Source organism: Epibacterium sp. Ofav1-8, assembly GCF_022348185.1.
GTDB lineage: Bacteria > Pseudomonadota > Alphaproteobacteria > Rhodobacterales > Rhodobacteraceae > Epibacterium.
The window spans coordinates 1-55,147 of the sequence record NZ_JAKRFD010000019.1; the positions used below are offsets into that span (position 1 = coordinate 1).

Annotated in this window: 47 protein-coding genes; 27 read left to right on the top strand and 20 right to left on the bottom strand. The window is 61.6% G+C overall.

The annotated features are described in order from the left end of the window. On the top strand, window positions 1-562 hold a 562-nt coding region (locus MHM97_RS21595; RefSeq protein WP_239325516.1), incomplete at its 5' end, for an NAD-dependent epimerase/dehydratase family protein. Then, a complete protein-coding gene (locus MHM97_RS21600; protein WP_239325517.1) occupies window positions 559-1,173 on the top strand; it encodes a sugar transferase in 615 nt (204 codons plus the stop codon). The genes MHM97_RS21595 and MHM97_RS21600, both read left to right, overlap by 4 nt. Before the next feature lie 4 nt (window positions 1,174-1,177). Here the strand turns inward: MHM97_RS21600 and MHM97_RS21605 are convergent, their stop codons facing one another. The 3 genes from MHM97_RS21605 to MHM97_RS22840 all read right to left on the bottom strand — a co-directional run bounded on the left by MHM97_RS21605 (window position 1,178) and on the right by MHM97_RS22840 (window position 6,057). Further along, window positions 1,178-3,730 (bottom strand): calcium-binding protein, encoded by a 2,553-nt coding sequence (locus tag MHM97_RS21605; protein WP_239325518.1) that lies wholly within the window; start codon window positions 3,728-3,730, stop codon window positions 1,178-1,180. A gap of 207 nt (window positions 3,731-3,937) precedes the next feature. Then, a complete protein-coding gene (locus tag MHM97_RS21610; protein WP_239325520.1) occupies window positions 3,938-4,600 on the bottom strand; it encodes an ABC transporter ATP-binding protein in 663 nt (220 codons plus the stop codon). A gap of 11 nt (window positions 4,601-4,611) precedes the next feature. Next, window positions 4,612-6,057 carry a sugar transporter gene (locus MHM97_RS22840; protein WP_305037486.1) on the bottom strand — a complete coding sequence of 482 codons (1,446 nt, stop codon included), beginning with the start codon at window positions 6,055-6,057 and terminating at the stop codon, window positions 4,612-4,614. Window positions 6,058-6,129: 72 nt separating this feature from the next. Between MHM97_RS22840 and MHM97_RS21620 the strand changes: the two genes are divergently transcribed. After that, window positions 6,130-6,945, top strand: a complete 816-nt coding sequence (locus tag MHM97_RS21620) for an ABC transporter permease (protein WP_239325522.1) — start codon at window positions 6,130-6,132, stop codon at window positions 6,943-6,945. Window positions 6,946-7,041: 96 nt separating this feature from the next. Here the strand turns inward: MHM97_RS21620 and MHM97_RS21625 are convergent, their stop codons facing one another. Then, the gene (locus MHM97_RS21625; RefSeq protein ID WP_239325524.1) at window positions 7,042-7,971 is read right to left on the bottom strand and encodes an N-acetylneuraminate synthase family protein; all 930 of its coding nucleotides are present in this window, start codon (window positions 7,969-7,971) and stop codon (window positions 7,042-7,044) included. Between the two features lie 144 nt (window positions 7,972-8,115). Between MHM97_RS21625 and MHM97_RS21630 the strand changes: the two genes are divergently transcribed. From MHM97_RS21630 to MHM97_RS21650, 5 genes are all read left to right on the top strand, one after another. Then, entirely contained in the window at window positions 8,116-8,865 is a 750-nt protein-coding gene (locus MHM97_RS21630) for a glycosyltransferase family 2 protein (RefSeq protein WP_239325526.1), read from the top strand. Between the two features lie 91 nt (window positions 8,866-8,956). After that, window positions 8,957-9,643: a class I SAM-dependent methyltransferase gene (locus tag MHM97_RS21635; RefSeq protein WP_239325528.1), complete on the top strand. Its 687-nt coding sequence runs from the start codon at window positions 8,957-8,959 to the stop codon at window positions 9,641-9,643. After that, window positions 9,640-10,452: a glycosyltransferase family 2 protein gene (locus MHM97_RS21640; protein ID WP_239325530.1), complete on the top strand. Its 813-nt coding sequence runs from the start codon at window positions 9,640-9,642 to the stop codon at window positions 10,450-10,452. Before MHM97_RS21635 ends, MHM97_RS21640 begins: the two co-directional genes overlap by 4 nt. After that, entirely contained in the window at window positions 10,449-11,420 is a 972-nt protein-coding gene (locus tag MHM97_RS21645; RefSeq protein WP_239325532.1) for a hypothetical protein, read from the top strand. Before MHM97_RS21640 ends, MHM97_RS21645 begins: the two co-directional genes overlap by 4 nt. A 21-nt stretch (window positions 11,421-11,441) precedes the next feature. Further along, window positions 11,442-12,023 carry a sulfotransferase family 2 domain-containing protein gene (locus tag MHM97_RS21650; protein ID WP_239325534.1) on the top strand — a complete coding sequence of 194 codons (582 nt, stop codon included), beginning with the start codon at window positions 11,442-11,444 and terminating at the stop codon, window positions 12,021-12,023. 58 nt (window positions 12,024-12,081) lie between these two features. Here MHM97_RS21650 and MHM97_RS21655 read toward each other — a convergent pair whose 3' ends face one another. The 4 genes from MHM97_RS21655 to MHM97_RS21670 form a co-directional block, all read right to left on the bottom strand. Further along, window positions 12,082-14,148, bottom strand: coding sequence for a glycosyltransferase (locus tag MHM97_RS21655; protein WP_239325536.1), 2,067 nt, complete (start codon window positions 14,146-14,148; stop codon window positions 12,082-12,084). A gap of 34 nt (window positions 14,149-14,182) precedes the next feature. Continuing rightward, window positions 14,183-15,325 (bottom strand): hypothetical protein, encoded by a 1,143-nt coding sequence (locus MHM97_RS21660; RefSeq protein WP_239325538.1) that lies wholly within the window; start codon window positions 15,323-15,325, stop codon window positions 14,183-14,185. 37 nt (window positions 15,326-15,362) lie between these two features. Then, window positions 15,363-16,469: a DUF6716 putative glycosyltransferase gene (locus MHM97_RS21665; RefSeq protein WP_239325540.1), complete on the bottom strand. Its 1,107-nt coding sequence runs from the start codon at window positions 16,467-16,469 to the stop codon at window positions 15,363-15,365. A 71-nt stretch (window positions 16,470-16,540) separates the two neighbouring features. Continuing rightward, window positions 16,541-16,747 (bottom strand): hypothetical protein, encoded by a 207-nt coding sequence (locus MHM97_RS21670; protein WP_239325543.1) that lies wholly within the window; start codon window positions 16,745-16,747, stop codon window positions 16,541-16,543. A gap of 154 nt (window positions 16,748-16,901) precedes the next feature. Here MHM97_RS21670 and MHM97_RS21675 point away from each other — a divergent pair, with 154 nt between their 5' ends. From MHM97_RS21675 to MHM97_RS21685, 3 genes are read left to right on the top strand one after another with little or no spacing between them, the layout of a single operon-like run. Further along, on the top strand, window positions 16,902-18,101 hold the full coding sequence (locus tag MHM97_RS21675; protein WP_239325545.1) for an acylneuraminate cytidylyltransferase: 1,200 nt from the start codon (window positions 16,902-16,904) through the stop codon (window positions 18,099-18,101). A gap of 4 nt (window positions 18,102-18,105) precedes the next feature. Then, window positions 18,106-18,915 carry an alpha-2,3-sialyltransferase gene (locus MHM97_RS21680; RefSeq protein ID WP_239325547.1) on the top strand — a complete coding sequence of 270 codons (810 nt, stop codon included), beginning with the start codon at window positions 18,106-18,108 and terminating at the stop codon, window positions 18,913-18,915. After that, the gene (locus tag MHM97_RS21685; RefSeq protein WP_239325549.1) at window positions 18,912-20,006 is read left to right on the top strand and encodes an AGE family epimerase/isomerase; all 1,095 of its coding nucleotides are present in this window, start codon (window positions 18,912-18,914) and stop codon (window positions 20,004-20,006) included. The genes MHM97_RS21680 and MHM97_RS21685 overlap by 4 nt, the downstream gene beginning before the upstream one ends. A gap of 91 nt (window positions 20,007-20,097) precedes the next feature. Here the strand turns inward: MHM97_RS21685 and MHM97_RS21690 are convergent, their stop codons facing one another. The 4 genes from MHM97_RS21690 to MHM97_RS21705 form a co-directional block, all read right to left on the bottom strand. Then, window positions 20,098-22,257 carry a calcium-binding protein gene (locus MHM97_RS21690; protein ID WP_239325551.1) on the bottom strand — a complete coding sequence of 720 codons (2,160 nt, stop codon included), beginning with the start codon at window positions 22,255-22,257 and terminating at the stop codon, window positions 20,098-20,100. 220 nt (window positions 22,258-22,477) lie between these two features. Continuing rightward, on the bottom strand, window positions 22,478-24,790 hold the full coding sequence (locus MHM97_RS21695; protein WP_239325553.1) for a M10 family metallopeptidase: 2,313 nt from the start codon (window positions 24,788-24,790) through the stop codon (window positions 22,478-22,480). A gap of 75 nt (window positions 24,791-24,865) precedes the next feature. Further along, complete coding sequence (locus MHM97_RS21700; protein ID WP_239325555.1) at window positions 24,866-25,369, bottom strand: hypothetical protein; 504 nt, start codon at window positions 25,367-25,369, stop codon at window positions 24,866-24,868. 176 nt (window positions 25,370-25,545) lie between these two features. Continuing rightward, a complete protein-coding gene (locus MHM97_RS21705) occupies window positions 25,546-26,850 on the bottom strand; it encodes a DUF4123 domain-containing protein (RefSeq protein ID WP_239325557.1) in 1,305 nt (434 codons plus the stop codon). A gap of 59 nt (window positions 26,851-26,909) precedes the next feature. Between MHM97_RS21705 and MHM97_RS21710 the strand changes: the two genes are divergently transcribed. From MHM97_RS21710 to MHM97_RS21740, 7 genes are all read left to right on the top strand, one after another. Further along, window positions 26,910-28,490, top strand: coding sequence for a hypothetical protein (locus MHM97_RS21710; RefSeq protein ID WP_239325559.1), 1,581 nt, complete (start codon window positions 26,910-26,912; stop codon window positions 28,488-28,490). 43 nt (window positions 28,491-28,533) lie between these two features. Then, complete coding sequence (locus tag MHM97_RS21715; protein WP_239325561.1) at window positions 28,534-29,310, top strand: hypothetical protein; 777 nt, start codon at window positions 28,534-28,536, stop codon at window positions 29,308-29,310. Continuing rightward, window positions 29,255-30,088: a hypothetical protein gene (locus MHM97_RS21720; RefSeq protein ID WP_239325563.1), complete on the top strand. Its 834-nt coding sequence runs from the start codon at window positions 29,255-29,257 to the stop codon at window positions 30,086-30,088. The genes MHM97_RS21715 and MHM97_RS21720 overlap by 56 nt, the downstream gene beginning before the upstream one ends. An 80-nt stretch (window positions 30,089-30,168) precedes the next feature. Further along, complete coding sequence (locus tag MHM97_RS21725; protein ID WP_239325565.1) at window positions 30,169-30,855, top strand: hypothetical protein; 687 nt, start codon at window positions 30,169-30,171, stop codon at window positions 30,853-30,855. Between the two features lie 251 nt (window positions 30,856-31,106). After that, complete coding sequence (locus tag MHM97_RS21730; protein WP_239325567.1) at window positions 31,107-32,546, top strand: mannose-1-phosphate guanylyltransferase/mannose-6-phosphate isomerase; 1,440 nt, start codon at window positions 31,107-31,109, stop codon at window positions 32,544-32,546. After that, window positions 32,543-33,709 carry a nucleotide sugar dehydrogenase gene (locus MHM97_RS21735; RefSeq protein WP_239325570.1) on the top strand — a complete coding sequence of 389 codons (1,167 nt, stop codon included), beginning with the start codon at window positions 32,543-32,545 and terminating at the stop codon, window positions 33,707-33,709. Before MHM97_RS21730 ends, MHM97_RS21735 begins: the two co-directional genes overlap by 4 nt. A gap of 81 nt (window positions 33,710-33,790) precedes the next feature. After that, complete coding sequence (locus MHM97_RS21740) at window positions 33,791-34,828, top strand: NAD-dependent epimerase/dehydratase family protein (RefSeq protein ID WP_239325573.1); 1,038 nt, start codon at window positions 33,791-33,793, stop codon at window positions 34,826-34,828. A gap of 481 nt (window positions 34,829-35,309) precedes the next feature. Here MHM97_RS21740 and MHM97_RS21745 read toward each other — a convergent pair whose 3' ends face one another. The 5 genes from MHM97_RS21745 to MHM97_RS21765 form a co-directional block, all read right to left on the bottom strand. Further along, entirely contained in the window at window positions 35,310-35,555 is a 246-nt protein-coding gene (locus tag MHM97_RS21745; RefSeq protein ID WP_239325575.1) for a hypothetical protein, read from the bottom strand. Beyond that, window positions 35,555-37,408 carry a hypothetical protein gene (locus MHM97_RS21750; RefSeq protein ID WP_239325577.1) on the bottom strand — a complete coding sequence of 618 codons (1,854 nt, stop codon included), beginning with the start codon at window positions 37,406-37,408 and terminating at the stop codon, window positions 35,555-35,557. Before MHM97_RS21750 ends, MHM97_RS21745 begins: the two co-directional genes overlap by 1 nt. Continuing rightward, window positions 37,408-38,448, bottom strand: coding sequence for a DUF4123 domain-containing protein (locus MHM97_RS21755; protein ID WP_239325579.1), 1,041 nt, complete (start codon window positions 38,446-38,448; stop codon window positions 37,408-37,410). Before MHM97_RS21755 ends, MHM97_RS21750 begins: the two co-directional genes overlap by 1 nt. A 162-nt stretch (window positions 38,449-38,610) precedes the next feature. Beyond that, window positions 38,611-38,787 (bottom strand): helix-turn-helix domain-containing protein, encoded by a 177-nt coding sequence (locus tag MHM97_RS21760; RefSeq protein WP_239325581.1) that lies wholly within the window; start codon window positions 38,785-38,787, stop codon window positions 38,611-38,613. A gap of 41 nt (window positions 38,788-38,828) precedes the next feature. Then, window positions 38,829-39,800: a KpsF/GutQ family sugar-phosphate isomerase gene (locus MHM97_RS21765; RefSeq protein ID WP_239325583.1), complete on the bottom strand. Its 972-nt coding sequence runs from the start codon at window positions 39,798-39,800 to the stop codon at window positions 38,829-38,831. Window positions 39,801-40,024: 224 nt separating this feature from the next. On the opposite strand from MHM97_RS21765, the gene MHM97_RS21770 reads away from it, so the two are divergent. Beyond that, window positions 40,025-40,792, top strand: a complete 768-nt coding sequence (locus MHM97_RS21770) for a substrate-binding periplasmic protein (RefSeq protein ID WP_239325585.1) — start codon at window positions 40,025-40,027, stop codon at window positions 40,790-40,792. Between the two features lie 51 nt (window positions 40,793-40,843). Here the strand turns inward: MHM97_RS21770 and MHM97_RS21775 are convergent, their stop codons facing one another. Both MHM97_RS21775 and MHM97_RS21780 read right to left on the bottom strand, forming a co-directional pair. After that, a complete protein-coding gene (locus MHM97_RS21775; RefSeq protein WP_239325587.1) occupies window positions 40,844-42,097 on the bottom strand; it encodes a glycosyltransferase family 4 protein in 1,254 nt (417 codons plus the stop codon). A gap of 204 nt (window positions 42,098-42,301) precedes the next feature. After that, window positions 42,302-43,306 (bottom strand): replication initiator protein A, encoded by a 1,005-nt coding sequence (locus MHM97_RS21780; RefSeq protein WP_239325589.1) that lies wholly within the window; start codon window positions 43,304-43,306, stop codon window positions 42,302-42,304. A 484-nt stretch (window positions 43,307-43,790) separates the two neighbouring features. Between MHM97_RS21780 and MHM97_RS21785 the strand changes: the two genes are divergently transcribed. The 7 genes from MHM97_RS21785 (at window position 43,791) to MHM97_RS21815 (ending at window position 53,459) form a co-directional block, all read left to right on the top strand. Beyond that, window positions 43,791-45,200 (top strand): AAA family ATPase, encoded by a 1,410-nt coding sequence (locus MHM97_RS21785; protein ID WP_239325591.1) that lies wholly within the window; start codon window positions 43,791-43,793, stop codon window positions 45,198-45,200. A gap of 73 nt (window positions 45,201-45,273) precedes the next feature. After that, window positions 45,274-46,383, top strand: coding sequence for a ParB/RepB/Spo0J family partition protein (locus tag MHM97_RS21790; protein WP_239325593.1), 1,110 nt, complete (start codon window positions 45,274-45,276; stop codon window positions 46,381-46,383). 479 nt (window positions 46,384-46,862) lie between these two features. Continuing rightward, window positions 46,863-48,761, top strand: coding sequence for a polysaccharide biosynthesis protein (locus MHM97_RS21795; RefSeq protein WP_239325597.1), 1,899 nt, complete (start codon window positions 46,863-46,865; stop codon window positions 48,759-48,761). A 133-nt stretch (window positions 48,762-48,894) separates the two neighbouring features. Next, complete coding sequence (locus tag MHM97_RS21800) at window positions 48,895-51,060, top strand: YjbH domain-containing protein (protein WP_239325600.1); 2,166 nt, start codon at window positions 48,895-48,897, stop codon at window positions 51,058-51,060. Continuing rightward, window positions 51,057-51,746: a YjbF family lipoprotein gene (locus MHM97_RS21805; RefSeq protein ID WP_239325603.1), complete on the top strand. Its 690-nt coding sequence runs from the start codon at window positions 51,057-51,059 to the stop codon at window positions 51,744-51,746. The genes MHM97_RS21800 and MHM97_RS21805 overlap by 4 nt, the downstream gene beginning before the upstream one ends. Window positions 51,747-51,922: 176 nt before the next feature. Further along, on the top strand, window positions 51,923-52,204 hold the full coding sequence (locus MHM97_RS21810) for a hypothetical protein (RefSeq protein WP_239325618.1): 282 nt from the start codon (window positions 51,923-51,925) through the stop codon (window positions 52,202-52,204). 214 nt (window positions 52,205-52,418) lie between these two features. Continuing rightward, window positions 52,419-53,459, top strand: a complete 1,041-nt coding sequence (locus tag MHM97_RS21815; protein ID WP_239325607.1) for a DUF2793 domain-containing protein — start codon at window positions 52,419-52,421, stop codon at window positions 53,457-53,459. An 18-nt stretch (window positions 53,460-53,477) separates the two neighbouring features. Here MHM97_RS21815 and MHM97_RS21820 read toward each other — a convergent pair whose 3' ends face one another. Continuing rightward, window positions 53,478-54,596 (bottom strand): polysaccharide biosynthesis/export family protein, encoded by a 1,119-nt coding sequence (locus MHM97_RS21820; RefSeq protein ID WP_239325611.1) that lies wholly within the window; start codon window positions 54,594-54,596, stop codon window positions 53,478-53,480. Window positions 54,597-54,709: 113 nt separating this feature from the next. On the opposite strand from MHM97_RS21820, the gene MHM97_RS21825 reads away from it, so the two are divergent. After that, the coding region (locus MHM97_RS21825; protein WP_239325614.1) for an NAD-dependent epimerase/dehydratase family protein at window positions 54,710-55,147 on the top strand (438 nt) is incomplete at its 3' end.

Consider the following 55,147-nt stretch of genomic DNA (forward strand, 5'->3'; position numbering starts at 1 on the left):
GGTGCTTGTGTCGTCGGCGGCGGTCTATGGCGCGGGGCAGGGGCCCTTGACGGAAGAGACCCCGCTGACCCCGGCCAATCCCTATGGCGCGGCCAAGGCCGAGATGGAGGCGCGGGCCTGCGCTTTGGCCACAGAGTTGGGGGTGGAGGTTGCCGTGCTGCGCATCGGCAATACTGCAGGCTTTGATGCGATCCTGGGCGGCTGGCGGCCGGGGTTCCGGTTGGACCAGTTCACCGACGGGCGCACCCCTAGGCGCAGCTACATCGGGGTGCTGACACTGGCCGATGTGATCGCCGCCGTCCTGAATACTCCCGACCTGCCCGGGGTGCTGAACATCGCCCAGCCCGGCCTGATCGAGATGGGAGCGCTGTTGCAGGCGGCGGGGCGGGATTTTGCAACAGTGCCCGCGCCGCAGAGCGCAATCCCGGAGGTGGCGCTTGACCTCTCCCGCCTCAGCGGGTTTCTGGCGCCACGGATGTCGCTGCCGGGGGCCGATCCGGCGCGGATGGTGGCGGAAATGGCCTTGTTAGAGCCACATATGAAGGAATCCCTCCGCCCATGACCTGGGACAAACGCCTGTTCGATCTGTTTTTTGTGACGCTGCTGATCGTGATCCTGGGTCCGATCCTGCTCGGCCTTCTGGCCTGGCTCTTGCTGAAGGAAGGCCGTCCGGTCTTTTACGTGGCAGAGCGAATGAAAGGCGTGAATCGCCCATTTAGACTCTGGAAATTGCGCACCATGACCGTTGTGGACGAGGACAGCGGCGTCTCTGGCGGCGACAAGGCGGCGCGGGTCACCAAAACCGGCGCCTGGCTGCGCTCAAAGCGGCTGGATGAGTTTCCGCAGCTCTGGAACATCCTCAAGGGGGACCTGAGCTTTGTCGGCCCGCGCCCGCCGCTGCGGCAATATGTGGAGGCGCATCCGGAGATCTATGCCGAGGTGCTGAAGTCACGCCCGGGGGTGACCGGGCTGGCTTCGATCACCTATCACAAGCACGAGGCGATGCTGCTGGAGCGCTGCACCACGCGCGAGGAGACCAATGCGGTCTATTCCCGCACCTGCGTGCCGGCCAAGGCGCGGCTGGACCTGATCTACCAGCGTCACCGGAACATGTGCTACGACTTTGATCTGGTGTTCCAGACCATCGGCAACCTGTTCCGGCGCGGGCGCTGAGGAGTCAAAAAATCTCGATATCCGATGCCAGCCCGCCGAGACTGGAGAGGTTGGACATCAGGATCTGGTCTCCGCTGCCAAAATCCAGCAGCACGCCGCCGGACGTAACCTCGCCATAGGCTGCGAGAACAGCGGCACCGGTGTCCTGCCCGTCGAGGAGCGAGGTGGCCAACTGAAGAATATCCTCACCAAGGGCGAAGTCCTCGATCTCGTCCCGGTCATGGCCCCGTGCAAAGATGAAAGTGTCGGCCAAGGTGCCGCCACGCAGAAGGTCGTCGCCGCGACCGCCTTCGAGATGATCGACCCCTTGGTTGCCGTAGAGTGTGTCGTTGTCATTGCCACCGCGCAGCGTGTCGTCTCCGGTGCCGCCATAAAGAACGTCATCATCGTCTCCGCCTGACATCACATCGGAGCCGAAGTTGCCATACAGCGTGTCATTTCCGGAGTTGCCATAGAGGCTGTCCCAGGCCGATCCGGCAGAGATCCAGTCATTGCCAATGCCGCCGTGCAGCAGATCGTCACCGGCGCTGCCATAAAGAAGATCGTCGCCGTCGCCACCAAACAGGCTGTCCCAGCCGGAGCGGCCATGGATGGTGTCGTTGCCGCTGCCGCCCTCGACGTAATCCACGCCATCGCCGGAGGAGATATAGTCGTTGCCCCCCTCGCCGTAGATGGTGTCGAGCGCGGTGTTGCCGAACAGCCGGTCATGCCCCTCTCCGCCATAGAGCGTGTCATCGCCAGTACCGCCGGAGAGGCTGTCATTGCCTGCGCCGCCATAGAGGAGATCGGTGGAGCTCTCGCCCTCCAGCGTGTCATTGCCCTCTTCGCCCATCAGGCTGTCGGCCCCGGTCCCGCCGACCAGGTGATCGTCGCCAAAGCCGCCGTAGAGCTGGTCATGGCCGCCGCCGCCTTCCATCATGTCATTGCCATCTTCGCCATAGAGCAGGTCGCTGTCGTCCCCTCCTTGCAGGCTGTCGTGGCCGGCCCCGCCCCAGAGCGTGTCGCGTCCGGCCCCGCCCAGCAGGTGATCATCGCCGCCCTGGCCAAAGAGATCGTCGTTGCTATCGCGCCCGGTCAGGCGATCCTCGCCGCTGCCGCCGACCAGTTGACCAGAGCCGGTCATGATCACCGGTGCGTCCGTTTCTGGTTGCGGCCGGTATAGACCGAGCAGATCCTGACGCAGGAAATCTTCCAGCGCCAACGCGCTGCCATCCTGGGTGTAAAGGCGCAGGCTCTCGGAGCCATAGCGCAGCTGAGCGCCATCGTCTTGTGAGGTGATCTCCAGCTGGGTCACCGAGGTGAGGCCACTCCAGGCGCTGAGGTCGATGCGATCAGCCTCCGGATCAAAGGCATGGATCTCGTCGTGGTCGCCATCGGCTACCAGAACAAAGACATCGGCACCCGCAGCCCCCACCAGCCGGTCGTCGCCGTGCCCGTCAAGGAGGACGCCCCCGCTGACGTCGGCGGTCAATGTGTCATTGCCACTGCCGCCCGCCTGCACGGCAGTGGCGGCGAGGGGTACAGTGGCATGCGTGAGGCCTGCTTCGGTTTCGGAGGTGGCAAAGACATGCAATGTGTCGCCCATCATCCGCAGCGCCAGCCCGTTCACATTGTCGAGCCCGAGACCGGTGCTGTCGGCCAGGCTGTCGAGCGCCAGCAACTGACCGCCCTCAAGAAGGGCAAAGAGTGTGAGCCCGTCGTCGCCCCCGCCCGCCACCACATAGGTCTGGCCGCCATGGGTGATGGCCTCCATCACCGTGACGGCCCCAAAGCGGGTGCTGAGCGTGTCGGTCTGATGATCCAGCAGGCTGAGTTGACCTGTGCTGCCCAGGCCGATGACCGAGATCGAGCTGCTGCCCGCCGCGGCCAGAAGCAGGACCGGCTGGCCGCCGGCTTCGATTGCCAGCAGCGCGGTCGGCGCATGGATACCAACTCCGTCCCGAGCCCCGAGGCTGTCCACATGAGAGAGCCGCCCGGCGCTGTCGAGGCGGTAGGCGCTGATGCCCGCTTCCAGCCCCGAGGCGGCAAAGACATATTGCTGGCCGCCCAGGACGGCGCCCGCCATCATTTGCACATCGCCGAGATAGGTGCTGCTGGTATCACCGCGACTGGCCAGCGGGGTGGGCGTGCCGTTGTTCCAGGCGAGGGTCACAAGCCCCGGCCGGTCAAGGCCTGCCGCCACCAGGATCTCACGGCCGGTGCCGGTGGTGGCCATGAGGCTGAAACGGTCCCCGGAAAACCCGGTTTCATCATCATAAAAGGCTTGGCTGCGCGACAGGCCGCCGCTGCCCTCGACCAGGGCAGTCAGCGCATCGCTGCGCAAAGACACCCGCTCCGTACCGAGGGAGAAGGAAGTTTCGTCGGCGCTCTCCGTCGCATTCTGATGATAGCGGAGGGCCTCGCCGGAAAGGCGGAAGTGATGAACGGTGTCGCCTGCTCCCATATGCAGGGCGATCCCGATCTGGTCCGAGGCCTCCTCCAGCACCAGCCGCGGCGCAGTGGCTGCATGCAGCTTGGCTGCCGTCTGGATGTATCCTGTTGTCGTGAATGTCGTCATGTCGGCCCACCCCGGCCTGTCGTTGAACCTGAGGGCTAACCTGCCGGTCTGGGGTGGTTCGGCTGTGTCCGATATATGGCCAAAGCGGGGACAGTGCTTCGGATTGTTTCCAAATTTTGTGGTGGTTGAATGCTCGACCCTTTTAGTGGCTTGACCGTGGTCGATATCGGGGCAGAGAAAGCAGTGTTAAGAAAGGTATGGCAGGTTTTACTTGCTGCGTTTCATGTTGCGTACGTGCAGTGCGATGGCCTCTTCGACATCTTCGAAATAGGTCACTTCGCCGTTTTCAAGCACTGCCCCGGCATTGCAAAGATTGCGCACTTCAATCAGAGAGTGGGTGACCACGATGGCAGAGGACTGTTTCATTCGCGCCTTGAATACGGCAGCACTCTTGCGACGAAAAGCGCTGTCGCCTACGGACGTGACCTCATCCACCAAGTACGTATCGAAATCCAGAGCCATTGAAATGCCAAAAGCGAGGCGCGAGCGCATGCCGGAAGAATAGCTGCGTACTGGCATGTGCAGATGGCCTCCAAGGGCGGCAAAATCAGCGACGAAGTCCAACAGCTCGTCCGTATCCACGCCATAGATACGCGCCACGAAACGAGCGTTCTGCGCGCCAGTCAGATCGCGGTGAAAAGAACCGGCGAACCCAACAGGAAAAGAGACAGCTCCGCTGCTGCGAATGCGGCCCGAATCCGGGTTCATATTGCCGGAGATCATCTGCAGCATCGTGGATTTTCCTGCCCCGTTGCGTCCCAGCAATGCAATGGCCTTGCCGGTTGGTATGGTCAGGTTCACGTTTTTTGCCACGTATTTACGCCCGTTTGGGGTGGCAAAGCTCTTGGTAAGGTCTTCCAGAACAATCATGTCCGTCGTCCTCAGCGGCGATCCCGGAGCGAGTAGAGAATCAGCACTAGAGTTGCCCAAGCAACCAGAAGGAACAGCGCCGTCAACCCGAGCAGCAGGGCGCGGCGCGGGTATTGCGGGCTCTGTGCCAATGTTGGGTTCAGGTAGGCTGCCAGATAGCGGCTCTGACGCTGCGCTTCTGCCTGTGCGGCGTCGTAGTTCTGCAGGGCTCCGGTGTATTTCTGTTCGGCGAATTCCCGGTCCACGCTGAGTCGTTCAAATTCCGACACGAGGGTGGCGTAGTCCTCGCCGTCGCCTCTGGATGCCGCGCCGCCGCCGCCGAATTTCTCGCGTTCTTGGCGGATGCGTTCGCGGATCGCATTGATGCGCTGTTGGGATTGTTGCAGACGGGGATCATCCTCCCGCACGCTGGTCAGCAACAGATCGTAATCGACCAGCTCGGATCCGAGTTGCTGTTGGAGCGTGTTCAGCAGGCCCATTTGCAGCTGGATGTCGGCGCTGGGATCCACGATCTGGGTGCGTGAGCGGAAGGCCGTCAGAGCCTGACGGGCTGTCTTTAGCTGTTCGACCGCAGTGTCCAGTTCCTCCCGGGCGTAGCGCATCGCATCCTCGCGGGCGATAGCGGAGAGCTCGTTGATCATTCGAGAACTCTCGGCAAAGATGAGCTGCGCGATCTCATGAGCTTCTTCCGGTGTGAAGGCCTTCACCTTCACTTCTATAAGGCCGGTGCCTGGGGCGTAAGAAATCAAAACCATCTTTTGCCAGTACTCGACCAAATCTTCGATGGAACTGTTCGTGGACAGCGAGAAGATCGGATCGATCGCAGCATGGCGGCTGAAGCGCGTCCGCAGGTTGATCGTGGCGTCGATCTTTTCCACCAGCTCCTGAGACTGGATGTATTCATAGAGAATGTCGCTGTCAGAAGACGAGTTGCTGGACAGTTTTGTAAGCCCACCGAGAATGTCGACAGCGGAGGGGGCTTCCTCACGCCGGACTGTAAAACCGAGCTCTGAGGTGTATTGATCCACAGCTCGGGTCCAGAGATAGCCGGCAGTCAGCAGCAATGGGGCGCAAACGAAGATGAGGAACGACAGCAACAAAAGCCAATGTCGAGGCTTTGTCTGTGCCGCCCGCGCTGGAGCATAGATCGGATCGGCCGGTGGTTTCGGCTTGTCCGGGTTTGCGGCTTTGGCGGCCGGTTTCGGCTTCGGCTTATCCGCGCTTGCGGGTTTTGTCGCCGGCTTCTGATCGGGCTTTGGCTTGGCCGCGTTTGCGGCTTTGGCGGCTGGCTTCGGCTTCGGCTTATCCGCGGTCGCGGGTTTTGTCGCCGGTTTCTGATCGGGCTTTGGCTTGGGGGGGGCTTTCGCATCCCCCGCGGCTTTGGCCGCACCATCCTTTGCCGGCGCCGTGGGCGCGGCCTTGTCGGGAGAAACGGGATTTGTTTGATCGTCCGCCAAGACTATGGTCCAAACTGTTGCTCTGAAGACGTCCTATCTGATTTCACACGACAAAAGAAAGTACCAGTTCAAATGACACAGGCGCCCGTTCTTGAGGAGATCCGCCCGGCGGCCCGGCCTCAGCTGCGCTACCGGGGCGTGCGATCCGTGGTTGCTCTGATCCTACGCGAGATGTCCACCTCCTACGGGCGCAATCCGGGGGGGTACCTGTGGGCGGTTCTGCAACCGCTTGCGATGATTGCCGTTCTGACGCTGGCATTTTCGATGTTGCTGCGGTCGCCATCGCTCGGAACGAGCTTCTTGCTGTTCTATGCCACCGGCTTCCTGGTACTGCGGATGTTCCAAGAGGTTCATGCTGCGGTGAGCTGGGCTATCGGGGCAAATACGGCACTACTGGCCTATCCACGGGTGACCTATGTAGATACGCTTATCGCACGTGGTGCCCTTGCGATTCTGACGCAATTCATGGTGTCAGGAATCGTGTTCTTCGTCATTTTCACGATTGAGGACATCAGGGTGATCATGAATTTTGTGCCGATTTTGCAAACTTTCGGTGCGGTTTTGTTGTTGTCTGCCGGGATCGGCACCTTCAACGCTTACATGAGCTTTTCCTTTCCCGTCTATAAAACGATCTGGGGGGTGGCGACACGACCGCTGATGCTGGTATCTGGGATTTTTTACATCTATGAGGATCTGCCCCTTTCTGCGCAGAATGTTCTATGGTTCAATCCGCTGATCCACCTTAGTGGTCTCATGCGAGCAGGGTTCTATTCCAGCTACGATCCAACCTACATATCGCTGACGTATGTTTGTTTCGTAGGGGCTGTGCCTATGTTTTTTGGCGTCTTGCTGTTACGCCGTTACGCCAAGGATATCCTTTACAAGTGAGACTGGCCGTGATGACTGAAGGCCAGTGAAATCTTCACACTGTCCCCAAAAAAGCCGCCTCGACAGAGACGGCTTTTTTGGACTTGAACTGCGGCCTTATTCGGCGGCAGGAGCGTGGTCTTCCTTGACCCATTTCAGCTTGTCGCGTTGGACCTGTTCGACCGGCAGGATGTCCTGGCCTTTGTAAGCCAGCGCCATGTCGACATTCTTCAGGTCGCGGCACAGGCGCCGCAGCCCGTCGGGTTCGAGGCTGGCAGCGTGGTCGGTGCCTTTCCAGGTGCGATCAAGGGTGAAGTGACGTTCGATATGGGTGAATTTGCCCTTGCCGTCCGCTTCCATGGCGCGGCCCACGGCCAGTGCCGCCACATCGGCGGAAATGCCCAAGTGGTGCCCGGAGAAGCCGATACCTTTGACGGTGGCGCCGAATTTTTCCATCAGGTTGCGGATCTCAAAGAGGCAGATGTCCTCAAAGGCGACCGGATATCCGGAGGTGCAGGAATAGACCACGAGGTCTTTGGCGCGGCCCCGCTCGGCGTAGAAATTCACCAGATCGACGATTTCCTGGCCGGTCGACATGCCGGTGGAGACATGGATCTCGCCTGCGTAGTTTTCGCAAAGGTAGCCTTGCAGATCATAGTGCTGGTTGGTCGCCGAGGGGATCTTCAGCAGCGGCGGGTTCAGGGCGGCCATTTCCTTGGCCGAGGTCAGGTCCCAGACGCTGGTGGAATAGGCGATACCGTTCTCTTCACAGCACTGGATCAGTTCCTTGTGCTGGTCTGTATCCATCTCGAGGAATTCGCGGTGCGCGCCATAGGTATCGCCGTATGCGTTGGCCGGCACCGGGTGTGGCGTGTTGTACTGCTCAGGGGTCAGCAATTCGCGATTGTGACGCTTCTGGAATTTCGCAATATCTGCTTTGCAGACATGGGCTGCGACGCGGATCAGTTCCTTGGCAATCTCCAGGTCGCCTTTGTGGTTGCACCCGATCTCGGCAATCACTTTAACGGGGGTCTTATCTTCACTCATGTTCTGTCGTCCAATGTGTTGGAGAATGTTTCAGGCCCTCGTTGCAGGGCGGTGGGGGGCTCTGTATGAGAGCTATACGACAGCCTTGTAACCGCACAGGCCATCCCGGGCAAACCATAAAGAAACGTGATGACAGGCGCTAACATGCAACATTCCATGCCTCCCGTCGTCTCGGTCATCATGCCCGTCTACAATGCGGAAGTGACTTTGGAACAAGCGGTTGCCTCGGTGCGTGCGCAGTGTTTCCAGGCCTGGGAACTGCTGCTCATCGAGGACGGGTCGCAAGATGGCTCGGCGGAAGTTTGCGCGCGCCTGACCCGGCAGGACGAAAGGATTCGTCTGTTGCGACAACCGGGCAACACGGGGGCGGCGGCTGCGCGCAATGCCGGGCTTGCTGCGGCACGGGGGCGCTATATCGCCTTTCTTGATGCCGATGATCGCTGGCTGGAGAACAAGTTACAGCGGCAGATCACGTTTATGCAGGAAACCGGCACGGTGTTTGCCTACAGTGGATTCTGGCGGGCGCGCGGCTCGGAGCGCCATCAGGTTCGGGTGCCGGAGCGGGTGACCCGGGCGGCTTTGTTGCGGGGCAATGTGATTGGATGTCTGACAGCGATCTATGACCGGGAGTATTTCGGTGCCTTGCAGATGCCGCTGCTGAGGATGCGGCAGGATTTCGCTTTTTGGCTGCTGCTTTTGGAGCGTTGCGAGGAGGCGCGTGGGATTGATGAGCCATTGGCCATCTATCACGTCCATCAGCACTCGCTGACCGCGGGGCGGGGACGGGCGATGCAGGCCACTTGGCATATGTATAGAACTCATCTTGGTCTGCCCGCTTGGCAAGCCGTCTGGTACATGTCTAGCCACTTGATACGCCGTTTCCTGCGTGGGTAGTCGGGATTGCTTGGCATCTTGTCTTGTGCGGGCTAAGACCGGTTGCGAATTTTAGAAAGGCCCAGGCGCCTGGGCCCGGAGCAAGACGACCATGATTTTGAAAAGACGGCTATGGGCTGCCTATAGGGGGTTTCGCAGTCCAGAGCGGCTGGTCAGCCTCGCCGCTGTAAAACGTATGAAGCAGGCGGACGAAGAACGTCAGGCTTGGCAGCAAGAAGCTCCACGCTGGGAGCGCATCGCAACCATTGCCTGCGATGCGTTGCAAGAGGCCGGTGTCACCGGGGGGCAAATGCTGGAGATTGGTGGTCGATTGAACCCGCGTCAGGCCGAATTCCCGGCATTTGAGTATCATGCGCTTGATCTGGAGGACGCCCCTGACGCCGGAGTGCAGGTCGCGGTGGGCGATATTACAAACTGTCCACATATCCCGGATGAGAGCTACGACTTCATCTTCAGCCTTGATGTCTTTGAGCATATCGACAAACCTTGGCTCGCTGCGCAGGAAATTCAGCGTTTGCTGAAGCCGGGGGGGGTCACTATGCATAGCACTCTGTTTTCTTGGCGCTACCACCCATGCCCGATCGACTATTGGCGCTATTCTGCTGAGGGCCTAAAATCACTTTTCGATGGGCTCGAGTGTTTGCATGCGGATTTCGATTTTTCCGAACGTCGTCGCGATCTACGGGGCCGGGATGGAAATCTGATCGATTGTGATGCAATTGGCGGTTGGCGCGAAAATGTGCGGGTGAACTATGCTGGCCGCAAGCCGCTCAGATGACGGTTTCTGCTATGCGTTTGACGGTGACTGTTGCGATTTCCACCCTTGGGGCTGGGGTGGCGCGAATTCGGTTGCCTAAACCGCAGCCTGACATCGATTATCTGATCCTGTTGCAGGCCCCGCAGGATGCTCCAGCCGGGGCGGAAGAGACCTTGCAAACAGGGCGCGGAGACGTTTCGATCCTTGCGCGCCCGGATCGTGGCCTATCCAACAGCCGTAACGCGGGCTTGGAGCAAGCACAGGGCGATCTGGTGTTGTTTTCCGACGATGACGTGGTGCTGAAAGTCGAGGGTATTTTGACCCTACGGGATCAGTTCGCACGCGACCCAGATCTCGTTCTGGCGGCAGGCTGGCGGGCCGAGCGTTTGCCGAAGACAGCCTCAGTGAAGAAACTTACCTGTTTCAACAGCGGGCGCATCTGCGCTCCGGAGTTCATGGTACACAAGAAAAAAACTCTTGCGCTGGACGTCCGCTTTGATCTCGAGTTTGGGCTTGGAGCACACTATGGGGTCGGTGAGGATTACGTCTTTGTTACCGATATTCTGCGCGCGGGTGGAGTAGGTTGTACAGTGCCTGTTGTTATTGGGGCGCACCCGCATACCAGCACCGGGGATGATTGGAGTGATCCTGCCCTTCTTGCTGCACGCCAGGCGGTTATTGGTCGAGTGTTCGGGATTTGGGCAGGTCCAATCCGTTTTGCCTACGGCCTGCGCCACAGACGCCGGTTTGCAAATGGCGTAGAGGTCTGGCGTTTCATTTTGAGCGACGCACGAGTTGGTTGCCAGAAGGACAAAAGGAGGAGACTGTGACAGTCTTCGTTCATTTGGGCGCGCACAAGACAGGCAGCACCCTATTGCAGAATGTTCTGTTTACGAACCGGGGCGCGTTGCGGAGGCAAAAGGTTGTGTATCAGCGGGGGCCTGGGCGGCATCCGTTCTGGCATTATTTCCAGGACGGCGACCAAGCGGAATTTGCGAGGCGCTGCATCGCAATGCGAGAGCGCTTCCAGGTCAATGCCGCCACTTTCCGCCATGTGATATTCAGTAGCGAAACCGTCTTCGGACCTTCAGACTTGATCGGTGCATCGCGGCTTTATCGCGATGCACCCTGGGCACTGGACGCGCTACAGAAAATGCTGGAGGGGCTCGATATTCAGATTATCTTTTATGTGCGTCGTCAGGACAGTTTCATCGAGTCCTGTTTCCTCAACCGTATTCAGACCTTGGCAACCTCTCCACACCTGAACCATGTGACGATGATCCGCGACGGGCGGCTAGACGACTTTCAGGCCTATTTCGCTCAAATCCAGCCAGAGGCGTTGTCTTGGTACGATTTGGTCGGCGAGATGGTCGATCGCTTTGGCTACCGTCGTGTCACTATTCGTCCTTTTGAGACGATCGAACGCGGGCGCGCCGCTTTTGTCCGTTGCTTTCTAGAATCTTTTTGCGATCCGAATATGTTGGATCTTGGCGGCGGTATCTATGAAAACCGCAGTTTTTCTGCCGAGGCGATGGCCCAGTTTCTCGCCCTGGCGCCAGAGACACCCTATGAGGAATTGAAGGCCCTACGGCTGCGACTTCAGGAAGATTACCCGACCCCGGCTCATGCGCGTCCGCAGATGCTGACACTGGCGCAACGCCGCTGGCTATTGGAGGTCCACGAGGAGGCAAACCGGGCCTTGTTTGGTGAATTTGTCTGTGAGAGCGATCAGGAGTTTGAGTATAGCGGGGGCTCTGACCTGATCTGGGGCTCCGTTGAACAGGAACCGACCCGATAAAGGAGTAGAAAGAGCGTCTGCATGATTGTTGATCACGACAAGAAATTTGTCTTCATCCATATTCCGAAAACTGGAGGAACCAGTGTCAGCACGTTTCTCGGGTTCGGCCGACGACCGGCCAATCCCCACCGTGTGGAGCCGGAGACGCCAAAGCTCTATGCAGATTATCTGCGGTTCTGTTTTGTCCGAAACCCTTGGGCGAGGTTGTTTTCTTCTTACAATTACGCCCAGAAGATGGCTGCGCAGGGGGTCATCAAGGGAGATTTCGTGCGCCAGCTGTGTCAGGATCGACCGGATCTTTCTTTTGAAGAGTTCGTAGTGGATTTCCTGTCAGAGAAGGTAGTGCGCGGTTCGGGGCACTTCCGGCCGCAGATGCGCTGGATCACCCAATCAGCGCCACAGTTCATCGGACGGGTGGAAACCATGGAAAGCGACACTGCTTTCCTGTGCCGTGCGCTTAATGTGCCTCTGGCCCCTATGGACCATAAAAACCGCTCTGGCCCCGGTCACTATCTGGAGGTTTACACACCGGCTATGATTGACAAGGTTAAAGCCCTTTATCGGGTCGATGTGTCCTCTTTGGGCTATTGTTTCGAAGACTGATGAATGCCTTGACTGAGGGGAGGCGGGGCGGTGCCGCCTGCTGCGGCCGCCCCGAAGTTCAGAGCTGGTTTAGATCGCCTTTTGGCAACGGCAGAGCTCCATTGATCGTATAGTCGATAAAGGTGCCGCCACGCCGTTCTAGGCTTTCCTGAACGCGGGTATAGGCGAAATAGCCGGGACCGTTATTGACCCAAGTCTGTGTCAGGCTGTCCTTGCGGGTTTCCTTGCTGACGTGTTTGGCAGCGTCATAAAAATAATTGCTCTCAGCATTGGCCCTTTGGTTGTAGTTGCTGTCGCAGCCAACCAGTCCGATCTGGGTATAGCCTTGGCGCACCGCGATCGGCAGAGCCAGACTGAGCACCCCGGTGCGCCCATCATGGGTGAACCCGTCGATCGCCAAGTTCGAGGTGCCGGTCGCGTCGATGAATTCTTTCTGTGGTTTTTCAAACAATACGTAGCGTATGTCGAATTCTCCGGCCAGATCCCAAGTCTCAAAGTACTCGCGGAAATAGAAGCTGGTCCAGATCTGCGGGCGCCAGGATTTTTCGCGCAAGGCGGCGACGTATTCCGGTGGTATGGTCGGGGTACGGGTCTGCCAGCCGCCAAAGAACATATGCGATCCCAACACCAGATGATCGGGTTTGATCTGATCGAAATCAGGGTGCAGCACGAACCAATTGAAAGCGAACGTCTCGAACCCTTCCAGCTTGCTCATGTCGGTTTTCTGCAGAGAGGGGCCGTTGCCGATGAACATACAAGTGGCCTTGCCATCGACCATCCGCGGAGTCGCGGTGCGGGGCTCGAAATAGCCGGGACGTTTGATTTCCTGCTGATACTGGCGCTGACGCACGCGACCGAGGGTTTGCAGATTCAGCTTGCGCCAGACGTTGGGTAGGATGGCAGTGCCGTCGCCGGGAATGCGGTCATCTGTCATGAAGTCCTTGTCGAACCAAGGTTTGTAGCCAGCAAAGTGGATCATCCGAAGGAAGCTGGTATCACCGCCGCGGTTCTGATCGAGGAATTTGATGTTGCAGTTGAAGTTGAGTGGCAGGAATTTGGCCTCGCGGGCATAGATGAAGCGGTTCCAAGCCTTCTGATCTGCAAAACGGTCCAGCAGCGGACAGAAGGGCTCATGGTTCTGCTGCACGAGGGTCTTGATTTCTGCTATGTCCTTTGCGTTCATGTAGCGGCGCGGGACAGACAGGATACCGCTGTTGATAATTGGCTGGCCAGTGCCTTTGGAAAAGGCCGCCCAGGGGCGGGCACCGTAGTCATGACAGGTGAAGATCCGCTCCGAATCCACCGTTATCGGTCGCTCCGGCGCACCAAGAGGTAAATCCTCTCCGGTCCAGAACATGCTGATGTCGTCGATGATGGCGGTATCGGAATCCAGCACCACCACCCGTTCGTAATCAGGTAAATCTAGGGCCATGACGCTCATGTAGCCGAGAATGCCGATGCGCTTGCGGTTGCCGCTGTCCTGCGGGATTTCGCTGAGCCAGCTCATGTCGGGCTCGATGAAATGAACCCGGGAATAAATCCCCTTCACTCGGCGCATACAGAAATCGTTGATGGTGCCGTCGTGGAATACAATCACATCCGAGGCGAAATCTGGGTAGACATCAAGCAGCGAGGCCAGCATCACTTCGAGGCCCGGCAGGAACAAATCGTTGGCGACGGTGACAAAGGCCACCGAGCGTGGCGGTGTGCGGCGCTGGGGAAAGATTTTGGTGTATATCGGAGCTTGGACGCCGTGTTCCATTTCCCGTACCGCTAGGGGGGCATGTTCCAGCGTGGGGTTGTCCACCAAGGCGGCCTTATAGGCCTCATAGGAGGCTTGTATGTCCTTCAGATAGTTGACCTTCTTACCGCCTTCAGAATCGAGACGCGTTATCATCTTCTTGACCGCGGCGGCGGCTTCGCGCCGTTGGCTGCGGGCCTCATTGCGCTGTTTGCGGGCTTCGTCGCGCTGCTTGCGGGCTTCGTCGCGCTGCTTGCGGGCTAGATTGCTCTTGTGCTTCTGGTGGGTGATTTCGTTGCGCAGTTTCTGCAGTTCCGCAGAAAATGGGTCATCGGCGAGTAACGTAAGAAAGGTGTCGCGAGTGAATTTCTTAAATGTTTTCATTGTAGTAATCTCTATTCAGCGGGGAACTGGGGGATTATTTGTCGAGTTTCAAGCCGAGACGTGCCGCAATCGATTGGGCTTTTTCGCGCCTCGGGCGCACTTCGGCGGCTTGACGCAGCATTTCGGTGGCTTCTTGCGTTTCGCCGATATCGAATAGCAGTTCCCCGAGGCAGCACAGGGCCTGGTAATGCTTGCTGCGCAATCCCAGGCTGCGGCGGTAACCTAAGATGGCGGCCTCAGTATCACCGGCTTGCCGACAGATGGCGGCCCAACTGTCGGAAATAGTGACCGAACTCGGAGCCAATTTGAAAGCGCTTTCGGCGGCAAGCATGGCTTCGTCGAACTGTCTCGCGCGAGCCAGTTGCTTGGCTTCCAGGTGCAGGCCGTCGGCCCATTTGTGCAGTGCTTTCAAGGCGCGGGTGTATTTGAGTACATTCCAATCGCCGCCGCGGTAGAACCCTTCAACTATACGTGTAATCAGCAGGCGCTGTACTTCGTCAAAACAGGCCCGGTCGAGGCGAATGCCACGGCCTTGGATGCGCAGGTTCGGGGTGTATGTGCCCTTGAGTACGAAATCGTTCACGATCGCCAATAGGACTCTTTTGCTGAGCAAGTGCTGCGCCACCAGATGGTCCTGCCCTTTGATCGGGAACAGATCCGCCCCCTGCCAGTTGATGCGGAATACATTGTAAATGTCGACGAAATCCGCTGCGCCAAAGAAAATGGCGGCGTTGTTGGGCCGCCAGCCGTTCAGATACAAGGCGAGGTCCCGGTTGGCCTCGGCGACCGGGGTTTTGGGCGTGTGCGGCAGGCGGTTGTCCAAAAGGGTCTGGGGGGAGATAGCGATGCAAATATGCGGATTGATGTGACTGGCCACGCGCAGACTAGCATAGCCGCCCATGCTGGAACCGAAGGTCATCACTTGTTTGACGTTCAACTCCTCCAGTGCTGTGGTGATCGCTCGGAGCAGCGCATCCCAGGACGTGATCTCCTCGGAGACACCCTGATCGTACCACTGGTCGAAGGGGTCTCGTATGTAGATTCGGTGTAAGTTTTCCGAGAACTGCTCAAATAGTTTGAAGAAACTGAACCCGTTTGCATTAACCGAACTGAACACCACGGCTGCACGGGTGACATTCTCTCCAGTGGCGCGGCGAATGCTGAAGGTCTCATTCATGATGGCGGGTTTCCAAGTTGGTTAAGCTTTGCGTAATCTAGGTCGTTCGAGGAGGGAGGGAAAACCCGGGCGCTGCGACCCTAAACGGTCGTTCCTCGAACCGGTGTGCAATGTCAAGCACCCGTTTGCCCAAATCTCTTGGGCAGAACATATCCGCGATCCATTTCGGATCGGGCGCCTTTGCACGCAGGTGCAGCATGTCTTCGAGCGAGGTAATCAGGCCGCTGGTTTGAAACAGCTTCCGCATCGGTTCCACCAGCGGGTCGACGTAGTTGTCGACAAACTCGAGATGCACCATGCATGGTACACCGGCCCGCACCACATCGATAGCGGCGGTTGAGGTGCAGGTTATGCCGAGCGCTGCAGTGACCAGTGCCTCATCCATGGTGCAGGCAGTCAGCTTCAGATTTGCGGGCGCATCCGGCAACTCCGCCAACAGTCCAGGGTAGTCGTATTTTTCAAGGTGAAGATGTTGCTGGTTTTCATCCGGCAGGTGCCGCAGCTTGATCCAGACGGTGCGGTCGGGATTGGCGCGGGCGATGGCTGCCATTGCTTTAAGCATATGCATGCGACCGCGGCGAGTGGACGGCGACAAGGCTTGAGTGAAAAAGTAGATATCCCGGCGTCCGGCCAGGTCTTCCGCAGAGAGTTGCTCTGGCATCACAAAAGACGGATGGCCGAAACCGACCTCCTGCCACATGCGATCAGGCCAGCCGCTGGCCTGTTGCTCAAACCTTTTGAGCTCAGACTGCGGAAAGAGAAAGACCCCGTCGCAGTTGCGGCGCCGGAAATAGCCGTTCTGAGGAAAGAAATCCAACCCGCCTAGAAATGCGATCACACAGGGGCGCTCTTCGGCCACATGCATCACGACACGGCGCAATTGAGTACCGAGTGCCCGGTAGACCCGGCTGGTCAAGATGGCTTTGTGAGTGCGGGCGAGGAACAGATCTTCAAAGGCGGTTTTGCCGTGCAGAGCGAGATCTGGCCCTTCCGGTAAAAGTTGACTCATTTGCCGATAGGACAGTGCGTTCTCGGCCACAACCCAGCCCATTTCTATTTTGAGCGTCGGGTCAGCCTCCCGGAGGCACTCACGTATGCGCAGAGCGAAGAACAGCGTCGAGTCATCGCTGAACAAGAGCAGCACAGGGCGGTCATGAAAGGGCAAGGGGGCAGGGACGTCGCAGGTGCAGCAGGGCGAGGAGGGCACTTGCGTCATCACATGTTTCCCGACTCGGCTTCGAACTGTGCCAAAATATCGCACTGCGTTTGATTGTGACGGCGATGCGCGGGCTTCAGGTGGGCGAGCTGAATCGCCTCATGCTGGAGCAAGGCCGCAAGGCCTGCCAAGGGCCGACCGGCGGTGCTGCGAGACAGGCGATAGAGCAGTTTTCCCAATGCAGTCTGTTTGAGTTTTGCAATCATCTGAGATCTGTCAGCCTATCGGGAATTCTCTGTGGGATTTACACAAGGAGGTGGGATTTGTAAACGATGAGACCGTAGACCTTGCCCCTGTGCGAGCAGGTTCGCTGCTGCCTTGGGGCGAGGATATTTGACTTTGATAACGACGGAATCCCGCATGTCTGAACGCGTTCCCGACACTCTGGCCGATACGGCCTGTATCATACTGGCGCGCGGTGGCTCAAAGGGGGTTCCGGGCAAGAACCTGCGTCCCGTGGGGGGCGTGTCGCTGATCGGGCGTGCGGTCCGCGCCGGGCGCGCAGCCTCAGGGGTTGCGGCGGTCTATGTCTCGACCGATGATGCCGAGATTGCCGCCGAGGCGACCCTGCATGGCGCGCGCATCATCGACCGCCCGGCGGCGTTGTCGGGTGACACCGCCAGCTCTGAGGCCGGTTGGCTGCATGCTGTGCCGCTGGTGCGCGACGATCTGCCCGCGCTCGACAAGCTGGTGTTCCTGCAGTGTACTTCGCCCTTCATCACCGGCAGTGATATTGACGGCTGCCTTGCCGAGATGGCGGCACGAGAAACTGACTGTGCGCTATCGGTCACCGAGGATCACTCCTTCCTCTGGGGGCTCGATGCCGAGGGGCGCGGGGTCGGTCTCAACCACAACGAACGCGAACAGCGCAAACGACGTCAGGATCTGCCGCCGCAATATTGCGAGAGCGGCGCGATTTACTGTGTGCAGCTTGCGCCGTTCCTGGAGACAGGTCAGCGCTTCTGCGGTTCGGTTGCGCTCTATCCTGTCGATCATCCGCCGATCGAGATCGACAGCTTGCAGGATTTTGCCCTCTGCTCGCAGATCGCCCAGGCCGGCGGGCGCAGCGAGATCGCGCGGGCACGGCTGGCGGCGGTCAAGGCTATCGTGATGGATTTTGACGGGGTTCATACCGACAATCTGGTGATCACCGATCAGAATGGCGTCGAAAGTGTACGCACGTCGCGCGGGGACGGCATGGGCATTGCCGCGTTGCGCGACAGTGGGCGTTACCAGATGATGATCCTGTCGAAAGAGCGCAATCCGGTGGTGCTGAAACGTGCCGAGAAGCTGCAACTCGAAGTGCATCACAGTGTCGACGACAAGGTGGCCGCGCTCGAGAACTGGCTCGCTGCCCGTGACCTCGACTGGGGCGATCTCCTCTATGTGGGCAATGACGTCAATGACCGTGGGGCGATGGAACGTGCGGGCCTGTCGGCCTGCCCATCGGATTCGCATCCCTCGATCCTGGGGCTGGCCGACTGGATCCTGCCTCTGCCCGGTGGCAAGGGAGCGCTCAGATCAATGTCGGATATTCTGATGGCAACTGCGACGGGCTGAGGACATGCAGTTGCGCGACCACCCGGTTGTCGTGGCCGGCAATGGGGCCTCTCTGGCGCAGATACCACAGGGCGCGATCCTGGCGGATGATTTTATCATTCGAACCAACAATTTCTTCTTTGAACAGCGCTTTCATCTCGGACGCCGGGTGGACCTCGCCTTTATGGGCGGGGACCCTCGCGTAGCGCCCTTCATGTTCGAAACCCTGTATCGCTGCCGCAATGACTACGATCTGGGGGGCTGGAGCAGTCACAATCCGCGGGTGATCCGGGCTGGGCGGCGGCGCTTTGGGCAGAGTTTCTATCCCATGCGCTACCGAGACACATCACTCGAGACGGGGGTGCGGCAGCTGATCTCCCGGCATGGACGCCATCCCACGACAGGCATTTACGCGGTGCTGATGGCGCATGGGCTGGGGGCAGAGACGATCCTTCTGGCGGGGATGGACTTTTACGGGACCCGAAACCGTTACCCGTTTTCACCAGGTCCGCATTATCGGGCATTGATGGGGCAGGACCTCGCGCATCGTGGACTTGATCATCACCTGCATGATCTGGAATTGGATCATGCCATCCTGCGACTGCTGCAAGCGCGGGGGGATGTTCGACTTTTGCGTCTCGGTGACAGCCCGGTGCTGCGGGATGTAACGACCCCGGCTCCTGATCGGGGCGGGCGCGGGCTGGATCTGCCTCGCACCGCCCCGCCTACGGATTGGGCAAGCCGGGCCGGTCTTTATCCAATTGGGGCGCTTAAGGCTCTACGCCGGGGAAAAACTGCGCTGCAGGGCATTAAAAAGAGGATCTTACCGCAATGACGACCATGGACTTCAAAACCCTGCTGCCGACATGGCTACAGGATCAGGCGCTGCCGTTGTGGACTGGCGCCGGGGTGGATGTTGCCACCGGTACCGTCTGGGAGGCGCTCGATCACGACGGCGCTCCCTGCGCCGACATGCAGCGCCGTTTGCGGGTGCAGGTGCGTCAGGCCTATTGCTTTGCCATGTCCGAAGACCCCGCGCATCAGGCCCTGGCGCTCAGGCTGTTCCGCTTTGCCATGGATCACGGTTTTGATGCGGACAGCGGCAATCTCGCGGCGCGCCTGGCGCCCGATACGTCGATCCTGACCGCGCCGCATGATCTCTATGATCTTGCCTTCATGCTGCTGGCGGCTTCGGCGCTGATTGCCATGGGCGCGGATGTTGCCGCCGATCTCGACCGGCTCGAAGCGGAATTGGCCAAGCTGAAAGCGCCGCGCGGCTGGTATGAGAACGCCGCCCGTGACCTGCCGCGCCGCCAGAATCCGCATATGCATATGTTCGAAACCGCAACCGCGCTGTTTGCTGCCACCGGCGAAGGCCGCTTTCGTGACATGGCGGAGGAATGCCTGGGCCTGTTCCGCGATGCCTTCCTCACCGAAGATGGCCGGGTGCTGGAGTATTTTGCCGAGGACTGGAGCCCGCTGGGGGCTGATGAACAGGCGGTGGAACCGGGCCATATGGCGGAATGGGTCTATCTGATTGACCGCTACGAGCAGGTTACAGGGCGCCGCGCCGATGTGGAGATAGCAACGCTTTATGGCGCGGTACTGGCGCGGCGCGATGCCACCGGCCTGTTGCCGGACCGCGCCGACCCGGCGTCTGAGACCCGCCGGATGTGGCCGCAGACCGAGTTGCTGAAAGCGGCTGTTGCCATGGCGCGACGGGGCGAGACCCCAGTCGGGGCTCCGAGCCCAGAGGCGGTCCTGGCCCTGATGTGGGATCAATACCTCGACACGCCGGTGGCGGGGGGCTGGTATGACAAGCGTTCTGCCGCAGGGGAGCTCCTGTCGGAGAACATGCCTGCCTCGACCTTCTATCACATCCTTGTGGCCTTCCGCTTCTACCTCTCGGGCGGCGCCTCGACCTGACCTCGGCTTGAGGCAATTTGCATAGTCGTGAAAATACAAAACGGGCGGTGTCCAGCACCGCCCGTGTCCGATGGTCAGCCCGTGAGGAGGGTCAGACGATATCGATGTTGTCCGCCAGGCCGGCGAGGCTGCTCAGGTTCGAGATGGTGATGGCATCACCATCGCCGAAGTCGAAGACAACAACGCCGTTTTCGATGCTGGCGAAAGTGTCGATGACATCCTGTGCCTCGGTGAGCCCATCGACGAGTGCCGAAGACAGCTCGAGGCGGTCGTTGAAGGTTTCGAAATCGTTGATTTCATCGGCGTCATGGCCAGTGTCGAAGACGAAGGTATCGACAAGAGTGCCGCCACGCAGGAGGTCGTTGCCGGTGCCGCCCTCTAGGCGGTCAACGCCCTGCATGCCATAGATCGTGTCGTCATCGGCACCGCCCAGCATCGTGTCATCGCCGGTGCCGCCATAGATTTCGTCCTCGCCGAGCCCTCCGGAGAGCTCGTCGGAGCCGAAGTTACCGTACAGCGTATCGTCACCGGAATTGCCATAGACCGTATCCCAGGCTGATCCGGCAGAAATCCAGTCGTTGCCGGTGCCGCCGGAGAGCTCGTCGTCGCCCTCGCTGCCGTACATGCTGTCATCCCCATCGCCGCCAAACAGGGTATCCCAGCCAGAGCGACCGTAGACAGTGTCGTTGCCCTCGCCCCCTTCGACATAGTCTACGCCATCGCCCGAGGAGATGTAGTCATCCCCGGCGCCGCCATAGACGGTGTCGAGAGAGGTATTGCTGAAAATGGTGTCATTGCCGTCACCGCCGTAGACGGTGTCATCGCCGGTGCCGGCTGTGACGCTGTCGTTGCCTTCATCACCGTAGATGAGGTCGGTGGACGTGCCGCCGTGGATTGTATCATCTCCGAAGCCGCCATTGATGTTGTCGCCACCGGTACCACCGTCGATCTCGTCGTTTCCGGCGCCACCATCAAGGGTGTCGTATCCCCCCCCGCCGGTGATGGTGTCGTTGTCACTGGTGCCCGTCAGGTCTTCGCGGCTGTCATTACCTGTGATGACCTCACCTTCGCCAGCCTGATCCATGGCCAGAACTTCTGCCACAGTGAGCGTGCGATCACTAAACCGCAGCACTTCCACGTCATTGAGTACCCCAACCAGACTATCATCATCAGCATCATAGATGGTGAGACTGTCTGCGCTGCCCTCAAGACGGGTGTTTTCCAAAAAGAACTCAAGACTGATGCCGCGGATGCGATTGCCGCCATCATCCTCGACCCAGGTGCGATGCAGGTCGACCTGATCTGTGCCGCCGCCGCCGTTGAAGGTAAAGACGCCCTGGACTTCGTTGAGGCGAATGCGATTGTCGTTGTCATTGCCCTCGATGAGCGCTTCGCCATCCGTGTCCAGAACAACACGCTCGATATTGCTGCCGGTCACCGTGTATTCCGTGGTGCCCGCATCATCGAGATCGGTACGGCCCTGAATTGTAACAGACCCTTCCTCGTTGCCGGCGTCGAACTCGACCAACACATCGGTATCGCCATAATCATAGATCACGGCGTCATCGAAGTCCTCGCCTCCTTCTCCGCCATCAAGCGTGGCATTGTGGCGGTTGATGACCATCCAGTCCTCGTCATCGCCGCCGTTGATGGTGTCGTCACCACCGTTGCCGTAGATGTTGTCATTGCCCGCACCGGTTTCGATCAGGTCGTCCCCAGAGGTGCCATGCACCTCATCATCCTCGCTGGAGCTTGGGAAAAAGTTCGACAGCAGGATGTCCTGGTTCGGGGCATAGGTGCCGCTCGGGTAACCGATGCTGGTGATGCTGTCTTCGAACGCCAGCCATTCGGCCGCGGTGGAGATGGACGGCAAGGCATCGCCAGACAGCACAAAGATGCTCATACGGTTGGCGTAATCCTCGCCACTGCCGGTGTCATACAGCTCGTCCACCCCGAGAACGATGGTGGTCCGGGTGGTGCCGTTGTCATTCCAGGTGGCCTCGAGAATGAATTCCTCGCTCAGATCCGGGTAGTCACCGCCGTTGAGGGATACCAATGCCTCGCTGGGATCGTTGATATTGGCGATGTCGGTTTCCCCATCGATGCCTGTGCCGGTTGTGTAGCGCAGGGTGTTGGGGGCTCCGTCGGGGAGATAATAATGCAGCTCAGCACCGGTTTCGACACCGTTTGCAACGGCATCCTCCTCATCAGAAAAGAGGACAGTGATTCCGCTCAAGGAATAGGTGGTCATCGCAATAGGCCCTTCATGAATCGTCATAAAAGGGCCCGCTCCGGACCCTTAACGTCTGTACGACATGGACGCTAATGGGTGGCGCGAGGGTCAGTCAATAATTTTTGAATGTGTCGGTTGCGGGTATGAGATGGACCCAACGCCGATGTGTCACAGGCACCGCAACGCGGCACCTGTGCGTTGAAACGTTGACACGCAATGGGTGTCTCACATCATCGGGTCAGACGATGAAAATATTGTCGTCCAATCCGTCCAGCGTGGTGAGATTAGACAGGGTGATCTGATCGCCGCCCCCGAAGTCAAAAACCACCACACCGTTCTGGATGCTGGCAAACGTGTCGAGCACATCCTGCCCGTCGTTCAGCCCATCAACCAGCGCTGACGATAGCTCCAACCGGTCACGATGCGTTTCGAAGTCGTTGATCTCGTCACTGTCATGACCGGTATCAAAGACAAAGGTGTCACGCAGCGTGCCGCCACGTAGCAGGTCATTACCGCTGCCGCCTTCCAGCCGGTCAACACCCTGGTTCCCATAGAGTGTGTCGTTGCCATCAATCCCGCGCAGGCTGTCGTCGCCGGTGCCTCCATAGAGGATATCCTGCCCCGCACCGCCAGAGAGCACGTCAGAGCCGAAGTTGCCGTACAGCGTATCATTGCCATCATTGCCAAAGACCGTGTTCCATGCCGAACCTGCGGAAAACCAGTCGTTTCCGTCCCCGCCATTCAACAGGTCATCGCCCTCGCTGCCGATGAGGCTGTCATCCCCGGCACCGCCAAACAGGCTGTCCCAGCCGGAGCGACCATAAATGGTGTCATTGCCACCTTCACCGTCGACATAATCGACGCCGTCACCAGAAGAGATATAGTCGTGCCCCTCGCCGCCATAAACGGTGTCGAGCGCCGTATTGCTGAAAATGGTGTCGTTGCCGCTGCCGCCATAGATGGTGTCGTCACCGGTCCCGCCGGTCAGGCTGTCATTGCCTTCGTCGCCACGCAGCAAGTCGGTGGAACTGCTGCCGAACAAGGTGTCGTCGCCGCTCTGGCCAACCAGGCTGTCTGCTCCGGCCCCGCCATCGATGCTATCGTTGCCTGCTTCGCCCCAGATGGAATCATGGCCGGCACCCGCTGCGATTTCATCATTCCCGGCGCCGGCCTGAACCTGATTGCTGGCCTCATTGCCGGTGATGGTGTCATTGCCGCTGCCCGCGATCAGGTTCTCGACCACGGTGCCGCGGGCGATCCCCACATTGCCGATCAGGCCGGCCACATCGGAGAAGCTTTCATCGTTCAGGTCGATGCGGTCGGCGGTGGTGTTGTTGCTGAGATCAAGCGTGTCGGTGCCGCTGACGTCATAGATGGTGAGCGCCATGCTGTTGTCAGAGTCGCGGTCCGGAGAGCTGCGCCCTTCGAGCACCCCGAAGATATCATAGAGATAGCTGTCGGTGAGCGTGGTGTTGGCCCCCCAGGTGGTATCGCCCGCGGTCTCGCTGTTCTCATCCGGCGCCCCGTAGAGGTTCTGGATCGCCACGATATCAGCCATCATGGTGGTGACCACAAAGCCGAGAGAGGCGCTGGTGGTATAATTGTCCTCCTGGTCGAAATAGGACATCACCGACAGCTGCCAGCTGTCATTGCTGAAGGTTTCATCGGTGCCGTAGACGGCATTGCCATTATAGGCGCCCTGGTGGCCGAGCCCCAGCGCATGGCCGATCTCATGCACATAGGTCTGGAAGGAATAGCTGTTGATCGAGGTACCGGAGTTGGTCAACCAGCTGGTCGAGACATTCACCTCCGACGACAGGATGGTGCCGCCGCTGGTCACGGACTGGGCAAAGGCGCCGCTGGCATTGTCATCAAAGGAGATGTCAGCAACGGACGATGCGGTTTCCACAAATTCCAGATTGGCGACCCGCTCCCAGGCCTCAAAAGCCCAGCGGGCCAGTTGCTGCCCGGCGGCGGTCAGGCCGGTGATATTGACCGAGATCTGGTTGTCTGCGGAAGTGTCGAAGCTGCGCCCGGAGCGAAACGTGCCCTGCCAGTAGCCGTCGGTCAGGAAGTCGGCCATCTCGTCCAGGGTGGCGGGCTCTGCCGGCTCCCGGGTGCTCACGCCCAGGGTATAGGTGCCGGTGTTGATCCCATAGGCATCCGCAACCAGGTAGTAAGTGCCGCTGGTGGTGGCCGTGTAGCTCAGCAGGGATTCATAGCCGACCCCGCCGTCATCATTGGCTGCGATCTGGGTGCCGCTGCCATTGTAGAGCCGCAGGAGAGGGTCCGACAGCGTCCCGTCACCACTGGGGGCGCCGGTGAGATCAAACTGGTAGGTCTCTCCGGCGGTCAGGGTGATGGCCACCCAATCCTCGTCACCGCTGTTGCTGATCGTGCCGCTGAAGGTATCCCCCACCGACATGGAATAGCCGGTCGCGATGGAGGCGGGCGCATCGGCAACCTCGGTGATGGCGGCAAAATCGCCGTTCCCGTCTTCGCCGTGGCGCAGCGGGTCAAAGGTCTGGGTGGCATTACACAGGAAACACATATTGAAGCTCTTGATTGGAAAACCTTGACGGTCAGGAAGCTGAAGAATGACGGGCTGTCAACAGGAACGGCACGTCTAGGGTGTTCGCGCCCAGGTTGCGGGCAGATCCGGGGTTGCCGTGAGCAATCCGCGGGTAAAACTTGGGTACATGCTGGCAGAGAGGCTGGCATCCATCACATCCAGCGCCACCTCCGGCCCCTGTTGCGGCGGGGTGGTACCGGACTGCCACTCCAGGTGGCCGCTCAGCCGATCCTCACCGATCCCGGCCAGAACCAGACGGACGGTGCCGGCGGCCTCGGCCTGTTCCGGCAGCAGCAGCGGAGCGTTCCGATCAGCGGCGGAAATCTGGCGGCTGCGGATGTCGAAAGCCCCGTCCAGGGCGGTGTCCAGCGCCGCTGTCAGGGCAGCGCAGAGCGCGTCCGGCTCTGGCGCTTCGGCGGGGCATTGCACCAGCAGCGCCGGTGTCGCGGGAACGGGATCAGCTCCCATGGCCTGTCCCGGCTGCGGACTGCCGGCCCAAAGCCCGCCACAGAGCACCAGAAGCCCCGACTGCACGCCGGCGCGCAAACGTCCATACATGTTCCTGTCTCACCTTTGTTCCCACTCGCCTGCCTGCTCAGGCTAGGCCACATACTCCGGTCCCCCGACCAAAGCGCATGGTGCCTCTAAATGAGGTGTTTTAATGGCAATCGCTCCGGTTGTCTAAGATCCAAGATAGAAATCGCCCCGACGGGCGGTTTTTGGCGCGGCCACCATTACGCCGCTCCCGTGTGCTGGGCGGGGGCTGCTGCCGGCGGGGGGTGGTTGGCCGCCCCCTGCGCCCGACAGTGTTCCAGCATCAGGCGTGCCAGATCCGACTGGTGCAGGTTCCGGGCTAGAAGCGACCGAAACCAGGCGGTCTGGGTCACATCCTGTGCGGCCAGCGTGCAGGCGAGGGCAAAATCCGCGATCGGCTTTTCCAAGGTCACCCCATGCTGCGCTGCCGTCCGGATCAGCGCCTCGGCCCCGGCTGCGGTGACCGGAGCGCGCGGCTCGGGCTGTGCCGTGTTCAGATGCTCCACCAACCTGGCCACAAACATCCGATGCCGGACTTGCCTGAACCGCGCCCGCAGGTCGTCCGATGCCACCAGCGGCGCGCTCGGCGCGGGCACCTGCGCGATGCGGCAGGCGTCATGCCATGTCGCATTGCGTCCCAGATACCCGACCCGGTCGATCATCGCCTTGCGTGATGCCATGAAGCGGCTGAACGCGGGCATTTCTCCCCCGGCGCAGGCCTCCAGCAGAGCAAACAGATAGGGCCCGGTCCAGAAGCGGAAATACAGCCAGCCGTCCTGCCCATCCGGCAGCCGGACAAACTGCCGCAAATGTGCTTTGACCGCCGCAAAAGGCGCCTCTGTCCGCAGGAAGATCCCGCCAAGCTTGTCCGCCATGCCCCCGGGCACGGCGCTGCCGGTGAACAGGGCGCGTGTAAAAGATGCCTCCGGCGACAGGCGGACCAGCCAGGGGGCCGCATCGCCCAGATCGTCACGGGTCCGGCCTTCGAACAGGCAGTCATGCTCAAGCCCGGAGGAGGCCAGCTGCTCCGGCAACATCGGCAAGGCCGCCGCATCCAGCACCGCATAGGTCCCGGCCGCCCCGTCCCACAAAGGGGCCTCCAGCGCCTGCGGCACGGAGCGCTTGGGGTGCACGCCGAACTGGGCGTCCAGAAACGCCACCTGCACCGGGTCCGACAGGTGCAACCAGTCAGGCACCTGCGGCGTCGGGCGCAGCGCATCCACGGGGGTCGCAACCACTGGGCTGCGCGGTCCCAGCTGCGGCAGGATGGCCTGTAGATCCCAATTGTCAAAGTGATCCTGTAGCCAGTCATCGAGCGCGATCATCTCGCCTGCGGGGCGAAACCCCGGCATCTGTGCCGACAACCACGGCTGCAGAAGCGCACCCGCCGCCGCCCGCGTCGGTGCCTGCACGGCCACAAAGGCATGGAGAATCCGGGTGCCGTTCGGCGATGTGCAGCCGGTCACCCAGATCGCGGGAGCCGACTCTGTGTTTGGAGGTTGCATATGGAGCTTTCAGCACCTTATGAGTGCAATCTATTATTTAAAATCAATTGAGGCGAGAGATGGAGTTTTCAACCACCCTCGAAGCGGACCAGGACTGTGCCACATGCCAGGAGGGCCACCTGTTCTTGGCAGATATGACCGCCGAAGCGCAAGGGGCGCTACAGTTTTCGGCCAGCATCAACGGCCAGCAGACACCGGTCCTGCCTCTGCAGCAGGAATATTTGCTGAACAGCACGGCAACCGGTGCGCTGCAGTATAATCTGGGGGGCGAGAGCCTGACCGTGATCCCCGATCTGACAGAATACAACCTGCGTCTGCCCGAACAGGTGAAAGGGGCGATCGCCGCACCGGAAGACCCCATGCCAGAGCGCGCGCCGGCCGTGCTCTATCCACGGGGCATGAATTCCGCCCGGGCGTTCTCTCCCAACCGTTTCATGTTCACCGACGAAATGCGCCAGATCGCTGCGGAAGATCCCGACGCCTGGCTGGAAATGGAACACGCCCGCCAGACCATGGGCTTCGAATACAGCCTGCGGGACAGGTTCTCCAGCACCTCCGACCTGATCCGGCACCTGGGCGGTCTGGACAGCCGTCTTCAGCAGGCTCTGGACACATCACGGCTTTCCGCCCGGGGAGAACGCTACCTGCGCCGCATGACCACGCGCTACCGCTCCATCCTGCAGGCCGAAATCGCCCGCCGCGAACAGCCCCGGGGCGAGGGCGTCTTTGCCATCGCCCTGAAGACAGGGTGCATTGCGGCGCAACTGCCCGACGGTCCGATGACCCTCGATGCGCTGGACCCGGCCGAGGGGACCTCTCTGGGCGAGTGCCTGGCCGAGGCCTTCAATGTCTCCTGGGAGGATTATCTCGAAGAGATCAAGGACGAGGAAAACCTAGAGGCCGCCGCCGGATCGGCCGGGCAGGCCATGAAGCTCGAAGCGGTGAAGGGCGCCGCCACCGCTGCCAATGACCTCGGCCGGTTCACCCAGGATCTGCGCATGGCCTTCATGGCCTCCGTGAGTCAGCGCCGGGCCCGCCGCTGGCTGTCGTCACCGCCCACGTTTTCGCAATGGGTGCACATGCACCGTGTCTTCCTGCGCGAAATCATGTCGACGGACTTCGAGATCAAGACCTGGCAGGGTCAGAAAACGGTTCGTTTTGCAGGCAAGGCCAGTCTGCGCGCCTATCTGACCAAGGCCCGTTACAGCAAGGACAGTTTCAGGGTGCTGGACGCTGTCTCGCGCGGGCAACCGCCCTCCCTGGCCCGCAGCATCAAGGGGGCCTTTACCGGCGCCATCAACCGGGTCTTTATCGTTGTGGCCGGGGTGCTGGAGATCAAGGCCTGGCTGGAGAGCGAAAAGGAAGACTGGGCAGACCTGATCGCCCGCCTGACGACGGTGGTGATTTCGACAGTGGTTGTAACGATTTTGACTGTCGCACTGACCGCATCTTTTGTTTTAGGTGCCCCTGTCATTCTCGCAGGATTGGCCGTCGGAACGGTGTCCGTGATTGTCGCATTTGGCACCATTGCGGCCATGGAGTTTCTGAAGCTCAGGGAGAAAATGGCAAATTTCATTCGCTTTATGGGGAGAATGTTGTTCAACGCTCTGGCTCATATGTGGCAAGAAATTTGGAGTTGATCCAGATGGATTTCAGAACATTATTACACAGAAAGCTCCCCGGATGAATAACATAATACGTTTAGTGCAAACCGAAAAGAATGAAATTTACATTCCCTTCATTTCACTTGGATGTATTCCGTTGGTGTTGCCTCTTTGTATTTATTTTGGCTTTGATCTTCTTCTCTATCTCGGCGCGGGGTCTGCGACATTCATCACCTTGATGCTCCTTGAGCGGAAGTATCCAAGTAGCATCTTTAATTTTATCGTTGCGTGCCCCATCTATCTCTTTGGGGTGGCGCTTTATGCCATGTCCCTTGTCGTTGTGCTCTCTGCCGGGGAAATGAACCCTCTTTATGCATCTCTCGCCATTATCAGCGGTGTCGGAAAGATCCTCGTAGACGGCATCATCATTCGCAAACTAACACCGGAAGCAGTCGTAAACGCGCTGATCGAAAGACAACGGGTCAGCATGTCCCAACGGGGTATCGTTGTGACCCCTCCCTGGGCGAGCGACCTGTTCACTGAGTTTTCGCGCGGGGAAGCGGTCTTGATATGGAGTGTGCGTGCCATTCTGGGTGCGGCATGTGCCTGGGCCTATTTCCGTTACGGTCCCGTCATGTATTCAAGCACAGGTGCCGTGGAACGTTTGCCGCATGGGATTGCGCTCGCAGGATTCCCGATCGCATTCTTCCTCGCCCCACTCTGGCAGATACCGTTCATGTATTATTGCCACAAACAGGCCGACCAGCTGGTCGATGCGGCTGTAAAGCAACGCCGTAAGGATGAAAAAAAAGAAAAGAATGGGGATAATGATGCACCAGAGTGGAAGTGGCTGTGAGGCGACGAACACTGTTCGCCTGTTTCAAACAAACGCCGTTTCGCACTACGTAACGGCTGTGCTGTTCGGGTACCCGGCTCTGTTCTTCCCGCTGGCTTTCTATATTGGTTACGAGACTCTTCTCTATGTTGAAATAGTCTCAATCATCATGGTCATATTGATGTTCTGGGAGCGCCGCCACCCAGGAAGCCTTCTGAATTTTATCGTCGCCTTGCCAAGTTATCTGCTGGCGTCGATATATTATTTTGTTGCCCTCTTCACCGTTACCGCTTCGGGCGAGATGGGGTATTTTTATGTTTTCCTCGCCACCGTGAGCGGCATCGGAAAACTTCTTGCCGACAGCATTGTCATCCGAAAATTGACCCCGGAACGCGTGATTACTTCCCTGATTGAAGGGCGGCGCGTGACCATGTCCGACCGAGGTCTTGTCGTGACCATTCCCTGGGCGAGTGATCTGTTCACCCAATTTTCGCGGTGGGAAACCGTCGCGATATGGAGCATACGCACGATCTTGTTCACGTCTTGGGCCTGGGCGTTTTTCCGTTATGGCCCCGGTATGTACTCCAGCACTGGAATCCTGGATCGATTGCCTCATGTGATCGCGCTTGCGGGGTTCCCCATGGCTTTCTTTGTGTGCCCACTCTGGCAGATGCCCTTCATGTATTATTGCAACAAATATTCCGAGAGATTGGTTGATGCCGCTGAGAAACAACGTCGCCGGGATGAGAAGGCAAAACAGAATGGGGACAATGAGGCGCCCGAGTGGAAGTGGCTGTGACGGGCACAGTTCGCCTTTCTCAAGTAGAGGCACCCTCCATCTATATACCCTTTGTCCTCTTGGGATGGAGTGCTCTACTTGTGCCCGTCGCTGTATATATTGATACCTCTTACTACATCGGTGCCGAAATATGCCTGTTGGCGTTTGTGGCGTTGATGTTTTGTGAACGGTTCCGGCCGGGGAGCACCCTGAACTTCGTTGTCGCTCTACCGATATACCTGATGAGCGCGACCGTTTATGCCATTGTGCTCCTTACTGTCACCGTGTCTGGAGAAATGAATGGCTTCTATGTACTTCTGGCAATTGTAAGCGGAGGCGGAAAAATTTTCGCCGACAGTATTGTTGTGCGAAAGCTGACTCCCGCAAGTGTCGTCACCTCGCTGGTCGAGGGCAGGCGCGTGACCATGTCTGATCGGGGTCTTGTGGTGACCATCCCCTGGGCGAGTGATCTGTTCACCGAATTTTCGCGGTGGGAAGCAACCTTGATCTGGAACATGCGCGCCATTCTTCTTGTGACCTGGGCTTGGGCGTTTTTCCGCTATGCCCCCGTCATGTACTCCAGCGTCGATGCACTGGAACGTGCGCCGCATATGTTGGCTCTTGCCGGTTTTCCTATGGCATTCTTCCTCGCCCCACTCTGGCAGATGCCGTTCATGTATTATTGCCACAAACACGCCGACCAGCTGGTCGATGCGGCTGAGAAACAGCGCCTCCGGGAGGATAAGGCGACTCTGAAAGCAAAGCAGGAGGCGCGTGAGAACGCCTGAGCCGGCACGTCTCTATTGTTTCCGTATCAGCATGCGTTGGCGTACAGATCTCGGATTGGTGACCGTTCACAGAAAGAAGGCCTTCCCGGTGAACGGAAGTGGCCCTTACGACGAGGCTCAATGGTACAGACCAAGAGGGGCTTGACTACAGGCGGCGAGCTGTCCGGCAAGTTGCGAAGATAATACGGGCAGGCTTGTGAAATCTGGTGGTTCCACTAGGACAAGAGTGTGCACACTGAATGAGGCATCCTATGTCGATTACCCCCGTTCTCCTCTGTGGTGGCTCAGGAACCCGTCTTTGGCCGTTGTCGCGCAAGAGCTATCCGAAGCAATTTGTGCCCCTGATGGGAGAGGAGACCCTGTTTCAGGCCTCGGCGAAGCGGTTGGCGGGAACGGCCGAGGGGCTGTCCTTTGCGCCGCCGATGGTGCTGACCAATTCCGACTTCCGCTTTATCGTCACCGAGCAGCTTCAGGGTGCGGGCATTGATCCCGGCGCCATCCTGATCGAACCCGAGGGGCGCAATACCGCGCCGGCGGTGCTGGCGGCGGCGCTGCGCGCCCGGGCCCAGGATCCGGAGGCGGTGCTGCTGATCGCGCCGTCGGATCACGTGGTGCCCGATGTGGCGGCCTTTCATGCCGCTGTCGTCCGCGGGCTGGAGGCCGTGGCCGCGGGCCAGCTGGTGACCTTCGGCATCACACCCACCCATGCCGAAACCGCCTATGGCTATCTCGAACTGGCCGAGGCGCCAGGGGCCGAGGGCGCCGCGGTGGCGCTGAAGCAGTTTGTCGAGAAACCCGATGCCCTGCGCGCGGCCGAAATGCTGGCGGCGGGCAATTTCAAATGGAACGCCGGCATCTTCCTGTTTGCCGCCAAGGACATCATTGCCGCCTTCGAGGCCCATGCCCCCGACCTGATCGCTCCGGTCGAGGCGGCGCTGCGCGAGGCACAGGTGGATCTGGGCTTTTTGCGGCTGGCGCCGGAGCCCTGGTCGGCGGCGGCGGATATCTCGATCGACTACGCGGTGATGGAGCAGGCCCGCAACCTCTCCGTGGTGCCTTTTGATGCCGCCTGGTCCGACCTTGGCGGCTGGGACGCGGTCTGGCGCGAGGCGGGGCCCGACGAAAACGGCGTGGTGGCCAGCGGCGGTGCCACGGCGATCGACTGTTCCGACACGCTGCTGCGCTCGGACAGCGACCGGCTGGAGGTGGTCGGCATCGGGCTTGAGGGCATCATGGCGGTGGCGATGAACGACGCGGTGCTGGTGGCGGACAAGTCCCGCGCCCAGGACGTGAAACTGGCGGTGCAGGCGCTGAAGGAAAAAGGCGCGCCCCAGGCCACCAGCTTTCCCAAGGACCACCGTCCCTGGGGCTGGTTCGAGAGCCTGGTGGTGGGCAGCCGTTTCCAGGTCAAGCGTATCCTGGTGCATCCGGGCGCCAGCCTGTCGCTTCAGAGCCATTTCCACCGCTCCGAACACTGGATCGTGGTCGAGGGCACCGCACGGGTGACGGTGGACGAGGAGGTCAAGCTGGTCACCGAGAACCAATCCGTCTACATTCCGGTCGGCGCGGTGCACCGGATGGAAAACCCGGGCAAGGTGCCGATGGTGCTGATCGAGGTGCAGACCGGCGCCTATGTCGGCGAGGATGACATCGTCCGCTACGAAGACCTCTACGCAAGGAATGAAGAATGAAAATTGCAGTTGCTGGCCTCGGCTACGTCGGCCTGTCCAATGCTGTCCTGCTGGCGCAGCATCATGAGGTGGTGGCCACCGATATCTCCGCCCCGCGGGTAGAGATGGTCAACGCCCGCCAATGCCCGATCGTCGATCCGGAGCTGGAAGCGTTTCTCGCCGACCGCAGCCTGAACCTGAGCGCGGCCTCCACCGCCGCCGAGGCCTATGCGGGGGCGGACTATGTGGTGGTGGCGACGCCAACGAATTATGACCCCAAGACCAATTATTTCGACACCTCCAGCGTCGAGGCGGTGATCGCCGAGGTGATCGCCACCACCCCCGCCGCCACCATCGTCATCAAATCGACGATTCCCGTGGGCTATGTGCAGGACCTCCGGGCGCGGCTGGAGACGGATCAGGTGATCTTTTCCCCCGAGTTCCTGCGCGAGGGCCGGGCGCTCTATGACAACCTGCACCCCTCCCGCATCATTGTCGGCGAGCGCTCCGAGCGCGCCCGCGTCTTTGCCGATCTGCTGCTTGAGGGGGCCGAGGACAGGGATGTCCCGGTGCTGTTCACCGACCCCGACGAGGCGGAGGCGATCAAGCTGTTTGCCAATACCTATCTCGCGATGCGGGTGGCGTTTTTCAACGAGCTGGACAGCTATGCCATGGCCGGCGGCATGAACACCCGCCAGATCATCGACGGCATCAGCCTCGATCCGCGCATCGGCGGCCATTACAACAACCCGTCCTTTGGCTATGGCGGCTACTGCCTGCCCAAGGACACCAAGCAGCTCTTGGCCAATTACAACCATGTGCCGCAGAACCTGATCCGGGCCATTGTCGATGCCAACCGCACCCGCAAGGATTTCCTCAGCGACCAGATCCTGATGAAAGGCCCCAAGGTGGTCGGCATCCACCGGCTGGTGATGAAGGCGGGATCGGACAATTTCCGCCAGTCCTCGATCCAGGGCATCATGAAGCGGCTGAAGGCCAAGGGTGTCGAGGTGATCGTCTACGAGCCGGTGCTGGAGGAGGCGCATTTCTTCCACAGCCGGGTGATCCGCGATCTGGGCGCCTTCAAGGCGGAGGCCGATCTGATCGTCGCCAACCGGATGACCGACGAAATCCGCGATGTCGCCGACAAGGTCTTCACCCGCGATCTGTTCGAGGCGGACTGAGGGGCGCGCCGCCGCTGCTTGTCACGCCCCCGGCGGACCTCTAGGACGGGGCAAACGCAATCCCACTGCGAGTGTGCCGCCATGCAAACCGTTCTCGTCACCGGCTCGGCCGGCTTTATCGGCTTTCACCTCAGCATGCTGCTGCTCCGGCAGGGGGCGCGGGTGATCGGGCTGGATGCCTTCAGCGACTATTACGATGTCCGCCTGAAAGAGCAGCGCCACGCCTTGCTGAGCGAGGCCGCCGCCGCCGGGCCGGGACAGTTCCTGCCGGTCACCGGCCGGATCGAGACGCCCGGTTTGCTGGGCGATCTGCTGTCCTCTCATAATCCAGATTATGTTATTCATCTGGCCGCCCAGGCCGGGGTGCGCCATTCGATCGAGCATCCGCGCGCCTATCTGGAAAGCAATCTCATCGGCACCTTCGAACTGCTCGAGGCCGCCCGGGCGCATCCGCCCCGCCACATGCTGCTGGCCTCCACCTCCTCGGCCTATGGCGCCAATTCCGAGATGCCCTATCGCGAGGACCAGAAAGCCGACCACCAGATGTCCTTTTACGCGGCCACCAAGAAATCAACCGAACATATGGCACATTCCTATGCCCATCTGTTCGACCTGCCGGTGACCATGTTCCGCTTCTTCACCGTCTACGGACCCTGGGGGCGGCCCGACATGGCATTGTTCAAATTCACCAAGGCGATCCTCGAGGGCCGTCCCATCGACGTCTACAACCACGGCAACATGCAGCGGGATTTCACCTATGTGGAAGATCTGGTGGAGGCGATCCGCCGCCTGATGGCCGCGGTGCCCGAACGCCCCGAGGACGGCCAGGTGCCCGCCGGGGACAGCCTGTCGCCGGTGGCCCCGTTCCGTGTGGTCAATATCGGCAACTCCACCCCGGTGCCGCTGACCGATTATATTGCCGCCATCGAACGGGCCACCGGCCGTGTGGCGCAGCGCAACCTGATGCCGATCCAGCCCGGCGACGTGCCCGCAACCTGGGCCGACGCCACCTTGCTGCACCGGCTTACCGGGTATGTGCCGCAGACCGGCATCGACGAGGGCGTGGCCCGCTTTGTGCAATGGTACCGGGACTACACCAGCACCGAAGACCCGCACTGACGCCGTGCGTGCCGCCGATTTGCTCGCGTATTCGCTCTCGTGATCCAAAACCATCCGCACCGCTCTGGCGCGCAATTCTTCTGGATAACGTGTTCCGTGCTTCGTCTTTACCATGACCCAGTATCCATACTTCTGGGTCTCCGGCAAACAAGGAGCGGTTCAACGCCTATGATGCCTGGGGCCGTGCAAAACTGCAGGAGGCGCTTTCCGCCCCGTGCCCAGCGACACACCGCACGATCAGGTGATGCAGGAAGCCCACACCCTGATTGACGGGAAGCGCCATGCCTAAACTCAAATGGAAGGCCCCGGCAGTCGCAGACCTGATGACGTTTCCGGCAAGGTGGAGGGAATACGGGAACTGGTGGTCCGCCCAACTATATCGTGATCGATGCCGAAACCGCGGCAGCGGTGACGGTGCTCCGTGTACTTCACGCGGCGCAGCAGTGCGCCTTAGGTTTCAGTTTCGAAGTATTCAAATGTTTCAACTCAAGTCGTACTTTAGCGCCAAATCATAGTCTGTCATGCGGCCTGCATGAACCGCTTCAAAGTCTTCCTTGCTAACAACGTGCCGTTTAATCCCGCCTCCGTGACTTCCAGACACATATTCATAAACATATTTGCCGTCGATAAGAGTGATTGACCAGTGAGGGCCCTTTATTGATGTATCGGTTTTCTCGACGGTCGCCCCCTTCTTGGGAGGATAAATTTTTTTTCCAAACTCAACCATTATTGATTTCCTATCTTCATAACTTCGAATGGGACTCCGTCGAAGTCCATAACAGCTTCCGGCGCACCTCCGGAAGTATATCCACCTGGTAACCAATGACTGTTCGCGCCAAGTTCGTTCCCAGACGGGATCCTCAGACCATTGAAATCCTCAGGGTCGATACGCACCGCGACCATTTCCCCGTTTGACAATGATCCTGCGTCCAACCCAAGCCGCTTCTCAATATTCGCTAAGTTCCCTCCTGACTTTTGCACCAAGTTATCAAACTCGGACTTTGGCATGACAAAACCGCCCGGAGGGCCTGCTGTACCATATTGATCGATAGCGCTCGCAGGCGTCACGCGTACTGCGCCGTCGTCAAACTTGGCCAAATGCTCATCAATTTCAGCCTTGCTCATATAGGTCGATGGATCAGGCCTCTGACCTTTTGGAGTGCCTACAATTTCTTTTATTTTTTCGTCCGTTAGCCCGGCCCTGCGTTTACGGGTAATTCTGATGTTGCCGCCGTTCATGCCCAGGGTGTTGGGGTCGATCTCCACCTTGTACTGGTTCACCCGGTGGCGGATGCGGGCCACACCATCGGCACCAGCGCGGGTGAAGGCTTCGATCTCGTCGTGCAGGCCTTTGCCGATTTTTCCCAGGGCCGTGATCGCCTTGCCGAAGGCCTCGACGATGCTGGCCAGAACGCCGAGGCTTTTGGCTTTGACAGCCAAGCCACGCAGCTTGGCCACAAAGGTGGCCAGGCGGCCGGCAAGCAGCGCGATGCCGCCACCACCGGTGAAGGCCGCGATGACCGCCAGGATGATCTCGATCAGCACCTCCGGCAGCAGGAAGCCGCTGACCACCCCCGCCATCTCGGCCCAGAAATTGGGCGTCATGTTCATCGCCACTGCCATGAAAACGTGGAAGACGTATTCAAAGGCGTTGGTCTCGCTGGCGATCAACACCAGCCGCTCGATCCAATCCTGGCCGTTGTCGATGAGCTGCGCGAACAGCCGCCCCGTCTCGCCTGGGAGGGCGCGCAGGCTGTCGAGCGCGGCCTCCATCAGATCCACGGTGCCCGAGGCCAGATCGCGCATCGCCGCCATGATGGTGGCGATATAGGCGGCCAGATCATCGGCGCCGCTGATCCAGTCCGAAACGGTTTCGGCGGCGGTTTCGACCAAGGATGTCCCGTACACCGCAATCGCGCCGAAGGGGCCGCCGTACTGCATCATGCCCTGCTCAAACGGGCTTTGGCGGGCGACATAAGCGTCATGCCAGTTCTGGGCGTTTTGATAGGCTGCAACGGCGCGGTCGCTGACACCGCCCCAGAAATCGGCCTCGCCCTGGTACCAGGCGGACAAACCCTTGCCGACACCCCGGAACCGCGCCTCAGGGATGGACAGGAGGCCTCTGGCTTCCCATTCCAGCACATAGGGCTGCAGCTTCACCAGCGCATCGTCCCGGAACCCGGCCAGCGCCGCGCCCAGGTCGCCCATACCGGCGTCAGCCTCTCCGGCCCCCTGCGGCACCAGCGTGACCTCCGAAGTCCCCTGTGCCACTTCGATGGGCGGGGTAGTTCCCATTGTGGTCAGCGGGGCGGTCGGCGCGTCCCCGTCTTTCAGGCCATGGGCGATCAGGGGTTCCGTGCGGACCGCGCCGTCCACAACAACGCCTGTGCTGTCCTCGACCCGCACACAGGCATTGGTCAGCGGTGTGGTCCAGGCATCCCGGTAGCAGGCTTCGACCCGGATCAGCCCCGCGCATGGCAGGCATATCCGGTCCATGTCGCCCTGCGCCGCAGGCGCGCCCGCCCGGGCCTGGGCAGCAACTGCGCTGGGTGCCGGGGTTTGGGGGCTACCATCTGCCATCACAGCGCTCCTGTCTCATGCAGCGCATCCATGCGGCGCTCCAGTTGGGCCAGCTTGGCGTCTTCGTCCAAATGGCCTGCAAGAATTTGGATCAGCTGGCCGGCCGGATCACGCTGTTCAAAGCGCTCACCGAAGAACAGCTGCCAACTGGCCAGGACATGAATGCTGCGCAGCTTGCGAATGCCGTAGACGCCCATTCGCTGGGCGACCTGCGCGACCATGCTGTGCAGATCGTCGCGGGACCTGCCGGCGGTTTGCACGGGAAACGAGCAGCGCAGAGCCAGGGCCATCTCGATCCGCCGCCGCCGTGCGACCGCCAGGGCCATCGCCTGTTCCTGTGCGCGACTGAGCTGGCAGGCGGGCGCGGTGCCGGGATGCTCCGGGGCGTGATGCAATGTGCACTGCTCCAGCACGTTGCAGCAGATCACTGCCGCGGCCATCTGCTGCTCGGAACCGTGGAAATAACGCAGATATCCGGCCTCCAGGCAGGCCTGGGCGACATGGGGCTCCCAAAAGCGGAAAAAGACCCAGTCGCCCTGACTGTTACGCACGCGGGTAAAGGTCCTGAAGTGCTGCCACAGCGCATCCAGGTCCTGTGATGACCGCAGATAAAGCCCCGGCTCACGATCCCAGAACTGCGTTGGCTCCGCCCCTGTGGTGAACAGCTGCCGGGTCAGGCTGCTGCCAGCGTCAAGCTGCACAATCCACGGTGCGGCATCGCCCAAGGTGTCAAAAGCGTCCCCCTGAAACAGGCATCGGTGCGGCAAACCCGAGGCCATGAGAACGTCCGGCAGGTTCGCGATTTTGGCTCCGTCCAGAATGGCGAAACAGCCCGTCCCCGTTTCGCAGCCGTCCGCAAGAGGGCCGAACAACGGGGTTTGCAGAGTATCCGGCACGGTCTTCTGAGGCCAGACACCGAATTGAACTCCCAGCGGCTCAACTCCGCAGATTTCTTCTCCGCCTGCGCTGGGGAGAGCGCCTGGAGCCGCATCCGCTGCGCGGCCCAGATCAAGCCAGTAATCATCTTCCGCCTGCATCATCAGACGCCTTAAACAAATCAACCAATGCGTGCACAATATGGAACCCGAGACGGCAAACCTCAATCCCGATATCAGCTGTCAGCAAAACAGCGCCCAAAGAGGTCTATTGCGGGCTCGCCGGCTAGAGCTGCCGTGTGACACACTGCATTCGGCAAGAAGAGATCAGGATTGTTTCCTTGCGTCGCGGATGCGCAGAATGGTTTGATGGGACGTGTTGTAGCGCCGCGCCACGGCGGCGACGGTCATCCCGGCCTCAAGGTCCGCCCGTACCGCTGCCTGTGCAGCATCATCCAGCGCAGGTGGCCGACCGATCCGCCCACCTGCGGCCCCGCGCCCCATCGCCTTCGCCTGACAGGCAGGACAGAGGGACCCGCCGCCGCTCAGCCCAGGCCCGCGCGCAGGCAGTCGTGGATGTGCAGCAGCCCCGCCACCCGGTCCGCGTCATCCAGCACGAACAAGGCCGAGATCTTGCGGCTGTTCATCTCGTGCAGCGCCTCGGAGGCCAGCGAGCCGCGCCGGATCACCTTGGGGCCGCGGGTGGCCACTTCGCCCGCGGTGCGCGCCATCAACCCGTCCATGTTGCGGCGCAAATCGCCGTCGGTGATGATGCCAGTCAGCCGCCCCCCCTCGACCAGACCGGCCAGGCCAAAGCCCTTGGCGGTCATGGTCAAAAGCGCCTCCGACATCGGGGTGTCCGGTGCCACCAGCGGCAAGGCCTCGCCCGTGTGCATCAGCCCGTCCACCAGCATCAATTGCGCGCCCAGCTTGCCGCCGGGGTGGAAGACCTTGAAATCCTCGCGCTCAAAGCCGCGCCGCTTCATCAGGGCCACCGCCAGCGCATCGCCCATCGCCAGCGTCGCCGTGGTCGAGGTGGTGGGCGCCATGCCGATGCCGCAGGCCTCGGGCGCGTCGGGCAGCAGCAGCACCACATCGGCCTGCGCGGCCAGGGTGCTGTCGGCCTTGCGGGTGATGGCAATCAGCGGAATCGCAAAGCGGCGGCTGTAGGTGACGATATCGGCCAGTTCAGACGTCTCGCCGGAATTGGAGATCACCAGGCAGACATCGCGCGGCGTCACCATGCCGAGATCGCCGTGGCTGGCCTCGGTGGCATGTACAAATTGCGCCGGCGTCCCCGTCGAGGCCAGGGTGGCGGCGATCTTGTTGCCGATATGGCCGGACTTGCCGACGCCCGACACAATCACGCGGCCTTCCATGGCCTCGAGGATCTCGATCGCCTTGAGCTGCGCGTCGCCGACGTCGCCCGCCATCCGGGTCAGCGCGGCCGCTTCCACCGTCAGCACGCGGGCCATTTCGGCCAGGGTCTCGTCGAGGGTCATCTGTCGGGGAGTCATGTGGCGGTCTCCGGGCACTGGGGATGGAGGAAGGAGCATCATCTGGCTCCTGTGTAGGCGGCACACAGGCGAAAGACCAGTGCTGCCCGCCCCGGCAACGCGGCCCCGGGCAACAGAACTGGCCCGATCCCCGACCATAAACTGGGCATAAAATTTTCAGCGGGCCTTAATGCGCGCCTGCTAGGCCAACCGGGACAGCCCCCTTGCAGCAGAAAGGAACACCCATGTCCCGTCGCACGCTCCTGGCCACCGCCGCCTGTGCCCTCTCCCTGTTTTCCGCCCCCGCCTTTGCCGAGACCATCCGCCTGGTCCAGGACGAGGCCTATGCCCCCTATATGACCAAGGATGGCAAACGCCCCACCGGCATCTGGGCGGAGGTGATCACCGAAGCCCTGACCCGTATCGAGGGCGACTATGACGTCGTTCTGGAGGCGGTGCCGTGGTCGCGCGCCGTGAACTTGGTCGAAAGCGGGCAGGCCCATGGTCTGGTCGGCACCTACCACAAGCCCGACAGCCGCCCCTGGATCGGCACCTATTCGGTGGCGCCTTTCACCGAGAACGTCTCCGTCTACTGCCGCGATGGCGTGGCCGAAGCCGACTGGTCCTATCCGCAGGACTTCAAGGGGCTCACATTCGGCAACAACGCCGGTTTCGGCACCCCGGGACCGGAGTTTTTTGACCTGGTCGCCAGCGGCCTGATCTCGCTTCAGGAGGCGCCGACCACCGATCTCAACCTGAAGAAACTCGCCGCCGGCCGTATCGATTGCTACGTGCAGGAGCAGCTGACCGCACAGATCGCCATGGGAGCGCTGGGGCTCAGCGGCATCACCCAGGTGCTCGATACCTCGGTCGAAGACAGCATGATCGGCTTTCGCGGCAGCTGGCAGGGCACCGAGGCCGAAGGATTTGCCGCCGATATGGACCGCGCCCTGACGGCGATGATGGCGGACGGGACGATCGACCAGATCATCGCCGCCGCCGTGGACGGCTGAAGCAGGCCGCGCGGCCTGCTCCTGGCGGCGCGGCCCCCTGTGGCGGCGTGCTCAGCCCGCGTCGATCCGGATCGGCGGCGCGGTGCTGACCAGCCGGTTGATCTGGCGCAGATGCTCCGGCAGGCAGCGGGTCAGGAAATCATAATCCCGCAGCACCCGCGCCCGGGCCCGCGCGCCCAGCTCCGCATGTTCCGCCGGGCGGGCCAGCACCTCCACCACCTGCGCGGCCAGCGCCTCCGGGTCGAAGAAATCCACCAGCAGGCCGGTGTCCCCATGGGTGATCGCCTCACGCACCGGCGCCACATCGGCGGCCACGATGGTGGCCTCCATCGCCATCGCCTCCAAAAGCGACCAGCTGAGGACAAAGGGCATGGTCAGATAGACGTGGCAGCGCGACAGCTGGATGATGCGGCACAAATCGCCGTAGGGCACCCGGCCCAGAAAGTGCACCCGGCTCCAGTCGACGCGGTCGCCGACCTCCGCCTCCATCTCGCCGCGCAGGCCGCCGGGGTGGTCGCTCTCGCGCCCGTAGGAGACCTCGTTGCCGCCGATCATCAGGATGCGCGCATTGGGCCGCGCGGCCTGGATCTCCGGCAGCGCCCGCATCATGATGTGAAACCCGCGCGCGCGCTCCATGTTGCGGGCCACATAGGTCACCACCTCATCCCCGCGCGACAGCGGATGGCCCAGACGCCCCAGCGCGATCTGCGCATCCGGATTGGCCTGCAACCGGTCCGCCCGGATGCCATCGTGGCAGACATACATCATGTCATGGAACGAGGCCGGAAAGCGGTCGCGCTGCCAGTAGGTCGGCACATGGCCCAGATCCACCACCTCGCGGTTGAGGCAGGGCACCACGTTGCGGGCGCGGTTGAAATAGGGCGCATGGGCCCCGGCGGGCTGTTCGGGGTCAAAGCCGACCATGCCGCCTTCCATATTGTAGTAATATTCAAAGAAGCCGAGGATCGGCACATCCGGCCACAGATCCTTGAAGAAGGACAACTCCCCCCAGCCGGTATGGCCGAGGATGATGTCGGGGCGAAAGCCGGTCTCGGCCTCGTATTTCTGCATCGCCTGCACGGCGCCAAAGCCCGCCCCCGCCGCCGCTTCCCAGTCCCGGGCCAGGCCAAAGGCCTCCTTTGCCGGCGTGTGGAAGGGCGCATAGACCACCGTGCGCACGCCCGCGATCTTCACATCGCCCCGCTGGCTCAGGAACACCAGCTCATGCCCGCCCTGCGCGACAAGCCATTTCACCAGCTCGCGATACTGACCCGGCATGTTCTGATGCACAAACAGCAGTTTCATTGCCGTTGCTCCCCTGCTCTCTCTCGATGCGATTGGCCGCTCTGCGGCGCTTGCACCTTAGCTGCACAACAGACAGCCGAAAACCACATGCCGCACCGGGACATGTGGTTTCCCGCGCGGCGGCGGCCCCCGGCGGGCCCCACCAAAAGGTAACCTCCGCAACGGCGCCAGGCCATCAGCGCGCGCCCCTCAAAAACCGCCCGCTCAGGCACCTGCCCGTTTGCGCACCCAGCCCAGGAAGGCCGCATCGGGCTTTCTCAGACGTGGCCCCCCCGAGCGGGCCCAGACCGCGCGCCAGTCAGCCTCCAGCGCGTAGACATCCGCCCCCGGCAGCAGGCGGCGCGCCTCGTCGCGGGCCGCTTCGGAGACCACCGGCGGCGGTGTCTCCAGCAGTTTGTCCTTCTGGGCAAAGCGGATGATGTCGCCCTCCAGCTCTGCCATCTCGTAATCGGGCAAGGGCTGGGCCTCGATCATGTCGCGGATCATCTTGCGAAAGACCCGGCGCGGGCTGGCGGAGCCGGATTTCTTCAGGAGCGTCTCCACCGAGATCTGCCAGCTGTCCTGACGTCCGCAGTGCTTGCGCGCCAGCTCGTAGATGCGCCGCTCCAGCGGTTTGCGCAGGCGGAAATAATCGCGGCTGAGCGTCAGCACCGATTTCGACAGCACCGCCCGAAACAGCCAGTCCGACAGCGTCACCGCCACCGAGACCATGCGCCCACCCCGGGATTTGCGCACAATCTCCCAGCTCTCGATGAGGCCAAAGCCCGAGGTGATTTCCTGTCCGCCGGTGGTGATATTGGTGGTGATCCGGGTACCCGCCAGCCGCTCAAACGCCTCGCGCAGCCGCCGGTAGGCATCGCCCGAGGTTTCGCGGTTGCAGGCCATCAAGAGATCATGCGCCGTCAGATGCAGCGTGCGGCTCACCTGACGGCCCGCATTGAGCGCCGCCATCAGCTGGCTCACACAGAAGATCAGAATGTCCTTGTCGTGGATCGTCGCCAGCCCCTTGACGCTCGGCGTCACGGTGATCTCGGCGCCGTTGTGTTCGTAGTTCAGAATGCGCCGGTCGGGCCGCGTGCTGAGCGAAAACAACGGATGCTCCATCGATGCCAGATCATTCTTCGGCATCGCATCGAAGATGTCACAGAGGAAATATGCCCCCTGCCCTTCGGGTGGATAGCCCCCGGCCCCGCTCACCGCGCTGGTCATGTATTCAGTCTCACTGCTCTGCCTGTTCCACGATGTGCGTCCCGCTGTGCCGCCGGATTCGCCTTCGTGGTTTTGATTACACTCACCCTAGGGTTATCCACAGCCCCGCACAACGGGGGTTCGGAGTCAGCAGATCGGGGGTTCAGAGTCATTTCATCGGGGTTTCAGAGTCGCGCATCTCAGAATTTCACCGCCAAAGCCCAATAAAAAAAGGACTTTGCAGATGCCCATGCTCTGCCTTAACTAGAAATAACACAATAATAACAGGACATGTTTTTTTCACCCCTCCTGTTCAGACCTCCGACACCAGCAATATCACCTGTTGCAAGTGTCGGATTTGCTTAGAAAATAATGGCAATGTCATCATAATGCTTCCACCTGCCGCCTTTTCTGATATCTTGTGAAAAAGGCGATACATAGAGGGTGGTGATCCGGGCAAACCCGGGCAGGGCATCCTCTGTTCCAACATGAGGCATGACGCAGGATGGCCAAGGATATCCACAGCAAGGCAAGCACCGCCCTGCCCCCCTATTTCAACATTGATCCCGATGCGGCGATGGCGGAGCTGGACCAGCCCACCGACACTGCCCGCTTTGCCGAGATTGCCGAAGGCTGCGCCCGGGGGCGTGCCGATCTCGCCAGTCGCGGACTCAATGAAGAAGGGGCAAAACACCTGCGTCTGTTCTCCACCTGGGAAATCACCCGCTATCTGATCCCGGTGGCGCAGGCCCATTTTCGTCGGGTGCTCAAAGCCAATCCTGATCTGCCGCAGGGGCGGTCGGAAACCGAAGGCGGCGCCAAGTGGTTCACTCTGGATGAGGTGCTGCGGCTGCGGGCGTTTTTTGCCGCGCAAGGATCAAAGGCCAAGAACTACCTGCCCTACCGCCCCGAAGGGCTGGCCGCCAAACTGGTGGCGGTGGCGAACTTCAAAGGCGGCGTTGGCAAGACCTCGACCGCCGCACATCTGGCGATGTCGGCGGCGCTGGATGGCTACAAGGTGCTGGTGATCGATCTGGATTCCCAAGGCTCGATGACCTCAATCTTTGGCGGCAAGGTCGAGGATGAGTGGAAGACCGCCTTCCCGCTGCTGGCGCGTCACTATGGCGAACATCTGCGGGTGGAAAACCAGCGCCGTCTGGATCGGGGCGACGCACCGCAGCCCCTCGATGAGAGCCTCACCGCCGCGATGGAGATGACGGCGGCGGATGTGATCCAGCCGACCCATTGGCCCAACATTGATCTGATTGGCGCGCAGCTGAATTTGTATTGGGCCGAGTTCCAGATCCCGGTCTGGCGGATGGCGGCGCGCGCGTGGAAACTCTGGGATGCGCTCACCGACCGGCTGGAGGCCGACGGGGTGCTCGATCAATACGATGTGGTCTTTATCGACACGCCCCCGGCCCTTGGCTACCTCACCATCAACGGGCTTTCGGCCGCCGACATTCTGCTGGTGCCGATGGGCGCGTCGTTTCTGGAGTTCGACAGTACCGGGCGGTTCTTTGACATGCTGCATTCCACCTTTGCTTCGATAGAGGAGGGCGAGAACCTCGCCGCCCGTGCCCTGGGGCGGCCCGAGATCGGCTTTGAATGGGATGCGGTGCGCGCGGTGATCACCCGCTATGACGGCGCCCAACAGGGCGAGCTGGCGGGGCTGGTGCAGGCCTATATGGGCCCGACCCTGTCGCCGCACCGGCAGGATTACACCGCGCTGATCGGTCAGGCGGGCGAGCAGGTCAATGGCATCTACGAGGCGGATTACCGCGACTTCAACCGCGAGACCTATGCCCGGGGGCGCGAGACATTTGATGAAACCTATGCGGCGTTCAAGCGGTTGCTCAACGGCGTCTGGCGCCGCGAGGAACTGGCGTTGCAGGCCGAGCGCGCGGCCTCCTGAGGCGGCATTAGGATGGGACTGCGATACTCTGGGCCTGGTGCTCCGAGTGGCGGGATGAGGAAGGACGACGAGAATGGCAAAACGCAAACGGCTGACCCCGGCCCAGCCCACCTATCTGAGCGGCAGTGACAAAAGCCCCGCCGCGGCCCCCGGCCCGCTCTCGATGGGGGCGGCTCCGATCGCGCAGGTGGCCTCTGACACTTCTGCCTCCGCCGCGCTCGAAGAACTCTCAAGCGTATTGGAACAGGCCCGCACCAAGGGGCTGATGATCGAAGAGCTGCCACTGTCGGCCATTGACGAGACCTACCTTGTGCGCGACCGCATCGAGCAAGGTGAGGACGACATGCTGGGCCTCATGGAGTCGCTCCGGGCCCGTGGTCAGCACACCCCGATCGAGGTGGTCAAACGCGAAGACGCCCATGGCGAGAAAACCCATGGGCTGATCTCCGGCTGGCGGCGTCTGACGGCGCTGCGCAGACTCTATCAAGAGACTTCAGACCCTAAATTCGCCACTGTCAAAGCGCTGGTGGTGCGCCCCGAAAGCGCGGCGGACGCCTATCTCGCGATGGTCGAGGAAAACGAGATCCGGGTGAACCTCAGCCATTATGAACGCGCACGCATCGCGGTGCAGGCGCTGGCAGAGGGGGTCTATCCGGATCAGCGCAAGGCGCTTTTGGGGCTGTTTCAGAATATCCCCCGCGCCAAACGCTCCAAGATCGCGAGCTTTGTGACGCTGGTGGAGGCGCTGGACGATGTGCTGCGCTATCCGACCGCGATCCCCGAAAAACTGGGTCTCGCCATCGCCCGCCATCTTGAGGAGAATCCCCGCTTTGGCCGCGAGTTGGCCGACAATCTGATTGCGTCGGATTGCCAGAATGTCTCTGAGGAGCTGGCGGTCTTGCATGGGCATATTGCGGCTTGGGATGCGAGACTAAATGAGGATTTAGACTCTGATCCCCTGCCCTCCTCTGCCCCGACGCCCGCGCAGTCCGCCCCTGCGCAATCCTCCGAGGCCTCCTCTCCTCCGCGCCCGTCCCGTCCTGCGCAAAGCCGCGTTTCGCTGGAAGCAGCCCCCGGGGTGACGTTGACCTTCACGGAAGAGACCCGAAAGATCGAATTGCGCGGTGACGGTGTCACGCCGGATATGGTGCAGGCCCTGCAGGATTGGTTTGCCCAACGCTGATCCTGCGCGATGCCCTCTTTGTTCGAGACAGGCAGGCGTCCTCCGGGGCGCCTGTTTTGCGTCTGGAGGCGTGCTTGGCGCGATGGATCCAGGAGAAGTCAATGTAGGTCAGCCTTATTGACCTATTGTTTCGCGTGCGAAACATTGGGTAAGTAGTGCTGACCTATTGTTTCGTGCGCGAAACAATGCGTAAGAGGTGCTGACCTACCTGACCCGGCGGCCTCCCCGCCATTCCCTGCCGCATCCGCGCGTGCCTGTTTCTCGGGCAGTACCGGCGCAACTCTGCCGATAACGGGATGCGTTAACGACAGAACGGGCGAAAACATCGTATTTCTGGATTTATTCCGTGGGAAACCTATGGCGCGGGTGCCGGCGCGCGCATAAAACCGTGAGGGGGATGTGATGATTTCGACCCGTGTATTGGATCAGGAACGCGATTGAAGACGGGCGTAGGACGCCCGCGATTTGAGGTGACGAACATGTTGAAATTCGTGGAGCGACTGACCCGTCAGAACAAGGCCACGATCTTTCTGACGCTGGACTTGCTGCTGCTTCCGGTCGCGTTGCTGTTTGCCCTGGTGCTGCAAAACATGCCGGTCTCTCCCCTGGTTCTGCTGGGGCAGATGCTGCCGGTGCTGCCCTATATCCTGCTGCTGGCGGCGGGGCTGTCCTATTGGCTGGGGCTGCCGCAGGTGCAGCTGATCGCCTATGAACGCCACGCGGTGAGCCTCACCGCGCTTCTGGCCACCGTGGTGGCGGCGGCCGAGGCCGGGCTCTGCGCGCTGTTCGGCCCGGAACTGCCGTTGGGGGTGCATGTGGTCTTTGGCCTCAGCTACCTGCTGATGATGGTGGCGGCGCGGGCGGTGATGTTGCAGATGGTGCTGGCGCTCTACCGCCGGGCGCGGCCGCGGGCGCGGGTGCTGATCTATGGCGCCGGCAATACCGGCACCCAGCTGGCGCAGGCGCTCAAGGCCCATGATGGGATCGATCCGGTCGCCTTTGTCGACGACAACAAATCGCTCCAGGGGCTGACGCTGGTTGGTTTGCCGGTCTATGCGCCGACCCGGATCGCCGAGGTGGTCAAAGGGCGCGACGTCAAACGCGTGCTGCTGGCGATGCCCTCTCAGAGCCAGCCGAAACAGACACAGATCATCCAGCGCATGCAGAAGCTGGGGCTGGAGGTGCAGGCGCTGCCCTCCTTTGCCCAGCTGATCGGCGAGGAGGCGCTGGTGGACAAGCTGACGCCGGTGCCGCCGCAGCGGTTCCTCAGCCGCGACGCCTGTGATGTGCCGCTCCAGGCCTGCGCCCAGTCCTATGCCGACCGGGTGGTGCTGGTGTCCGGGGCCGGGGGATCGATCGGCTCGGAACTCTGCCGCCAGATCCTGGCCTGCCGCCCCAGCAAGCTGGTGTTGTATGAACTGTCGGAGCTGGCGCTTTATACCATTCACCAGGAACTCTCCCAGCAGCTGGAAGACGCGGATATTCCGCTGGTGCCGGTCCTGGGGTCGGTCACCGATCCGCGCCAGGTGCGCCGGGTTCTGGAGCGGCACCGGGTGCAGGTGGTGCTGCATGCCGCCGCCTATAAACACGTGCCGCTGGTGGAGGCCAACCCCCTGCCCGGTCTGGCCAACAATGTCTTTGGCACCCAGACCCTGGCGCGGGCGGCGGCGGAATACGGCGTCGAACGCTTCATCCTGATTTCTTCCGACAAGGCGGTGCGCCCGACCAATGTGATGGGCGCCTCTAAGCGGATGGCCGAGCTGATCGTGCAGGATCTGGCCTCACGCTCCGGGCCGCAGGGGGATGGGTCTGCCGGCCGCACGGTCTTTACCATGGTGCGGTTCGGAAATGTGCTTGGTTCCTCGGGGTCGGTGATCCCGTTGTTTCAGGAACAGATTGCCCGGGGGGGACCGGTCACCGTCACCGACCCGCGGGTCAAACGCTACTTCATGACCATCCGCGAGGCGGTGCAGCTGGTGCTCCAGGCCGGAGCCGAGGCGGCGGGGGGCGAGGTCTTTGTGCTCGACATGGGCGAGCCGGTGTCGATCCTGCAACTGGCCCGCCAGGTGATCGAGGCCGCCGGATATCAGGTGCGCGATGCGGCGAACCCCGACGGGGATATTGCCATCGACATCATCGGGCTGCGCCCCGGCGAGAAGATGGAGGAGGAGCTGACGCTCTCCACCGAACTGACCACCACCGCCCATCCCAAGATCTTCTGCGCCCGCGAGGCGGTGCTGTCGGAAATCGAGGTGGCCGCCCTGATGCGGGCGCTGCGCCAGGTGGTGGCGGCGGGCGATGGCGCCGGTGCGCGGCGGGTGATCGCGCGCTGGGTCGAGGGCTATGTGCAGCCGCAGGAGGACCGCAAGATGTCCTGAAAAGCCACAGCGGCCCAGAAAGCGGCACCCGCCCGTTGAACGGGGCGGGCAACTGGGGCAGTAAGCAGGAAACACCGGTGCCACCGACGGGCCGGACGACAGGACAGATGACGGACCAAGGATACCCCCGCCCGTGACACGCCGCAGCCCCCGGACGCCCCAGCGCGCCGCGCCTTTCTGGATGGTCCTCGCGCTTGGTAGTGGCCTCGCGGCGCCGCTGATGGCCGACACCGACACGCCGCAGGGCTTTGCCTGGCCGGAGACCCCGAGCCTCAATTTCTACGGGATGCCGGGGCTGATCGACATGCCCACTGCCGAGATGATGCCGGATGCACAATTTGCGCCTTCGGTTGCCAGTTTTGCCGGTATCACGCGGATCAACTTGCTGGCGCAGGCCTTGCCGGGCGTTATGGTGGGGTTTCGCTATACCGAAACCAAGGACCGAAATCTCTTTGGGTTCGGGGATTACTACGACCGCAATTTCGATGTGCGGTTCCGCCTCTGGGACGAAGGGCGCTATCGCCCTGCTGTTGCGGTGGGGTTGCAGGATTTTGCCGGCACGGGGATTTACAGTGGGGAGTATCTGGTTGCGACAAAGCACCTGACCCCCCGGTCGCTGCCGGGGCGGCTCAAGGTCACCGCAGGGTTGGGCTGGGGGCGTCTCGGCTCCAGCGGCAGCATCGCCACGCTGGGTGATCGGGGCAGCTTTACCGCCGGGGATACCGGCGGCGAATTGTCCACTGACCAGTGGTTCCGCGGCGATGTGGCGCCCTTTGCCGGGGTGGAATGGACCTATGGAAAATGGGGGGTGAAGGCGGAGTATTCCTCGGATGCGTATGTGCAGGAGACGCAACAGGCCAGTGTGTTCGAGCGCAAGTCGGATTTCAATTTCGGGGTGGAATACCAGGCCAGCCGGCAGTTGCGCCTGGGGGCCTATTACCTCTATGGATCGGAATTCGGCATCACCGCCCAGATACAGACGAACCCGCGCCATCCGGCCACGCGCATGCAGCTTCCGGCGCCGACGCCGGTGGTGCCCCGCAGCGTCTGGGCGCAGGATGAGGCGCTGTGGACCGAGAGCTGGGCCGGCAGCCGCACGGCCCGCGTCAAGACCCGCGACCTCCTGGCCGAAGCGCTCCAGCAGGACGGTCTGATCCTGGAAAGCGTGACGCTGGAGGGCACCCGCGCCGAGGCCCGCATTCGCAACACCCGCTACCTGTCGCAATCGCTGGCGGTGGGGCGCACGGCGCGGGCGATGGCGCGCAGCCTGCCGCCCTCGGTCGAGACCTTCCGGATCGTGCCCACCTCCGGGGGCCTGGGGCTGTCTGCGGTGGAGATCCGCCGCTCCGACCTGGAGGCGCTGGAGTTCTCGCCAGAGGCGGCGGATGCGATCTGGGCGGTGGCCGCGGTCAAGGATGCCGGTCCGGTTGCCTCCGAGGCCCTGGTCTCGGAAGAGCTCTATCCGGCGTTTTCCACCTCCTTCACTCCCTATACCTCGCCGTCCTATTTTGACCCGTCGGTGCCGTTCCGCATCGATTTCGGCGTCGATCTGAAGGCCAGCTACAGCCCGGCGCCGGGCTGGAAATTCGCAGGGGCGCTGCGGCAGCGGGTCTGGGGCAATGTGGCCGATGGCCGTCCGGGCAACTCGAAGCTGCCGGCGGTGCGCACCGATCAGCATGAATACGCCCAGTTCGACACCACGCTGGAGCAGCTTTATGGCGAACGGCGCTGGACGCCGGGCCGCAACCTCTATGCGCGCGCCTCGGTGGGGTATTTCGAAAGCATGTATGGCGGGCTGTCCGGGGAACTCCTGTGGAAGCCGCCGAACAGCCGGCTTGGCCTGGGGGCGGAGCTGAACTATGTGCGCCAGCGCGATTTCAACCAGCGGTTCGGCTTTCGTGACTATGACGTGCTGACGGGGCATGCCTCGGCCTATCTGGAGCTGCCGAAGAACTACCTGCTGCAGGTGGATGCGGGCCGCTATCTGGCCGGTGACATCGGCGGCACAGTGTCGCTGACCCGGACCTTCAATAATGGCTGGCAGCTGGGGGGCTTTTTTACCCTGACCAATGTCTCGGCGGAGGACTTCGGCGAGGGTTCCTTTGACAAGGGGATCAAGCTGTCGATCCCGCTCGGCTGGCTGCTCGGCCAGCCCTCGCGCAACGCCTACGGGCTGACCATCCGTCCGGTGCAGCGGGACGGGGGGCAGCGGGTGTCGGTGCCGGGGCGGCTTTATGGCCAGGTGCGCAGCGCCCACCGCAAGAGCCTGCAGGAACAACGCGCGAGGTTCTGGGAATGAGACATCTGCTGCGCCACATCCCGGCGGCGCTGCTGGGGCTGACCGTGCTGGCCGGCTGCGCCCGCGGGCCGGAAGACACGCCGCTGGAGCTGGAAATCGGCCAGGTGCTGCGGGAGCAGCTGCCCTGGGGCAAGGAAAAACCGCAGCCGCCCACCCTGACGCGGGTGCTGCTGGACAGTATCGAGGAGCCACATCTGGAGGTGGTGATCGAGTCGGAGGATCTGCGGGACTACGTGACGTTGCAACTGGCGCGCCAGGACGACCTGCCCGGGCGAATCGAGGTCTGGCGCACGGTGGACAATATCACCTTCGGGTTTCGCGACGGGCTGTTGATCTCCACCCGCGGGCTGCGCGGCACGCTGCTGTCCGCCGACGTGCCGGCGGACGGGCAGGGACCCAGGGGACCGGCAGGCGGGGGCCAGCGCAGCTATGAGTTCCGCGGCGATGACAGTGCCTCCTACCGGGTGCGGCTGGCCTGCGAGGTGAAAGACCTTGGCGCGCATGAACTGGAGATCGTGGGGCTCCGCTATGCCACCCGCCATGTGCAGGAACGCTGCACCGGGCCGCAGGGCGGGCATGTCGTCAATGACTACTGGGTTGATTCCCGCAGTGGTCGTCTGTGGCAGTCGCGGCAATGGGCCGGGCCGGAGGTGGGCTATATCCGGTTGCGTCAGGTCGTGATCTGAGCCGCGGGGGGCAAAACCTTGCCGATATGGCCGCAGGGTGTCGCGTTTTTTGGGCAACGGCGAAATAAAAACGAAAAAGCAAGGATCTTGATGCTAGGCAGGGCGTTGAAAAGAAACGGGGCCTGACTTAGGGTCCCTGCGAGGATATCCCATATCTCCACAGGAGTTTTGAAGACATGAAGAACATTATCGCAGTTTCCGCGCTGGCCATCATGGCCGCAACCGGTGTTGTTGCCCAGCAGCAGGGTGCTGCTGCTGGCGGTTCCGGCGCCGGCGGTGCCGGTGGCGCAGCAGGTGCAGGTGCAGGTGCAGGTGCTGGCGCCGCAGCAGGCGCAGGCCTGGGTGTTGGCGGTCTGGGCGCAGCGGGCATCGCCGCCGCAGCCGTGGCCGCAGCGGCCGTCGTGGCTGTCGTTGCCAACGATGACGACGACACTTCCACCACCACCACCACCGACTGATCTGCGGCAGGCCCCGGGGTCGCTCCCCGAGAGGCTGTTATGCAGAATAAAATCGAAACGGGTCCCCGCCGGCGGGGACCCGTTTTTTGTATGTGATTCTGTCTGTGGCCTGGGCCCGCGGGCCGGTTAACCGGGCGTGCGCCCTGTTGGGCGCGTTTTCAGAGGAAACCTGCAGGATCGGGGCAGATTGCCTGCAACCGAAGGATCCTGCCTCATGTCTCCGACCTCGCCCCAGCGTTCCGACCGTCTTGACCTGCCCTATCTGATGCCCGCGCAGGCGCAGAAACATGTGACTCACAATGACGCGCTGCAAACGCTCGATCTGGTGGTGCAGCTGGTGCTTGAAGAACTGGCGCGCGAGACGCCGCCCGTGGCCCCCGGGCCGGGCGACATCTATGCCATCGGCGCCAGCCCTGTCGGCGCCTGGGCCGGGCAGGGCGGGCGGCTGGCCGCCTGGAGCGATGGCGCCTGGCTGTTCTTCGATGCCGCCGAGGGCTGGCGGGCCTGGGCACGCGACAGCGCGCAACTGGTGGTGCGACAGGGCGGCAGCTGGAGCGCCGTGGAGGCCGAGGTGCGCGACCGGTTTGGTGTGGGCACCAGCCCGGATGCGCAGAACCCGCTGGCGGTTGCCGGTCCCGCCACGCTGCTGACCCATGCAGGCGCGGGCCATCAGTTGAAGATCAACAAGGCCAGCGCCAGCGATACGGCAAGCCTGCTGTTCCAGTCCGGCTGGAGCGGCCATGCGGAGATGGGGCTGGCGGGTGAGACTGCCTTTTCCCTCAAGGTCAGCCCGGATGGCAGCTCCTGGACTGAAGCCCTGCGCGCCGATCCTGCCAGCGGTCACCTGAGCGGGGCGGCGGTGCAGGCTTCGGCCAGCGATACCACCGCCGGGCGGCTGATGCGGGCGGACTGGGGCTATGGGCCGGGCAATCTCTTGGGGACAGTGGCGCTGTCGGGCGGGGGGCCGACCGGGGCGGTGCTGGAGCAGGGCAGCAATGGCGATGGCGACTGGCTGCGGCTGGCCGACGGCACCCAGATCTGCTGGGCGGCGCGCAGTGCCGGCAGCAGCTGGAGCTTTCCGCAGGCTTTTGCAGCCTCTCCGCTGGTGACCGTGACCAGTCAGGAGGCGTCCGCGCGGATGGTGGCGGCCACGGGGGGCAGCGCCACTGCGGTGACACCGGTCAGTTTTGACAGTACCGGCGCGCCCCAGCCGGGGGACAGTGTGGCCTGCCTGGCGGTGGGGCGCTGGGATTGACCCGGCGGGGGCTTCGGATCAGTCGACGACACCGAGACGGCTGAAGATGCCGAAGACATTGCCGAACAAGTTTGCAACTGTCAGCGCGTCATTGATCGGGCTTTCGGTGGCCATGACCAGATCGCCGGGGTTGATCTGGAAGTTGCGGGCCGAGAACAGCCCGTCGGCCGAGGTCAGATCCAGGGTGAAGATCACCCTTGTCTGGCGCGGTCCCCGGACGCCGGGCGCCACTGCGGAGGCCGGGTATTCGCGTAGGATCAGCAGCCCTTTGGGATCGGCGCGCCCGTCCTGAATACCGCCGGAGATCGACAGCGCATCCATCGCCGAGACCTCATCCTTGGTGAAGATATGCAGATCCTCGGTGCCGGTGGCCCCGAACGAGAGGAAATAGCGCGCATCCTCCTCGACAAAGACCCGGTCGCCGCCGCGCAGCAACGTGTCCTTTTGCGGATGGTTGAGCAGGCTGTCCACCGAGGTGCCATAAAGCCGCCCGCCGCGCATCAGGCGGATCTGCGGATTGTTGAGCCCGGCGGCAATGCCGCCGCCGGCGGCGATCAGCCCCATCACCGAATAATTCCGATCCGGCATCGGATAGGTGCCGGGGGTGATCACGCCGGAGACCAGATCGACCGAATTGTTGCGCCCCTCGGTCATGTCGAGTTGCAGCTGGGCGGAGGGCACGATGCTTTCCAGCTCCTGTTGCAGCTTTTCGCGCGCCAGCTCCGGAGTCATCCCGTTGACGTTCACATCCCCCACATAGGGCAGGAAGACCGACCCGTTGGCCGCCACACGCACATCCTGCAACTGCACCATCTTCTGTCCGTTCGACGTCAAAAGAGAACTGGTGTTGTTGTCCCAGATCTGCATCGACAGACGATCACCTGGCCGGATGATCTGGGTCTTGGGGCCCCGGCTGGCATTGATCCAGGGCAGGGTTTCCTGTTTGCCGGTGGGCGGCCAATGCGCCACGGTGGGCAGGAAAGCCCGATTGACCGTGTAGAGCGCAAAATCCGCATCCGCATCGCTGGCCGAGGCCAGTATTTCCTCGCTGGCAGGGGCGCCGCCGGGCAGACGGGCGCAGGCAGCGGGGAGAAGGGCGGTGGCGAGGGCGGCAACCAGAAGCGGGAGTTTCAGCATGAAGTCCTTGTCCCGATGGCAGTCGGGGCGCGTTTGTGAATATGTTGCAGGCACCATACTGGTGGGGGGAGTATCGTCAATGATTGCCCCCTTGCAAACAGGATCCAAGAGCAATGACCCGCGCGCCTGTGACATTCCTGCTAACGCCCCTTGTGCTCGGGGCCACCGGCCGCATCGGGCGGGTGCTGCGGTACCGCTGGGGGGCGGAGGCGGCGCTCTGGCAGACGCGGCACCGGCAACCGGGGGCACAGTGGTGTCTGTGTGATCCGCTTGGACAGCCGGATGTGTTGGTGTCCACCGCACAGGCCGCGGGGCAGATCCTCTGCCTGGCCGGAGCCGTGCCGGGGCGCGGAGGCGATCTGGCGGACAACACCCGGCTGGCGGAAGCGGCGGTGCGGGCCGGGGCGGCGGCGGGCGCGCGGGTGGTGCTTGTGTCGTCGGCGGCGGTCTATGGCGCGGGGCAGGGGCCCTTGACGGAAGAGACCCCGCTGACCCCGGCCAATCCCTATGGCGCGGCCAAGGCCGAGATGGAGGCGCGGGCCTGCGCTTTG

What these genes read in the sequence shown, in the direction of transcription:
- MHM97_RS21600 (WP_239325517.1), top strand. Translation starts at nt 559, where the DNA reads ATGACCTGGGACAAACGCCTGTTCGATCTGTTTTTTGTGACGCTGCTG.
- MHM97_RS21605 (WP_239325518.1), bottom strand. Translation starts at nt 3,730, where the DNA reads ATGACGACATTCACGACAACAGGATACATCCAGACGGCAGCCAAGCTG.
- MHM97_RS21610 (WP_239325520.1), bottom strand. Translation starts at nt 4,600, where the DNA reads ATGATTGTTCTGGAAGACCTTACCAAGAGCTTTGCCACCCCAAACGGG.
- MHM97_RS21620 (WP_239325522.1), top strand. Translation starts at nt 6,130, where the DNA reads ATGACACAGGCGCCCGTTCTTGAGGAGATCCGCCCGGCGGCCCGGCCT.
- MHM97_RS21625 (WP_239325524.1), bottom strand. Translation starts at nt 7,971, where the DNA reads ATGAGTGAAGATAAGACCCCCGTTAAAGTGATTGCCGAGATCGGGTGC.
- MHM97_RS21630 (WP_239325526.1), top strand. Translation starts at nt 8,116, where the DNA reads ATGCAACATTCCATGCCTCCCGTCGTCTCGGTCATCATGCCCGTCTAC.
- MHM97_RS21635 (WP_239325528.1), top strand. Translation starts at nt 8,957, where the DNA reads ATGATTTTGAAAAGACGGCTATGGGCTGCCTATAGGGGGTTTCGCAGT.
- MHM97_RS21640 (WP_239325530.1), top strand. Translation starts at nt 9,640, where the DNA reads ATGACGGTTTCTGCTATGCGTTTGACGGTGACTGTTGCGATTTCCACC.
- MHM97_RS21650 (WP_239325534.1), top strand. Translation starts at nt 11,442, where the DNA reads ATGATTGTTGATCACGACAAGAAATTTGTCTTCATCCATATTCCGAAA.
- MHM97_RS21655 (WP_239325536.1), bottom strand. Translation starts at nt 14,148, where the DNA reads ATGAAAACATTTAAGAAATTCACTCGCGACACCTTTCTTACGTTACTC.
- MHM97_RS21660 (WP_239325538.1), bottom strand. Translation starts at nt 15,325, where the DNA reads ATGAATGAGACCTTCAGCATTCGCCGCGCCACTGGAGAGAATGTCACC.
- MHM97_RS21670 (WP_239325543.1), bottom strand. Translation starts at nt 16,747, where the DNA reads ATGATTGCAAAACTCAAACAGACTGCATTGGGAAAACTGCTCTATCGC.
- MHM97_RS21675 (WP_239325545.1), top strand. Translation starts at nt 16,902, where the DNA reads ATGTCTGAACGCGTTCCCGACACTCTGGCCGATACGGCCTGTATCATA.
- MHM97_RS21680 (WP_239325547.1), top strand. Translation starts at nt 18,106, where the DNA reads ATGCAGTTGCGCGACCACCCGGTTGTCGTGGCCGGCAATGGGGCCTCT.
- MHM97_RS21685 (WP_239325549.1), top strand. Translation starts at nt 18,912, where the DNA reads ATGACGACCATGGACTTCAAAACCCTGCTGCCGACATGGCTACAGGAT.
- MHM97_RS21690 (WP_239325551.1), bottom strand. Translation starts at nt 22,257, where the DNA reads ATGACCACCTATTCCTTGAGCGGAATCACTGTCCTCTTTTCTGATGAG.
- MHM97_RS21695 (WP_239325553.1), bottom strand. Translation starts at nt 24,790, where the DNA reads ATGTGTTTCCTGTGTAATGCCACCCAGACCTTTGACCCGCTGCGCCAC.
- MHM97_RS21700 (WP_239325555.1), bottom strand. Translation starts at nt 25,369, where the DNA reads ATGTATGGACGTTTGCGCGCCGGCGTGCAGTCGGGGCTTCTGGTGCTC.
- MHM97_RS21705 (WP_239325557.1), bottom strand. Translation starts at nt 26,850, where the DNA reads ATGCAACCTCCAAACACAGAGTCGGCTCCCGCGATCTGGGTGACCGGC.
- MHM97_RS21710 (WP_239325559.1), top strand. Translation starts at nt 26,910, where the DNA reads ATGGAGTTTTCAACCACCCTCGAAGCGGACCAGGACTGTGCCACATGC.
- MHM97_RS21715 (WP_239325561.1), top strand. Translation starts at nt 28,534, where the DNA reads ATGAATAACATAATACGTTTAGTGCAAACCGAAAAGAATGAAATTTAC.
- MHM97_RS21720 (WP_239325563.1), top strand. Translation starts at nt 29,255, where the DNA reads ATGAAAAAAAAGAAAAGAATGGGGATAATGATGCACCAGAGTGGAAGT.
- MHM97_RS21730 (WP_239325567.1), top strand. Translation starts at nt 31,107, where the DNA reads ATGTCGATTACCCCCGTTCTCCTCTGTGGTGGCTCAGGAACCCGTCTT.
- MHM97_RS21735 (WP_239325570.1), top strand. Translation starts at nt 32,543, where the DNA reads ATGAAAATTGCAGTTGCTGGCCTCGGCTACGTCGGCCTGTCCAATGCT.
- MHM97_RS21740 (WP_239325573.1), top strand. Translation starts at nt 33,791, where the DNA reads ATGCAAACCGTTCTCGTCACCGGCTCGGCCGGCTTTATCGGCTTTCAC.
- MHM97_RS21745 (WP_239325575.1), bottom strand. Translation starts at nt 35,555, where the DNA reads ATGGTTGAGTTTGGAAAAAAAATTTATCCTCCCAAGAAGGGGGCGACC.
- MHM97_RS21750 (WP_239325577.1), bottom strand. Translation starts at nt 37,408, where the DNA reads ATGGCAGATGGTAGCCCCCAAACCCCGGCACCCAGCGCAGTTGCTGCC.
- MHM97_RS21755 (WP_239325579.1), bottom strand. Translation starts at nt 38,448, where the DNA reads ATGATGCAGGCGGAAGATGATTACTGGCTTGATCTGGGCCGCGCAGCG.
- MHM97_RS21760 (WP_239325581.1), bottom strand. Translation starts at nt 38,787, where the DNA reads ATGGGGCGCGGGGCCGCAGGTGGGCGGATCGGTCGGCCACCTGCGCTG.
- MHM97_RS21765 (WP_239325583.1), bottom strand. Translation starts at nt 39,800, where the DNA reads ATGACTCCCCGACAGATGACCCTCGACGAGACCCTGGCCGAAATGGCC.
- MHM97_RS21770 (WP_239325585.1), top strand. Translation starts at nt 40,025, where the DNA reads ATGTCCCGTCGCACGCTCCTGGCCACCGCCGCCTGTGCCCTCTCCCTG.
- MHM97_RS21775 (WP_239325587.1), bottom strand. Translation starts at nt 42,097, where the DNA reads ATGAAACTGCTGTTTGTGCATCAGAACATGCCGGGTCAGTATCGCGAG.
- MHM97_RS21780 (WP_239325589.1), bottom strand. Translation starts at nt 43,306, where the DNA reads ATGACCAGCGCGGTGAGCGGGGCCGGGGGCTATCCACCCGAAGGGCAG.
- MHM97_RS21785 (WP_239325591.1), top strand. Translation starts at nt 43,791, where the DNA reads ATGGCCAAGGATATCCACAGCAAGGCAAGCACCGCCCTGCCCCCCTAT.
- MHM97_RS21790 (WP_239325593.1), top strand. Translation starts at nt 45,274, where the DNA reads ATGGCAAAACGCAAACGGCTGACCCCGGCCCAGCCCACCTATCTGAGC.
- MHM97_RS21795 (WP_239325597.1), top strand. Translation starts at nt 46,863, where the DNA reads ATGTTGAAATTCGTGGAGCGACTGACCCGTCAGAACAAGGCCACGATC.
- MHM97_RS21805 (WP_239325603.1), top strand. Translation starts at nt 51,057, where the DNA reads ATGAGACATCTGCTGCGCCACATCCCGGCGGCGCTGCTGGGGCTGACC.
- MHM97_RS21810 (WP_239325618.1), top strand. Translation starts at nt 51,923, where the DNA reads ATGAAGAACATTATCGCAGTTTCCGCGCTGGCCATCATGGCCGCAACC.
- MHM97_RS21815 (WP_239325607.1), top strand. Translation starts at nt 52,419, where the DNA reads ATGTCTCCGACCTCGCCCCAGCGTTCCGACCGTCTTGACCTGCCCTAT.
- MHM97_RS21820 (WP_239325611.1), bottom strand. Translation starts at nt 54,596, where the DNA reads ATGCTGAAACTCCCGCTTCTGGTTGCCGCCCTCGCCACCGCCCTTCTC.